The 42,049-nt window shown below is 70.0% G+C and carries 28 protein-coding genes and 1 tRNA gene; 22 read left to right on the top strand and 7 right to left on the bottom strand.

Features of this window, described 5'->3' with window-relative positions:
- The 3 genes from B9S61_RS20970 to B9S61_RS20960 all read right to left on the bottom strand — a co-directional run.
- A partial coding sequence (locus B9S61_RS20970; protein WP_181007460.1) for a DUF202 domain-containing protein occupies positions 1 to 279 on the bottom strand: 279 nt, incomplete at its 3' end.
- On the bottom strand, positions 276 to 668 hold the full coding sequence (locus tag B9S61_RS20965) for a YidH family protein (RefSeq protein WP_103543638.1): 393 nt from the start codon (positions 666 to 668) through the stop codon (positions 276 to 278). The genes B9S61_RS20965 and B9S61_RS20970, both read right to left, overlap by 4 nt.
- A gap of 20 nt (positions 669 to 688) precedes the next feature.
- Positions 689 to 1,246 carry an NUDIX domain-containing protein gene (locus tag B9S61_RS20960; protein ID WP_103543633.1) on the bottom strand — a complete coding sequence of 186 codons (558 nt, stop codon included), beginning with the start codon at positions 1,244 to 1,246 and terminating at the stop codon, positions 689 to 691.
- 243 nt (positions 1,247 to 1,489) lie between these two features.
- Between B9S61_RS20960 and B9S61_RS20955 the strand changes: the two genes are divergently transcribed.
- The 4 genes from B9S61_RS20955 (at position 1,490) to B9S61_RS20940 (ending at position 5,552) form a co-directional block, all read left to right on the top strand.
- Positions 1,490 to 2,440, top strand: coding sequence for a hypothetical protein (locus B9S61_RS20955; protein ID WP_103543632.1), 951 nt, complete (start codon positions 1,490 to 1,492; stop codon positions 2,438 to 2,440).
- Between the two features lie 70 nt (positions 2,441 to 2,510).
- Positions 2,511 to 4,052, top strand: coding sequence for an APC family permease (locus B9S61_RS20950; RefSeq protein WP_103543631.1), 1,542 nt, complete (start codon positions 2,511 to 2,513; stop codon positions 4,050 to 4,052).
- A gap of 215 nt (positions 4,053 to 4,267) precedes the next feature.
- Positions 4,268 to 4,945, top strand: coding sequence for a molybdopterin-dependent oxidoreductase (locus B9S61_RS20945; protein ID WP_258039769.1), 678 nt, complete (start codon positions 4,268 to 4,270; stop codon positions 4,943 to 4,945).
- Entirely contained in the window at positions 4,929 to 5,552 is a 624-nt protein-coding gene (locus B9S61_RS20940) for a cytochrome b/b6 domain-containing protein (RefSeq protein ID WP_103543630.1), read from the top strand. Before B9S61_RS20945 ends, B9S61_RS20940 begins: the two co-directional genes overlap by 17 nt.
- Before the next feature lie 72 nt (positions 5,553 to 5,624).
- Here B9S61_RS20940 and B9S61_RS20935 read toward each other — a convergent pair whose 3' ends face one another.
- Together B9S61_RS20935 and B9S61_RS20930 are read right to left on the bottom strand one after the other, a co-directional pair.
- On the bottom strand, positions 5,625 to 7,022 hold the full coding sequence (locus B9S61_RS20935; protein WP_103543629.1) for a gluconate:H+ symporter: 1,398 nt from the start codon (positions 7,020 to 7,022) through the stop codon (positions 5,625 to 5,627).
- Positions 7,023 to 7,116: 94 nt separating this feature from the next.
- Positions 7,117 to 7,623 carry a gluconokinase gene (locus B9S61_RS20930; protein ID WP_103543628.1) on the bottom strand — a complete coding sequence of 169 codons (507 nt, stop codon included), beginning with the start codon at positions 7,621 to 7,623 and terminating at the stop codon, positions 7,117 to 7,119.
- 138 nt (positions 7,624 to 7,761) lie between these two features.
- Here B9S61_RS20930 and B9S61_RS20925 point away from each other — a divergent pair, with 138 nt between their 5' ends.
- The 7 genes from B9S61_RS20925 to B9S61_RS20890 all read left to right on the top strand — a co-directional run bounded on the left by B9S61_RS20925 (position 7,762) and on the right by B9S61_RS20890 (position 17,706).
- Entirely contained in the window at positions 7,762 to 8,463 is a 702-nt protein-coding gene (locus tag B9S61_RS20925; RefSeq protein WP_103543627.1) for a FadR/GntR family transcriptional regulator, read from the top strand.
- Between the two features lie 181 nt (positions 8,464 to 8,644).
- Positions 8,645 to 8,872 carry a hypothetical protein gene (locus tag B9S61_RS20915; protein WP_258039768.1) on the top strand — a complete coding sequence of 76 codons (228 nt, stop codon included), beginning with the start codon at positions 8,645 to 8,647 and terminating at the stop codon, positions 8,870 to 8,872.
- On the top strand, positions 8,869 to 11,535 hold the full coding sequence (locus B9S61_RS20910; RefSeq protein ID WP_103543626.1) for a hypothetical protein: 2,667 nt from the start codon (positions 8,869 to 8,871) through the stop codon (positions 11,533 to 11,535). The genes B9S61_RS20915 and B9S61_RS20910 overlap by 4 nt, the downstream gene beginning before the upstream one ends.
- Positions 11,536 to 11,632: 97 nt before the next feature.
- Positions 11,633 to 14,158, top strand: coding sequence for a hypothetical protein (locus B9S61_RS20905; protein ID WP_103543625.1), 2,526 nt, complete (start codon positions 11,633 to 11,635; stop codon positions 14,156 to 14,158).
- 14 nt (positions 14,159 to 14,172) lie between these two features.
- Positions 14,173 to 14,496, top strand: a complete 324-nt coding sequence (locus B9S61_RS20900; RefSeq protein ID WP_103543624.1) for a J domain-containing protein — start codon at positions 14,173 to 14,175, stop codon at positions 14,494 to 14,496.
- A 51-nt stretch (positions 14,497 to 14,547) separates the two neighbouring features.
- Positions 14,548 to 15,153, top strand: coding sequence for a nucleotide exchange factor GrpE (gene grpE, locus B9S61_RS20895; protein WP_181007458.1), 606 nt, complete (start codon positions 14,548 to 14,550; stop codon positions 15,151 to 15,153).
- Positions 15,154 to 15,207: 54 nt separating this feature from the next.
- Positions 15,208 to 17,706, top strand: coding sequence for an Hsp70 family protein (locus tag B9S61_RS20890; RefSeq protein WP_103543622.1), 2,499 nt, complete (start codon positions 15,208 to 15,210; stop codon positions 17,704 to 17,706).
- An 8-nt stretch (positions 17,707 to 17,714) separates the two neighbouring features.
- Here B9S61_RS20890 and B9S61_RS20885 read toward each other — a convergent pair whose 3' ends face one another.
- Positions 17,715 to 18,167: an ATP-binding protein gene (locus B9S61_RS20885; protein WP_258039767.1), complete on the bottom strand. Its 453-nt coding sequence runs from the start codon at positions 18,165 to 18,167 to the stop codon at positions 17,715 to 17,717.
- Positions 18,168 to 18,414: 247 nt separating this feature from the next.
- Here B9S61_RS20885 and B9S61_RS20880 point away from each other — a divergent pair, with 247 nt between their 5' ends.
- The 9 genes from B9S61_RS20880 to B9S61_RS20840 all read left to right on the top strand — a co-directional run bounded on the left by B9S61_RS20880 (position 18,415) and on the right by B9S61_RS20840 (position 39,675).
- Entirely contained in the window at positions 18,415 to 19,227 is an 813-nt protein-coding gene (locus B9S61_RS20880; protein ID WP_103543636.1) for a helix-turn-helix transcriptional regulator, read from the top strand.
- Positions 19,224 to 19,442, top strand: coding sequence for a DUF397 domain-containing protein (locus B9S61_RS20875; protein WP_258039766.1), 219 nt, complete (start codon positions 19,224 to 19,226; stop codon positions 19,440 to 19,442). Before B9S61_RS20880 ends, B9S61_RS20875 begins: the two co-directional genes overlap by 4 nt.
- Positions 19,443 to 19,585: 143 nt before the next feature.
- The gene (locus tag B9S61_RS20870) at positions 19,586 to 20,671 is read left to right on the top strand and encodes a serine/threonine-protein kinase (protein ID WP_258039765.1); all 1,086 of its coding nucleotides are present in this window, start codon (positions 19,586 to 19,588) and stop codon (positions 20,669 to 20,671) included.
- A 93-nt stretch (positions 20,672 to 20,764) separates the two neighbouring features.
- Entirely contained in the window at positions 20,765 to 23,746 is a 2,982-nt protein-coding gene (locus B9S61_RS20865) for a DEAD/DEAH box helicase (protein WP_103543618.1), read from the top strand.
- Between the two features lie 4 nt (positions 23,747 to 23,750).
- Positions 23,751 to 28,664 (top strand): Eco57I restriction-modification methylase domain-containing protein, encoded by a 4,914-nt coding sequence (locus B9S61_RS20860; RefSeq protein WP_103543617.1) that lies wholly within the window; start codon positions 23,751 to 23,753, stop codon positions 28,662 to 28,664.
- 8 nt (positions 28,665 to 28,672) lie between these two features.
- Positions 28,673 to 35,317, top strand: coding sequence for a DEAD/DEAH box helicase (locus B9S61_RS20855; protein ID WP_103543616.1), 6,645 nt, complete (start codon positions 28,673 to 28,675; stop codon positions 35,315 to 35,317).
- Positions 35,317 to 37,461, top strand: coding sequence for a UvrD-helicase domain-containing protein (locus tag B9S61_RS20850; protein WP_103543615.1), 2,145 nt, complete (start codon positions 35,317 to 35,319; stop codon positions 37,459 to 37,461). The genes B9S61_RS20855 and B9S61_RS20850 overlap by 1 nt, the downstream gene beginning before the upstream one ends.
- Positions 37,462 to 37,555: 94 nt before the next feature.
- A complete protein-coding gene (locus B9S61_RS20845; RefSeq protein ID WP_103543614.1) occupies positions 37,556 to 38,932 on the top strand; it encodes an AAA family ATPase in 1,377 nt (458 codons plus the stop codon).
- Positions 38,933 to 38,976: 44 nt separating this feature from the next.
- Positions 38,977 to 39,675, top strand: a complete 699-nt coding sequence (locus B9S61_RS20840) for an HNH endonuclease (protein WP_258039764.1) — start codon at positions 38,977 to 38,979, stop codon at positions 39,673 to 39,675.
- A 96-nt stretch (positions 39,676 to 39,771) separates the two neighbouring features.
- Here B9S61_RS20840 and B9S61_RS20835 read toward each other — a convergent pair.
- A tRNA-Leu gene (locus B9S61_RS20835) sits at positions 39,772 to 39,859 on the bottom strand.
- 212 nt (positions 39,860 to 40,071) lie between these two features.
- On the opposite strand from B9S61_RS20835, the gene B9S61_RS20830 reads away from it, so the two are divergent.
- Positions 40,072 to 41,397 (top strand): M20/M25/M40 family metallo-hydrolase, encoded by a 1,326-nt coding sequence (locus B9S61_RS20830; protein WP_103543613.1) that lies wholly within the window; start codon positions 40,072 to 40,074, stop codon positions 41,395 to 41,397.
- 152 nt (positions 41,398 to 41,549) lie between these two features.
- Positions 41,550 to 41,783 (top strand): chaplin ChpH, encoded by a 234-nt coding sequence (chpH, locus tag B9S61_RS20825; protein WP_103543612.1) that lies wholly within the window; start codon positions 41,550 to 41,552, stop codon positions 41,781 to 41,783.
- Positions 41,784 to 42,049: the final 266 nt, after the last annotated feature.

The raw sequence follows: 42,049 nt of genomic DNA, 5'->3' as shown, positions 1-42,049 counted from the left end.
CACCACCGCGGCCGCGTACCGAGAAGCCAGAGCGCCGGGAACCCCGCCACGGGCCAGCGCAAGAATCCGCCGGTGCGCGACGGCCAGGAACACGACCCAGCTCACGCAGCACACCGCCGCCGCCCCGACCGCCACCCCCGACCCCGTTCCCGAAGCGGCCGCCCGCGCCGCCAGTACGACCACCACCGTGCCCGACAGTGTCGTACGCCGCCACGCCAGCCGGGTCCGCTCGGGCTGCAGCCCGGGATCCCGGGTGGCCGGGCCGTTCCCCCCGCTCACCCCGCCCACCCGAAGAGCACCACCACGACCATCGCCCCGGCCACCACCGCCACCACCGCACTCAGCAGCGCCGGGAACCGCGACACCGGCAGGTCCTCGCCCCGCCGCATCGCCCGCTCGCACCGCACCCAGTGGTTGACCGAACGCAGCGCGCACAGTGCACCCGCGATGAGCAGCGCCAGCGCGAGTCCGACCCGCCAGCCCCACCGCAGGTCCGGCAGGAACTGATCCACGGCGAACCCGCCACCGATCAGCGCGAGCGCGGTGCGCAGCCAGGCCAGGAACGTCCGCTCGTTCGCCAGCGAGAACCGGTAGTCGGGCGTCGTGCCCTCGTCCCGCACCTCCGCCGGCGCGAACCACAACCGGACGTTCCGCGCAAAATCGATCACGCCGCAGACCTTACCGACCCTCACCCCGCTCCGGCCGCCCGGACCGCTCCCGGCTGTCCCGGCTGCTCCGACCGCCACGCCTTGAGCCGCTCGTACGCCGCCACCCCGTCCGGCACCCACGCCCGGTCGCTTTCACCCAGCCGCCGCTCCACCTCCGCCTCCGGCAGGAAGGCGTGCCAGGCAACCTCCTCGGCCTGCGGCCGCACCGGCTGCTCGCAGCGCACCTCGTACACCGCCGACCACCAGGTCCGCCCCGCGCCGTCGTCGTACAGGAACGTGAACAGCTGCGCGGGGCGCGGCAGTCCGCTCATGCCGAGTTCCTCCTCCGCCTCCCTGAGGGCCGCCTCGTCGTACCCCTCGCCCGCGCCGACGACCCCGCCGACGAACATGTCGTACAGCGAGGGGAAGACCAGCTTGGTCGCCGTGCGGCGATGGACGAAGACCCGCCCCCGCGCGTCCCGGGCCAGGACGAAGACGCACCGGTGGCGCAGACCCCGCGCGTAGGCCTCACCGCGAGGCGACCGCCCGACCACCCGGTCGTTCTCGTCGACGATGTCGATGATCTCGTCAGCACTCATACGGCCATCCAAGCAGCGGTGCCCGGAAGCCGCGCCCCGCGATGACATGATGCCTCCGGTACCACAAGTTGCCTGTTCGTGACCACAGTTGACGCGTGTAACACTCCGGGCGCACTTGACGTGATCCGTGGGCTGACGGTTTGCTGTCTGTGATCAGCTCATGGCAATCGGCAGCCGACCACTGCCGCACCGACCACCCGCCGTGGGCCGTGCCACAAGAAGAGCGCGTGAGGAAGTTCCGCGGTGTCCCCACCCCCGCCTCCCCTCGGCCGTGCCCGCAAACGTGCGGCACAGGCCTTCGACGAGGCTCTCGACGACGCCGAACTCGTTTCCACGCGAGCCGCGTTGGCGCAGGGCCGCTGGCAGAACACCCGCTCCCTGCTCGTCCGGACGGGGGACAACTGGGACCGACGGGGGCACCGGATCACGGTGCTCGCCAGGGAGTCGTACTGTGCCGGATGGGCCCGCGAGTGGCTGCTCGCCGAGCCCGACTCCGGCGACGCCTCCGTGCTGCTCGCCCTCGCCCAGGTACGGCGCGCGCTGCGCGGCAAGGAGAAACCGGCCCGTGCCCGCGAGGCCTGCCACAAGGCCGCCGAGCTGCGGCCCGCCGACCCCACCCCCTGGCTGGGCCTGCTCCTCCTGGAGTGCTCCCTGGGCGCGGAGGGGGACGTGGTCCGGATCTTCGAGCAGGTCCGCACCCGGTACGCGGACCATCACCACGCCCACCACCTCGTGGTCGCCTGGCTCGCGGAGCGTCGCGTGGAGGCGGGCCCGGACCCGCTGCACGAGGTGTACGACTTCGCCAACTGGGCCGCCGAGCAGGCACCCGCCGACTCCCCGCTGGCCATCCTGCCGGTCATCGCGCACGCCGAGCGCTACCGCACCCTGGCCGCCGCCGGGCACCAGCCCGCCGACCCGGTCTCCTCCGGGCACTGGGTCGGCCGTCGTGCCCGGCAGGTGATGAAGGCCGCCTTCGACTGGTGGCTGGAGTGGGAGCACGAGGACCATCCGCGCCGGCTGGTCGACCTGAACTTCCTCGCCCACGCCAAGGCCTGCGAGGGACGGGGCGCCGAGGCCGCCGCCCTGTTCCACCGCATCGGCGAGCACTCCACGCCGGCCCCCTGGTCCTACCCCGGCCGTGACCCCCTGGCCGCCTTCCGTACCGCCCGTGCCGTCGCCCTGGGCACGGTCTGACCCGGCCCTCCCACCCTCCCAAGCCCTCGCACGCGCCCGAAACCACCACCGACCCAAGGACGGTCTCGAGATGACGACGGACAGTTCGAGCAAGAGCAGACCAACAACCGGCGGCATCAGTACGTTCAAGGGGCAGGAGCGCGCGCTGCGCGCCGACCGCCTCGGCACGGGGGGCCTGCTGCTCTCCGTGCTCGCCGCGACCGCCCCCCTCATGGTGGTCGCCGGTGTCATGCCCACCACATTCGCGGTGATGGGCATCGTCGGCCAGCCGCTGCTCTTCGTGGTCCTCGGCACCGTGCTGGTCCTCTTCAGCCTCGGCTACGCCGAGATGAGCCGGCATGTCCACAACGCGGGTGCCTTCTACGCCTACATCTCCCGCGGACTCGGCGGCACCGCGGGCGCGGGCGCCGCCATGGTCGCGCTCGTCGCCTACAACGCCCTCCAGATCGGCATCTACGGCATCTTCGGCTTCGAGGTCTCCGGCCTCTTCGCCACCTACGCCGACATCGAGATCGCCTGGTGGATACCGTCGCTCGTGGCCGTGCTGGCCGTCGGCGCGCTGGGCTGGCTGAAGATCGACGTCAACGCCCGCGTCCTCGGCGTCCTGCTGGTCATCGAGGTACTGCTGGTCGTCGTCTTCGACATCGCCGCCATCGCCGACCCCGGCAAGGAGGGCCTGTCGCTGCACGCCTTCAACCCCGACACACTCACCGGCGCCGGTGTCGGCACCGCCCTGTGCTTCTGCATCGCGGCCTTCCTCGGCTTCGAACAGGCCCCCGTGTACGCGGAGGAGACCAGCAAGCCGCACGAGGTCGTGCCGCGCGTGATGTTCCTCGCGGTCACCGGCGTCGCCGTCTTCTTCGCCATCAGCAGCTGGGCGCTCACCGTCGCCACCGGCCCCGCCGGGATCATCGGCACCTCCCAGGAGCAGAGCGCCGGCCTGCTGTTCTTCCTCACCGAGGAGCGGCTCGGCGGCACCTTCACCGATGTCCTGCACATCCTCTTCGTGACCGGCATGTTCGCGGCGATGCTCAGCTTCCACAACGTCGTCGCCCGGTACGCCTTCGCCATGGGCCGTGAGGGCCTGCTGCCCGCCGCCTTCGGCCGCACCACCGGCACCAGCGGCGCCCCCGGCACCGGCTCCCTGCTGCAGACCGGCATCGCCGCCGTGCTGGTCCTCGTCTTCGCGTTCACCGACGACAAGCCGGCCGGCGACCCCACCGCGCCCGTCCTGCGCCTGTTCACCTGGGGCGGCAACATCGGCGCGCTCGGCGTGATCGTGCTGATGGCCATCGCCTCCCTGTCCGTCGTCGTCTTCTTCGTCCGGCGCGGGGCCGCGGGCGCGCAGGCCTGGCGGCTGGTCACCTCGGCGCTGGCGGGCACCGCCCTGGTGGTGATCGCGGGTTACACGGTCAAGGACTTCGACGTGCTGGTCGGGGCGGGCCCCGATTCCGTACTGAGCTGGATCCTGCCGGGTGTCATCGGGCTCGCCCTCGTCATCGGACTGGTCCAGGGCGCGATCCTGCGCGCCCGCGCCCCCGAGACGCACGCCCGCATCGGGCTGGGCAACGAGGCGTTCCAGCTCGACCAGGAGGCCGAGCGCACCCCGTAGGACCGCGGGGGCCGGTGTTACGGAAGTCTGACGGGCACCCGCGATCCCTGGCCCGACCGGGGCGCGGGTGCTCGAATGAGGGAGTGAACTCCGAACAGCCGCCGCAGGGCCGGGACCTGCGGAACGGCCCGAGCAGGCGGAACGAACCGGGCGAGCGGAACGGCCGGGACGGACCGGACGGGGAGGACGGGCGTGGCAGGCCCGTCGGCCGCCGGATCCTGCTCGGCACCCTCGGCCTCGGCGCCCTCGGCGTGGTCACCGCGCCCACCCTCCAGCGCGGCCTGGAATCCTTCCTCGCCGGAGCCTCCGACAAGGACCCCACCGGCCTGACCGGACTGCTGCCGAACGGCGGCGGCTTCCGCTACTACTCGGTGACCTCCTCCGTCCCGCGCAAGAACGCCGAGACCTACCGCCTCACCGTCGACGGCCTGGTCGACCGGCCCGCGAGCTACACCCTGGCCGAGCTGAGGTCCCTGCCGCAGACCCGCACGGTCCGCGACGTCCAGTGCGTCACCGGCTGGCGGGTGCCGGACACGGCCTTCGAGGGGGTACGCCTGTCCCGGCTCCTGGACGCCGCCGGAGTGCGCCCCACGGCCGGGGCGGTGCGCTTCACCTGCTTCGACGGCGCCTACTCCGAGAGCCTCACCCTCGACCAGGCCCGCCGCGCGGACGTCCTGGTCGCCCTGCGCATGCGGGACGAGGACCTCGGCCACGCCCACGGCGGCCCCGCCCGCCTCTACGTGGCCCCGATGTACTTCTACAAGTCCGCCAAGTGGCTCTCCGGCATCACCGTCACCGAGGACGTCGAACCCGGCTACTGGGAGGAGCGCGGCTACGATGTCGACGCCTGGGTCGGCCGCTCGAACGGACGCGACGATGAGCCCACGGACTGACACCCCGCCCGCCGCCACGGCCGTACGGCGCTTCGGCCGCGCCCAGCGGTGGGTGCACCGCACCACGGCCGCGCTGACCGGCCTGTGCGTGTTCACGGCCGCCTGCCTCTACGTCCCCCAGCTCGCGCAGCTCGTGGGCCGCCGGGGCCTCGTCGTCACCGTGCACGAGTGGTCCGGGCTCCTGCTGCCCGTCCCCGTCCTCGCCGGTCTCGCCTCCCGTGCCTTCCGCGCCGACCTGGGCCGCCTCAACCGCTTCGGCCCGCACGACCGCACCTGGCTGCGCGCCGCCCTGCGCCGAGACAAACGCCCCTCCTCCCGTCCCGCGGGGAAGTTCAACGCCGGCCAGAAGCTCTACGCGGCCTGGATCGCGGGCGCCACACTGGTGATGCTGGGCACCGGTCTGCTGATGTGGTTCACGCACCTCACCCCGCTGGTGTGGCGCACCAGCGTCACCTTCGTCCACGACTGGCTGGCGCTGACCCTCGGCATCGTCCTCGCCGGGCACATCGGCATGGCCCTGGCGGATCCCGAGGCCCGCCGCGGCATGCGCACCGGATCCGTCCGCCGGGAGTGGGCGGAGCGCGAGCATCCACTCTGGCGACCCTGACGACGCCGACGGGCCCGCCCGCCCCTCGTCACGACGAGGAACGGACGGGCCCGCGGGTGCCCGGGGGCCCGGCTAGATGACCAGTGACAGCAGCAGCACCAGAGCGCCGGCGACCACCGAGATGATCGTCTCCATCACCGACCAGGTCTTGATCGTCTGCCCGACGTTCAGCCCGAAGTACTCCTTCACCAGCCAGAAACCGGCGTCGTTGACATGGCTGAAGAACAGCGAGCCGGCGCCGATGGCCAGCACCAGCAGGGCGGTGTGCGCGGTCGACATGTCGGCCGCGAGCGGCGCCACCAGCCCGGCCGCCGAGACGGTCGCCACGGTCGCCGAACCGGTCGCCAGCCGGATCGCCACCGCGATCAGCCAGGCCAGCAGCAGCGCCGGGATCGACCAGTCCTCGGAGATGTCCAGGATCATCCGGCCCACACCGGTGTCGATCAGCGTCTGCTTGAAGCCGCCGCCCGCGCCGACGATCAGCAGGATGCCCGCGATCGGCGCGAGCGACTTCTCGACCACGGCGGAGACGCGCTCCCGGCTGAACCCGGCGGGCATCCCCAGCGTGAAGATGCCGACCAGGACGGCCGTGAGCAGCGCGATCAGCGGGGAGCCGACCACGTCGAAGACGCGCTGCACGGAGTTCTCGGGATCGTCGATGACGATGTCGACCAGCGCCTTGGCCAGCATCAGCACGACCGGCAGCAGAATCGTGGCCAGCGTGGCGCCGAAGCCGGGGCGCTTCTCCAGGTCCTCGGAGGGACGCTGCGGGATCATCCCCTCCGGCGCCGGGACGTCCACCCAGCGGGCCGCGTACCTGGAGAACAGCGGACCGGCGATGACCACCGTCGGTATGGCGACCAGCACGCCCAGCGCCAGCGTCACCCCGAGGTTCGCGTCGACGGCGTCGATCGCCACCAGCGGGCCGGGGTGCGGCGGGACCAGACCGTGCATCACGGACAGACCGGCGAGCGCCGGAATGCCGATACGCATCAGGGAGTAGTTGCCGCGCTTGGCGACCATCAGCACCACGGGGATCAGCAGCACCACGCCGACCTCGAAGAACAACGGCAGGCCGATCACCGAGGCGATCAGCACCATCGCCCACGGCATCGTCCGGCCGCCGGCCCGCTCCAGGATGGTGTCGACGATCTGGTCGGCGCCGCCGGAGTCGGCGAGCATCTTGCCGAGGATCGCGCCGAGGGCGATCAGCACGCCCACGCCGGCGACGGTGGAGCCGAGTCCGGCGCTGAAGCTGGTGATCACCTTGTCCAGCGGCGCACCGGCGAACGCGCCGAGCGCCAGTGAGCCGATGGTCAGCGACAGGAAGGCATGCAGTTTGAACTTCGTGATGAGCAGGACGATGACGGCGATGCCCGCCAGGACGGCGATGCCCAGCTGAGCGTGGCCGGCCGAGGTGATCGGCTCGGGTGCGTCCGCTGCCAGCATCTCGACGCTGAGTCTGGTCACGGTGGTTTCCTCGTGGGTGGGGGTCGGTGAGAAGCCGGGGGAGAGGTGGGGGCCCCGGAGGGAGGGAGGTGCGGTCAGGGAGCTGCCCGGTGGCCTACCGGAGGGCGTCCAGGGCTGCGGCCGCCCGCCCGGTGATCTCCTCGGGGCTGCCCGCCACGTCCACGGAGACCCCGGCCTCGTCCGGCTCCAGCGGCTGGAGCGTGGCGAACTGGGAGTCGAGCAGCGCCGTGGGCATGAAGTGCCCCTGCCGGTGCGCCATCCGGTCCTCGACGAGCGCGCGGTCACCGCTGAGATGCACGAAGACCACGCCGGGCGCGGCGGCCCGCAGCCGGTCGCGGTACGACCGCTTCAGCGCGGAGCAGCTGACCACCCCTCCGTGCCCCGCCCGCTCGTGCGCCCACGCGCCGATGGCGTCCAGCCAGGGCCACCGGTCGTCGTCGCCGAGCGGTGTACCGGCCGACATCTTGTCGATGTTGGCCTGCGGGTGGAAGTCGTCGCCCTCGGCGTACGGAACGTCGAACCGGGCGGCGAGCAGAGGACCGATGGTCGTCTTGCCGGTGCCCGCGACGCCCATGATCACGACGACAGGGGGGGTGTTCATCGCTGCCTCACTGTCTGCTGGTCTTCGTCGACACGTGATGTCGACGCAACTGAAGCGCATTAGATACGACGAATTCAAGAGTGTGTGACATATAAGTCTGACTTTTTGTTCGCGTGATCCGCCCCGTACTCTGAGTGCATGAGCATCACGGACCGGGGGCTGCACGGCCGCGTACTGGGCGCCCTCGGCCCCGAGATCACCGCAGGCGCATACCCGCCCGGCAGCGTTCTGCGCACCGACGAACTCGCCCAGCGCTTCGACGTCTCGCGATCGGTGATGCGCGAAGTGGTCCGCGTCCTGGAGTCCATGCACCTGGTCAGCTCCCGGCGCCGCGTCGGCGTGACCGTGCTGCCGCCGCACGAGTGGAACGTGTACGACCCCCAGGTGATCCGCTGGCGCCTGGCCGGCGCGGACCGCCCCCGCCAGTTGCGCTCCCTCACGGTGCTCCGCTCGGCGATCGAACCGGTCGCGGCGGGCCTGGCCGCCCGCCACGCCACCCCCGAGCAGTGCGCCGAACTGACCGAGTGCGCGCTCGGCATGGTCGCCAACTCCAGCGGTCACCGGCTGGAGGGATACCTCCTCCACGACGTGGCGTTCCACCGCGTGATCCTGACCGCCTCCGGCAACGAGATGTTCGCCCGCCTCGGTGACGTCGTCGCGGAGGTGCTCGCCGGCCGCACCCACCACGACGTGATGTTCGAGGACCCCGACCCGGCGGCCGTCACCCTGCACGTCCAGCTCGCCGAGGCGGTCCGTGAACGCGACGCCGCGCGCGCGGAGCGGCTGACCCGGGAGATCACCGAGGGCGCCCTCCAGGAACTGGACGTCCTGGCGCCCTAGGGCCTGTCTGACCATTCCCGTCGTCGCCCGGAGGGCGGCCCTGCGGCGTCAGGTGCGTGCTCTGGGGGTCCCCCCGGCCGGAGGCTGGGGGAGTGCCGGGCGTAGAGCCTCGTACTGGACGTACTTGGCTCTGCGCCCGGTGCGGCGAGAGTGCGTGCATGGCGTCGCGGGGCAGACGGGAATGGTCAGACAGGCCCTAGTCCAGGAAACGGGCGGGCTGAAGATCTTCTCCCGGCTGCACGTGCGCAACGAGCGTTACTTCAAGACCGGCGACGAGGGAGACTCCGACATCGGTACGCGCATTCCCCAACTGGGTTCCTTCGGGCGGCAACTCGGGATCTTCGATGTCCGGGACGGCTGCCACGTCGTCACGGCCTCCGGCCGGAGGATCCTGGAGACGGAACGATGAGCGCGGCGCAGCACACCCGCTTCGCGTCCCCGGTCACGCTGCTGAATGAATGGAACGAACGCGGCGACAAGCAACCGCTGCACGAAGTGCTCCTCCTCGGATTTACTGTCGACCTTCCGTTCCTGGAACGGGTCGCGATCCCGGTCGCACGCGGCCTGGGCGCACGCACCGCGGTGATCGGTGATGCGGCCCAGGGACTGTACGACCCGGTCGATGTACGTATGGCCGGCCGCAGTTACCTGCACGGCCTCGCCGGCTGCCGGGGCGCCTTCCATCCCAAAGTGGTCCTGCTGATCGGTGAACACGCCTGTCGTCTGGCCGTGGGATCGGGAAACCCGACACTGTCCGGCTGGGGAGCCAACGACGAGCTGTGGACCGTGGTGGAGACCGAGGACGACGCCTCCCACGCCCTGCTCGCCGATCTCGCGGAGTGGCTGGAGGAACTGCCCGCCGCCGTGAACATGGCCCCCTGGACGGCGAGCCATCTAGCAGAGGTGGCGACCCTCCTGACCGAAAGACACGTCAACGCCCCCGCCGGGCCGGAAACCGGCCCGCGGCTCCTGCACAACCTCCACCGGAGCCTGGTGGAACAGCTGCCACCGGGGCCCGTGGACGAGGTCCAGGCGTACGCCCCGTTCATCGATCCGCAGGCCCACGCCCTGCGAGCACTCGTCGACCGCCTGATGCCGGGCCAGGTCACGCTCGGTCTCCAGCCCCGCTGGTCGAGCTACGACGCCGAGACGGTCAAGAGGGCGCTCGACGGCTGCTCCACCGGGATCCGACTCCTCGACGAGACACGGATGCGGCACGGCAAGTTCGTCGAGTGGCGCATCGGCGAGCGCAGGCACGCACTCACCGGAAGCCCCAACCTCACCCGCGCCGCTCTGTGCACGAGCACCGCGGAAGGCGGCAACTGCGAACTCGCCGTGCTCTCCGCCGACACTTCACCCCTCCTTCCCGAAGAGGGGCCCACCACCGCGCTCTCGAGCCTGAAAGGCCGCACTCTCAGGCCTTTCACCGCCGGTGCCGGTCGCGCGCTCGTCCTGCTGGGCGCCAAGACGGACAGCGAAGGCCTTCATGTCTCATTGGCCCGCAGCGAGCCGGCCTCCGTCCTGATCAGCACCTCACCGGACGGATCGCCGGGATCCTGGACCGGCATCGGCTCCATCCCCGCCGGAAGGCACTCCTTCTCCTTTCCGATGCCCGAAGTGCCCGGTGCGGCCGTGCGCGCCACCTGCCTCCGGCCGGACGGAAGCAGTGCCGAATCACCGGTGGTCTTCGTCTACAGCCCCGTTCACAGCGCACGCCGCCAGACCGACGACAGTGGACCCCGGCTGAGCTACGACTACACCGCACAGACGCTGTTCACCGACGAACGTGCGGCGCGACGCTTTGAGACGGACCTGCTGCGCCTGCGCGAGCTCACCACCAGCATGTCCGCTCCCCGGGTGAGCCCCGCGACGGAAAGCGCGACAAGCACGGCGGTCACGAGCGGCGTCGACCGCTGGGACGCCTACCTTGCCGACTGCCGTCGGATGATCGGACTTCCACTGGCCGGTCTGGCGTTCGGTACCGCGCAGATCGATCTGCCCCAGCCGTCGGCCTCCCGATGGATCGTGTCGACGGTCACCTATGCCACGCCCGCGGAGGAGGACGAGGCGTACAACGAGGGAACAGAGGACGAGAATCCCGTCGTCGACGGTACGGTTGCCGTGCCCTGCGTCCCTCCCGAGCAACGAGCCCGCTGCCGCGTCTGGGCGCAGCGCTGGGCCGACACGCTCGTCGCCCCTGACGGCTCGCCAGCTCAACCGCTCCCCGTGCGGCTCCTGGTGGCCGGTTTGTACGTCCAGCTCCTGGCCGCAGGGATCTGGGACGACGATGATCACAGCTGGCGCGAGGGTCTGAGCGGTCTTCTCGGGGCTCTCGATCCCCAGGGCGAACCGGACGACGCGACGGCGGAACAGCAGGTCCCACCCGAGACCGGCCGACGCGTGGACGCGGTGGCGGCCGTACTGATGACCCTGCTCAGCCAGGACGCCACCTTCACCGGCGGCGGTGAGCACGACGTGCCGGCCGCCCGCGCGTGGCAGAAACACAAGAGCATGATCGCGCGTGCCGACCCCGCCGAGGCCGAGGACCTGATGCTGCCGCCGGAGCAGGCGCTCGCCCGCGTCGCGTCGTGGAGTGAAGTGGAACGACTCGTGCGTCTGGCCAAGGAGGACGATCCGCACGCCGAGGTGATCGAGGAACTCTCCAAGGCGGGCTGGTCGGTCAGGTACGAGGACGGGATCTGGGACATCACGGGCTCTTTCGGGAACCCGATCCCCGTCGTCGCCAGAGCCGCCGACAGACTTGGCCGGCATCACGCCGACGGGGTGCTCGTCCGGGCCCGCGGCGGGAGACGCTGGGCGTTCGCGGCCTGGGCGAAGCCGCGGCTGGTCCTGCTGAATTCCCCCGCACGCGTGTGGCGTACGTACGAGGTGCGCTCCCCGGCCACACCGGAGTCACGATTCAGCGGCGGGGACCTCTCCACCATTCCCGGCCTCGTCGGCGCTCCGACCCCGCTCAGGACGGGTCCGCCCGAAGCATTGAGGACAACTTTGGCCGGAGTCGATCTGCCGTACCCGGAGTTGATGCGACGACTGTTCGAGGACGCCACCTGAGACTCTATGCTGCACAGGCCTGTGCGGAAGATCGGCCGGAGGGGGAGCCGGCCGATGCCTGCTTCCGTTGTCGTGGGCAGACCGGAGGGGAACGGCGGTGGCGCACACCGTATGGGGAGGTGCCGAGGACGACGGTGCAACGGTCGGTGACCCGTCCGCCCGGTTCGAGCAGGCCGTCATCGCCTACGCCCAAGGTCGTTTCGCGATAACCATCAGCCATCTGCGGCGGCTGGAACGCGCGGCGGAGGCCGGCCACGCGGTGGTCGATGCCCGCCACGCCGCCCTACGGGGAGCGCTCGCGGCCCGCGCCCGCAACTGGACCGAGTGCTGTGACTGGTACGAGCGGTCGTTGGCCTTCTCGCTTCCCGGGGACCACGCGTGCCGGCCGCCCCTCTTCTGCTTCGACGAAGACTGCTCGGGCTCCGCCGGCGACCGGTGCGGTCAGTGCGACCGCTGGTTCTGCCAGGAGCACGGCGCGGAGCGCGAGGACGGTGTGGCCCGCTGCGGTCCGTGTCTCGACGTGGCGCTGCACAACCTGGTACAGGCGGCGATCCTGGCTGACCGTGTCGGGACCCTCGTGGAAACGCTTGCGTCCTGGGCCCGCACGGCGGGCTGGGACACGGCGAAGGCGCTGCTGGCCTGCCTCGCTCCGCAAGCAGCCGCGGACCTCGGTGAACAGGCCGGCGTTCTCGACTCCTTCGCACCCGACCGGCGTGCGGCCCTCCTGCTGTACCGCGCGTCCAGGACCCTCCACCCCACGGACCTGGAACGGGCCTGTGCCCCGGAGCCCGATGCCCCGGACGAGCCGTCGTCCTCGACCTACGAGTGGCTGCGCCCCTGGGAGGCACGGGCGTTGAGCCGGATGGGCCGCCACACAAGGGCGTGGCGGCTCCAGTACGAGGAGTGGCTGGCGAGACCGCTCGACACCGCCGCGGTACACGCCCTGGCGCTCACGGCACTGCGGGTCTTCGCCGGTGGCACCGAGCCGGACCACCGGGTGCGCGAGAAGACCGCGCGGCAGGCCATCGCCTGCTGGGCGATGGTTCTGCACTCCGTCTCGTACTGGCGGGAGCTTGAGCGGCACTCCGGGCGCTCATTGAAGGCCGACGAACGGAAGGCCGCTTCGAACGCTCTCACCGAGCGCATCCGCCAGGCACTGCGGGACGACGACAGAACCGCGGACCGGCCGACGGCGGACGGCCTGGAACTGGCCTGCGAGCTCGAACTGGCCGTCGCCCGGAGCCTGCCCGAGATCATGGAAGACGTCCTGACGCCCCCGGACCGCGGATACGACTTCTCCTTCGGCCCGGGCTTCCTCGACCTTCTGGCATCGGCCGGCGGGCGGTGGAAGGACCTGGTCGCGGAGGTCCACAGCGCGGTGTCGGAGGCGAGCAGCGAGGGTGAGGAGACCGGCAGTCGGCTCGAGGGCCTGTTGTCCCCCGAGGGGCGCCACCTGACGCTCCTGGAGGCCGGCAGGTTCGACGAGGTCATCGCGGACCTCGAAGCCGAAGGCACCGCGCGACATGGCGCCGAGGAGAACTCCGAGCCCCTTCGAGGCCCTCGGAGTGTCCTCGGTGCCGCACTGTTCGCCCGGGCGCGTGCCCATGTGGAGGGCAGACGTTGGTCGGCTGCGATCCGGGACTTCGAGGGCGCGGCAGCCGTCGGTGTCTCCCTCACCGGCCACGAGGAAGAGATCGGCCGGGCGGGCGTGCACGCGGGATTCGCCCTGTCCCGGAACTGCACCAAGGTCGACTGGCAGGCGTACGTCGGCCTCCTCGAGCGTGTCCTCGTCATGGCCCCGCAGCACGAGCAGCTGAGACGGGACCTGGCGGCCGGGTGCGTGCGCCTGGGGGAGCAGGTCTCACAGCGGAACGAGCACGACGAGGCCCGCGCCCGCTTCGCTCGCGCCTACGGGCTGGCCCCCTCGAACGAGTCGGCCGTCGCAGCACTGAACGCGGCTGAGACACGGAGCGCCGAACGCCTTCTCGAGGGATACGTCTTCTCCCGGCTGCCGCAGGCCATCGAGATGCTGCGCGGTGTCCTGGACCGTGACGAGACCTTCCAGCCCGCTCGCCGCGCCCTGGCCGGAGCCCTGTACGAGCATGCTCTGGACGCGGCGGTGAACGACGACCGTGCCGACGCCCTGAGCCTGATGCAGGAGGTCCATTCTCTTTCGGATGGGGACTCCCGCCGTTGGAGTCCTCACCGAGGCCCGAAGTACGACATCGCGACGGGACTCTGCGAACGCGCGGTGCTCTACGACGATCTCGACGAGGACGATCTGCGGGAGACGCTCGACCTACTGGCGGTCGCCCGCAGTTATGAAGTCCTCCCGGAGATCTCCGGCCTGCAGGTCTCGGTACTGGCCGACCTGGTGGAACTGCTCAGCGCGGACGAGAACTACGACGAGGCCATCGCTCTTGTCCGCCGGTGCCCGAAGGACGTCGAGGACCGGAGCAGGCTCGACACGGCGGTCGCCGAGGCGTACGCCCGACGCGCACGCCGGCATCTCGACAAGGGCGACAACGCGGCTGCGCGCTCGGACACCCGGTCGGCACGCAAGTACGCCTCAGCACGCCAGCTTTCCCTGTTCCAGGTGGTGGAGGCGGACCCGTTGTGGTGAGAGAAGGACGAGAAGTGTTCAAGACCGTGTTCGGTGATTCCCCGTACGAGGTGCTGGGACTGGAGGTCGGTGCCTCCGATGCCGACATCCGCGCCGCCTACCAGCGGGCGATGAAGTCGACCTCGCGCGATCGTGACCTGCGTGACCGTGTTTCTCGGGCATACAACGCCCTCAGGCGTCCCGCCGGACGTCATGAGGCGGACCTTCTGACGCCGCTGCCCGTCCGACTGCCGCCCGATGAGGGCGGTGCCGCCCTGCTGGCCGAGGCACGTCGGCGTATGGCTGAGGTCTCTCCCCTGCTTCCCGATCCCGCGAGCCTGGGCGTACGGCCCGACTGAAGACCCGAGGTCTTCTCCCGGCAGCCCCCTTCACCTCCTCTGGAGCATGCGTTGACCGTACCGTCCTCCGCCCGGCCCGATGCCGACACGGAACGCCTGATCGCGCAGTTGCGTACCCGCTGCGAAGCCCTGGAGCGGCGTCGTGCCCGGGACGCGGACGAACTGGCCCGGCAGAGAGCCGAGTCGGAGGCCTCTCTCCACCGCCTGCTCGCCGGCCTGCTCGACGTCGACGACGCGCTGGCGGAGTCCGTCCGGTGGTCGGCCCGCCAGGACCCGAACCGCGCGGCCGCGACCATGGAGAGGTTGATCGAACAGGTCTCCGCAGCACACAGACTGTTGCGTCGCCGGTTGCTGGAAGCCGACGTCCGGCCGATGGACCTCACCCACCGGCATGCCGTGCCCGACGTCGCCAGAGTCGTGGACACACGCCCCACGTCCAGGTGTCCCGCCGACACGGTGCTGGAGGAGCGGGTGGCGGGTTTCTATCTGGGGCAGCAGGTGCTGCGGACCGCCGAGGTCGTGGTCGCCGTCCCGGGACCCGACCCGGAAGCACCCGAGGAGGCCGCAGGGGAGCCGAAGCGGTCCGGTCCGGCCGCTCCCCGCAGGCAGCCCCGCCGGTTGCCGCGGCACAGGCGCCGCAGCCGGCGCCGCTCCTGATCCCTCCCGCGTGTCCTCGCCCCGCACCGTCCACTCGCAGAACAGGAACCCGAAGTGCTCAGAACCCTCGGAATCGACCTCGGCACCACCAACTCGGTCGTGGCCTGGCTCAAGGACGGCGAACCGGAAGTGGTGTCCGACACCCCGGAGGGCAGCGGAACTCCCTCGGCCGTGGGCCTCACCGCGGACGCCGGGCTCCTCGTCGGGCAGGAGGCGCTGAACTGGGTGGAGAGGGACGCCACGCGCGTGATCACCACCGTCAAGCGCCTCATGGGGCGTCAGTTCAGGGACGAGAAGGTGCAGCAGGCCCTCGGCCGCATGGGAGACGGCGGTCCCGAGATCACCGAGGGGCCGGACGGCGGCGTTCTGATCCGGCTGGGAGAGTACCGCTACACCCCCGTCCAGATCTCCGCGATCATCCTCCGGCGGCTCAAGCGGAACGCCGAGGACCGCCTCGGTACGGAGTTCGGCCGCGCGGTGATCACGGCCCCGGCCTACTTCGGCGAACGGCAGATCGCCGCCACCCGCGAAGCGGGCAGACTGGCCGGCTTCCACGTCGTCCGGGTGCTGTCGGAGCCCACGTCCGCGGCGCTCGCCCACGGCCTCGGACGCGCGACGGAGGAGGACATCGCAACCGTCCTCGTCTACGACCTGGGAGGCGGCACCTTCGACGTCTCCATCCTCACCCTGATGCCGGGCGTGATGGACGTGCTCGGTGTGGGCGGGGACAACCTGCTCGGCGGTACGGACTTCGACAACAGTCTGGCCGGCCGCCTCCGGGGACTCCTCGATGCACGTCACCCCGGACACGAACCGTGGCCGGGCGATGCCGCGAAGATCCGCAAGGCTGCGGAGCGCGCCAAGATCGACCTGTCGGCGGAGTCCTCGACCGAGGTGATCGTCCCGACGCTCGGCGCTTCCGGCGTGGTCCTCTCGGAGACCGTGGACCGCAAGGAGTTCGAGGCTCTCGTCTCCGACAGGATCGAGGAGACCGTCCGGCTGGTCCTGAGCACCGTGGCCGGGGCCTCGCTGCGCCCGGAGGACATGGACCAGGTTCTCCTGGTGGGCGGCTCGAGTGCCATCCCGCTGGTGCGGGAGCGACTGGCGGAGGTCTTCGGCCGCGAGAAGCTGCGCACGGACGTGGATCCCATGACGTGTGTGGCGCTGGGTGCCGCCGTCCAGTCGGCGCTCGTCGAGGAGCTGGAGTGCCCTGGATGCCGCGCGGCGTGCCCGTTGGACGCCGATGTGTGCCCCGAGTGCGCCGCCCCGCTGGTGGGCGCCCCGACGGTGGAGTGTCCGGCGTGCCACGTACCCGCTCCCGAGGACACGGAGACCTGCCCCGTCTGTGCGTCCGACCTCACCGGGCTCGCGGCGGAACGGCCGGCGCCGTCCCCGGTCGTCTGCAGGGAATGCGCGGAGGAGAACGACCCCGAGGCGCTGGAGTGCGACCTGTGCGGAGCCGCGCTGCGCGACGGCGGCGGTCTGAAGTGTCAGAAGTGCGCACTCGTGAATCACCCGGGTCTTGCCTGGTGCTCCCACTGCAACGCGGAACTGCCCGTCGCGGCACCGTCCGACGTGACGCCCCGCCCCATCGGCGTCCGCACCAGTGACGGCACCTTGGAAATCCTGATCGAGGCGGGCACCCGCTACCCCACGGAGCAGCCTGTCCGGCACGATTTCCAGGTCACCGCCGATCCGGGGGACATGCTGGAGATCGCCCTGCACGAGGGCGACCTTCAGCCCGCCGAGCGCAACGACCTCTGCGGCGTCGCCCTGTACGAGATGACCGAGGGAACCGCGGGCACGAAGGTGCTCACCATCGCCGTGCACCTCGACCAGGACCGTTCGATCCGCGTGGAGACCCGGCTCGACGGAGCCTCGTTCAGCGCGGCCGCCTTCCGGCGCAACCCGATGCCTCCGGAGTTCCGCCGACGGGCACGGGAGGCACACGGCCGGTTCCAGACGTTCCTCGCCGACTGGCGCCACGAGCTCAGGCAGGCGGAGAACGCGGTCCTGGCCGAGACGGCGAACGCGCTGGAGCGGGTCGTCCGCGGCGAGGCACCCGGACGTTCCCTGGACACCCTCCTGGAGGAGGCGGACGTCCTGCTGGAACGTCAGCAGAACATCCGTTCGGCCTCGGCCCTCTCGTACCGCTACCCGGAGCACGTGGCCGACCTGATGCCCCAGGAGGATCTGGAGGCGATGCGGCGTCACCGCACCGCCCTGAGGGTGGCGCGCGAGGCCGCCGACTTCGAGCGCGGGCACAAGATCGCCGATGAGGTGATGAGTATCCGGCGCCGACTCGGTACGGACCTGTTCCGGGTGATGAACGCCTTGAGTTTCGCTTCGCACAACGGAGTGAACGCCGCCCTTCAGCAGCGCATCCAGCAGGCCGGCGACGGACTGACCGAAGCCGTGCACCGAGGGGATCTCGCGGGCGCGGACGCGGCCAAGTCCCGGATCACCGACCTCTATCAGGAGGTGCGCCGGGCGCTGGACGAGTTCAGCACTCCGGAGCGCAAGACCGTGCATCCGCGGAGAACGGCGCGCTGAGCCGGTGTCTACGGGGCGTACTCCGCCCAGACGGTCTTGCCGGGTGCGGAGGGTCGCGGGTCGGTGCCCCAGCGGGTGGCCAGCCGGGCCACCAGGAGCAGTCCCCGGCCCGACTCCGCGTCACCGGGCGCCTCATGGACGGAGGAAGGCGGCACCTGTTCGGTGCGGGTGTCCGTCACTTCGATGCGGAGTACGTCCGGGGTCGCGGTCAGCCGGAGGTGGAAGTCCCGGCCGGGGACGTGGCCGTGCCGCACGGCGTTGGAGGTGAGTTCGGCCGTGATCAGGGTCAGGGTCTCGTTGATGGGGGAGTCGTACGGGTGCCCCCACTGGTCGAGCCGGTGCGAGACGAGACGCCGGGCGAGACGGGCACCGCGCGGGGTGGAGGTGAACTGCATGGCGAACTCGTCTGGGGAGGCCGGGACTTCCGGTGCCTGTGCGGTGGTGGTGTCCGAGGTTCTCATGGCGGCGAGCCTGCCGAAGGCGATGCGGCGCTGACCAGCGGAAACGCCTGTACTGGCTGGGGCTGTACAGGTGGCTGCCAAGTGCGTACACACAGAGGCGAGTTCTCGTACGAGGGAACGTGTGGGCGTTCGGGGGACCAGCCGTTCATCACTGCGCGTAGCGTGAGTCAGTGCGCTGCGTACACGGTTCCGTCCTGTACGGCCGCGTATCAGAACCGTGGGTGATGAGGTGCCGGAGGCGGCGGGCATGGTGGAACAGGACGACGGGGCGAGCTTCCTGCGGTGCTTCGGGCGGCAGATGAGGCTCCTGCGGGAGCGGGCCGGGCTGACGCGGAGGGAGCTGGGGTCCCGGCTCGGTTACGGGGAGGACCAGATCACGTCGGTCGAACTCGGCCGGCGCATCCCCAAACCCGAGCTGATCGACAAGGCGGACGAGGTACTGGACGCCGGGGGCGTCCTGCGGGCGATGAAGGAAGAGGTCGCGCGGGCGCGGTATCCGGCGTTCTTCCGGGATGCGGCGCGGCTGGAGGCCGAGGCGGTCGAGTTGCAGGTGTACGACACCCACATGGTCAACGGCCTCCTTCAGACGGAGGAGTACACGCGTGGGGTGTTGCGCATGCGCCGACCGCTCCTGAAGGAGGAGACGATTGAAGAGCGGGTAGCGGCGCGTCTGGCTCGCCAGGAAATCCTCAACAAGTGGCCGGCTCCCCTGTTCAGTTTCGTCATGGAGGAGTCCGTACTGCTGCGGCGACTCGGCGGAACGTCTGTAGTGCGGGGACAGTTGGAGCAGATCCTTCTGATTGGAGAGAAGCGCAACGTTGAGGTTCAACTCATGCCGCTCGATCGTGAGGACAACGCCGGCGTGGACGGCGGGTTCACGGTGTTCTCCTGTAAGGGAGGCGAGCAGTTCGGCTACACAGAAGCGCAAGGACGTAGCACACTGGTGACTTCTCGCGAAGAGGTCCGCGCACTTGCCGCCCGCTATGGGATCATCCGTGCGCAGGCCCTCACCCCGTGTGAGTCTCTGGCCTACATCGAGAAGTTGCTGAGGGAGCTATGAACGCCCGAGGGATCACGCCCATGGCCCAGGACCTGCGGTGGTTCAAGAGCAGCTACAGCGGTGCCGAGGGCGGCCAGTGCGTGGAAGTGGCCGCTTCGCGGCAGGCCGTCCACATCCGCGACTCAAAGATCGTCACCGGCCCCGCGCTCACTGTGACTCCCGCCGCGTGGACGGCGTTCACCGACTTCGCCGCGTGCCCCGGTGACGAGGTCTGACCCGGTTCGCCCGACACATCTTGTAGCCCGCCCGTGACCACTGCGTCCGCGAGGAAGGGCCAGTCTCCGGATGTGTGGGAACAGTGAACCGAGCCGCTGATAACCTCGCTTTTGTCCGCTCGGGTCGGGACAGTGTGGGGGGAATGGTGCTGCAGCCGCTCAGGGCGGGCGATCCCAGGCGGATCGGCGGCTTCCGGCTGGATGGCCGACTGGGCCAGGGCGCGATGGGCGTGGTGTACCTCGGGTACCGCTCGACCCGCCCCGTGGCCGTCAAGGTCGTCCGGCCGCAGCTCGCGGAGGACGAGTACTTCCGCAGGCGCTTCGCCCTGGAACTGGAGGCGATCCAGCGTGTGGGCGGCTTCCACACCGCCGCCCTGGTCGCCGCCGACCCGCACGCGGACACACCGTGGATCGCCACCCAGTACATACATGCCCCGTCGCTGCTGGAACTGCTGGACCAGCACGGAGCGGTCAGCGAGATCGGCGCGTGGTGGCTGGCCGCCGGACTGGCGGACGCCCTGATGCACATCCACTCCGTGCGGCTGCTGCACCGCGACCTCAAGCCCGCCAACGTCCTGGTCGCGGCGGACGGGGTCCGGGTCATCGACTTCGGCATCAGTCATGTCCACGGTGGCACCGGCCTCACCACGGCGAGCGCGGCGCTCGGAACCCTCGCCTACATGGCACCCGAGCAGGCCAAGGACTCCCGCAGGGCCAGTGAGGCGGCCGACGTCTACAGCCTCGGCGCGACGCTGGTGCACGCCGCGACCGGCCACGTCCCCTTCTACGCGCAGATGCCCGTACAGCGGACGCTGGACATCGAGCCGGACCTGACCGGGCTCCCGACCGCGTTATCCGACCTGGTCACCCGTACCCTGTCCTACGACGTGGAGGACCGGCCGACGGCACAGAGCGTGCTGGAGGAGGCCATGGGCCGCCTGCTCGACTCCGGTGTGCCGACGGACGCGCAGGCCTACCCGCCATTGCCGGAGGCGTTCCTCGCGGGCGTCCTCCAGCACCAGGCGGAGCCGGTACGGGCACCGGCTCCGGAGTCGCTGCCGGACGTCGAACCGGACGACGCCTCGGAGGCGGAGCCCGACGCCGTACCGCTCCTGCGGCCGGCCGTGACCGCACCGGTCGCCGAGCCGGAACCGGAGGTCATGCCGGACCGCTGGGCGGCCCGATGGCGCAGCCGTATCGAGGACCGACGCGGCGACTACGGCGGCTGAGCTCTCGCTCGGAAGTCTTCCCCCGCATCAGCGGGACCCAGTACACCCGGACAACGCAGTAGCAAGCAGTGCAGCAGTCGAAGGAGACCGCCGATGGCCACCGTCGCCGACAACGCCCCGGGCAACGCTTCGGGCGACACATCCGGCGGTACCCGGTTCGCCCCCGGCATGCAGGTCCGGGCCCGCAACGAGGACTGGCTGGTCGTGGAGGTCGCCGAGACCGAGCACGACGGCACCCGCCTGGACGTGCGCGGCATCTCCGCCCTGGTCCGCGACCAGCGGGCGGTCTTCTTCGCCCACGAGGACCTCGACCGGGTGACCCCGCTGCGCCCCGAGGACACCGAGCTCGACCCCGACCCCTCGCCCGAGTGCCGTCGCTCGCGCCTGTTCATCGACGCGCTGATCCGCAAGACCCCGCTGCCCCTGTCCGAGCAGCGCCTCGCCACCGTCGGCACCCACCTGGTCGACGACCTCGCCTACCAGCGCGAGCCCGCCAAGGCGGCCCTGCGCGCCCTGCGCCCCCGGCTGCTGATCGCGGACGCGGTGGGCCTCGGCAAGACCCTCGAGGTCGGTCTGCTGCTGTCCGAGCTGATCCGGCGCGGGCGGGGTGAGCGCATCCTCGTGGTCACGCCGAAGCACATCCTGGAGCAGTTCCAGCACGAGCTGTGGACCCGCTTCGCGATCCCCGTCGTACGGCTCGACTCGGCCGGCATCGAGCGGATCAAGAACGACATTCCGGCCGGCCGTAACCCCTTCTCCTATTACAAGCGGGCGATCATCTCGATCGACACCCTGCGGTCCGACCGCTGGCGCAGCCACCTCATGCAGGTCACCTGGGACGCCGTCGTCATCGACGAGTCGCACAAGCTGATCAACACCGGCACGAAGAACAACCGCCTCGCCCAGCTCCTCGCACCGAAGACCGACGCCCTGATCCTGGCCAGCGCCACCCCGCACAACGGTCAGCGGGAGTCCTTCGGCGAGCTGCTGAGCCTCCTCGACCCGACGGCGATCCCCAACACCAGCGACTACGACGAGACGCAGCTCGATCACCTCTACATCCGGCGGCACAAGATGTCCCCCGACGTCTCCGCCGAGATCGGCCACAAGTGGGCCACCCGCGAGGAACCTATCACCGTCGACTGCACGGCGACCCCGGCCGAGCAGCAGGTCTTCGACGAGCTGTACGACGTCTGGATCCACCCGAAGGACGGCCGTACGGCCCCCGTCACCGGCAAGGGCGCGCGACTCTTCCCCTACACCCTGTTGAAGTCCTTCCTCTCCTCCCACTCGGCGCTCGTCGAAACGGTCACCAACCGGATCAACCGCATCGACGAGAGCAAGCAGGCACAGGAGCGCCAGGCCGAGCGCGACGCCCTGGTCAGCCTCGGCACGCTCGCCGAGGCCATCGACATCGAGGAGTCCGCCAAGTTCCGGGAACTGGTGAAGGTCCTCAAGGAGAAGGTCAAAGTCGGCCCCAAGTCCACTGAACGCGTCGTGATCTTCTCCGAGCGCCGCGCCACGCTCCAGATACTGCAGGACACCCTGCCCTCGGCCCTCGGCTTCACCCCGGGCAAGGGCAAGACCGGCGGCGCCGTCCGCCAGCTCCACGGCGGCCTCTCCGACGACGAGCAGCAGCGCACCGTCAAGGACTTCGGCCTCGCCGACAGCGACGTACGGGTGCTGCTCACCGGCGACATCGCCGCCGAGGGCGTCAACCTGCACCGCCAGTGCCACCAGATGATCCACTACGACCTTCCGTGGTCGCTGATCACCATCGAGCAGCGCAACGGCCGCATCGACCGCTACGGCCAGCAGGACCCCCCGGAGATCCGCGCCCTGCTGCTGCTCACCGACGACGAGGACCCCGACCGCCCCTCGGCCGACCGAGCCGTCTCGCAGCGCCTGCTGGAGCGCGAGGACGAGGTCCACCGCGCGTTCGGTGAGGCCGCCTCCATCCTCGGGCTGCGCGACGAGGACGCCGAGCGGGTCGAGATCGTCGAACGCCTCCTGGCCGGGGACGAGCCCTTCGACACGGTTGTCCCGCCGGCCCCGCTGGACCCCTTCGAGGCATTCCTGGCTGACCACACCCCCGAGAGCGACTCCACGGGATACCAGGTGCCGCAGCTCTTCGCGTCGACCCGCGCCTTCGTCGAGGAGGCCCTGGACGAGGTCTACGACAACCCGGAGCAGCGCATCGGCAAGCACTGGAGCGACGACCACCCCAAGATGATGGTCTTCACCCCGGACCGGGAGCTCCAGCGCCGCCTGCTGGTCCTGCCCAAGTCGTACCTCGACGAGCGGGGCGTCCTGGAGCAGCTCAGGGTCACCTTCGACAAGGAGTTCGGCCAGGACCGCCTGGACCGCGCCCGCGAACGCAGCGGCAACCGCCGCAAGGGTGCGCTCACCAAGCAGCAACGCGCCGAGACGTCCGGCTGGCCCGACGTCAGCTACCTCACGGACCAACACCCGGTGGTGGAGTGGCTGACGGACAAGGTCCTCGTCAAGCTCACCCGCAACACGGCACCCCTCATCACCGCGGACGTCAGCGAGCCGGTGTTCCTCACCCAGGGCATGTACTCCAACGCCAAGGGCCACCCGACGGTACTGGCCTGGACCTGCGTAACGGGCCTGGAGAACGGCACGCCGAAGTTCGACGACGACCTGGTGGGCGTGCTCAGGCGGGCCGGGGTCGAGCCGGGGATGCTCAATCGCCCCTTTACCGGGGACAAGGACGCCTTGCAGGCGTTGGTTCCGGCGGCGGTCCAGGCGACCCGCGAGCACCTGGCGGAACTGCGCGCCGAGCAGGAGACCCCGCTGATCGAACAGCTCGTGGAGTACGAGAAGCGACTGGAAGCCTGGAAGAGGGAGAGCTTCTCGGCCTTCGAACAGCTCAGCTTCAGCGGCATCCGACGCCAGCACGAGGAGAACCGCGTGCAGAAGACCGCGGTGGAGGTCGAGCAGCTCATCGAGCAGCTGGCCACCCAGGGCGAATCCATGGTGCGAGTGATCGGGGTCCTCGCACCGGCCGCCACTTCCGGCGGCGCAGCAGTTCAGCAGCAGAGGGGCGCGTGACACCGTGGCATTCGAAGCGATCACCAACCGCGGTGAGTACATCTCCGCCCACTACCTTGCCGAGCTGTTCGCCCGCGACCTCACCGATCTGCGCAAGCGCTGGACCTCGGCGGACCGGGCCGGCACGCCGTCGTCCCGGTCGGGCGTGAAGAACCTGCGCCGCGAGTACTTCAAGGCCAAGGTCCGCATCACCGAGAACGACGCCGTCGACGGCCCCGAGGTGCGGGACCTCAACGACCGCCTGTTGGCGGCGCTGGCGTACATCGCGCCGAAGAGCGAGGACTCCGAGGAGACTTCGGAACCAGAGGGTTCCACTCACACCCGGCTGCACCGCGGCGACTTCGACGTCATGCAGGGCGACAAGGAGCGGTCGGTGCCGGTGGCGCTGGCCGTTACTAGCCTCAGCGGCGTGGAACTCGTCGCCCTGGACGTCACCTGGGAGGTGGACGGCGAGCTCGTCGTCGCGGAGGTCGAGGACGGCGGCGCCCGCCTGCTCGACCCGATCCAGCTCGACGGCAAGGACCGCGTCACGGGTGCGCACGAGGCCGTCACCTTCCTCTTCGGCTGCGACGACGGCTACGCACCGCGCTACGTCCTGCTGCTCGCGGGTGGCGTCGTCCTGCTCGCCGACCGCACGGCGTGGCACGAGGGCCGGTTCCTCGCGGTGAGCGTGGACGAGGCACTGGACCGCAACCTCAGCGCGGACGGCGAGGAACTGGAAGCGGTGGCCGCGCTCTTCGGCGCCGAGTCGCTGCTCACCGAGGGCGGCGTCGCCGGCTACCTGGACAACCTGGTCGACAAGGGCCGCAAGCACGCGGTCGGCGTGTCCAAGGAACTCCGAGAAGGTCTGCGCCAGTCCGTCGAGCTCATCGCCCAGGAGATCCTGGACCGCATCAAGGACGGCGGTGCGGACCCGGCGGAACTGGGCGACCCCGCCGACCTCGCCAGCCGCCTCACCCGCGAGTCGCTGCGCTACCTCTACCGGATCCTGTTCCTGCTCTACGCGGAGGCCCGCCCCGAACTCGGCATCCTGCCCAGCAAGGACGACGCCTACCAGGACGGCTACGGCCTGGCACGGCTCGGCGAACTGGTCTCCTACGACCTCCCGGAGGAGGCCCAGGACGGCACGCACTTCGCCGAATCCCTGGACCTGCTGTTCCGCCTGGTCGACCAGGGCCACCGTCCCCTGGGCGCGGAGAAGAAGCCCTCCGACGACAACGTCACCGTCCTCGACGCCGACGGCCTGCGCTTCGAGGCGCTGCGCAGCGACCTGTTCAAGGCCGACGCAACCCCGCTGATCGGCACGGTGTCGATCGACGGACAGCGGATCGACACGCGGCTGCGGAACAAGGTGCTGTGGCGAGTCCTCAACCTGTTGATGCTCACGCAGGGCCGCCGCAGTGGACGCGGCAAGGCCGGCGGCGGCACCGGCAAGGGCTTCATCTCCTACGCCCAGCTCGGCATCAACCAGCTGGGCGCGGTGTACGAGGGCCTGATGTCCTACACCGGCTTCTTCGCGTGGGACGACCTGTACGAGGTCGCCAAGCCGGACTCCGACGGGCTGAGCGGCACCTGGGTCGTACCGCTGAAGGACGCGGACAACTACGACGAGGACGTGTTCGTCAAGCGGACGGACGAGCTGACGGGCGCCAAGAAGAGGGTCCTGCACAAGAAGGGCACGTTCGTCTACCGCCTGTCCGGGCGTGAGCGGCAGCGCTCGGCGTCGTACTACACGCCGGAAGTCCTGACCCGGAGCACGGTCAAGCACGCGCTGGCGGAACTGCTGGACCAGGACGGCCAGACGACACCCGCGCGGGACATCCTCGACCTCACGGTGTGCGAGCCTGCCCTGGGCTCCGGCGCGTTCCTCAACGAGGCCATCAACCAGCTCGCGGCGGAGTACCTGCGGCGACGGATGGCCGAACTCGGCGGCGAGCAGCTGCCGCCGGACCGCTACGAGGCGGAACTCCAGAAGGTCAAGGCGTACCTCGCGCTGCACAACTCGTACGGTGTCGACCTCAACCAGACGGCCGTGGAGCTGGCGGAGGTCTCGCTCTGGCTCAACTCGATGCACGAGGGCCTGAAGGCCCCCTGGTTCGGCCTGCACCTGCGGCGCGGCAACTCGCTGATCGGCGCGCGGCGGGCGGTGTACGCGGCGGAGGCCCTGAAGAAGAAGGCCTGGCTGACGACGGTCCCGACGGACCGGCCGCTGCGTGCCGGGGCCGAGGAGGGACAGCTCCAGGCGGGCGAGGAGATCCACCACTTCCTGCTGCCGGCCAAGGGATGGGGCGCGGTCACCGACGCCAAGCAGGCGAAGGAGCTGGCGAAGGACGAGCGCGATGCACTTGCGGAGTGGCGCAAGGCCGTCACCGCGACCCTGTCCGCGGCCCAGGGCAAGCGGCTGCTCGCGCTGGCGACCCGGGTCGAGCGGCTGTGGGAGCTGGCGAAGCGCCGCCTGATCGTGAGTGAGCGGGAGGTACGGCGCCAGATTGACGTCTGGGAGGTCGAACCTGACAAGCCGCTGCCCAAGGCATCGGGGGATGTGACCCGCGAGCAGATCGAAAGCGCCCTCAACGAGCCGGGCTCGCCGCGCGGCCGGCTGAAGCTGGTCATGGACGCCTGGTGCGCCTTGTGGTTCTGGCCGGTGGGCCAGCCTGACACGCCGACGCCGCCAACCATGGAGGAGTGGCTGTCATTCTGCGAGGCGGTGCTGGGGGTTCCTGCTGCCAAGGCCAAGGCTAGGTCGTCCAGTCGTATTGGCGGCGGTGCGGCAGGACTAGACGATGAATTCGGTCTGTTCGCCGATACCGGCGAGTTCGAGAAGCTGGCAATGGATGATGAGTTCGACCGAGTTATGAGCCAGTGCGTGGAATTGCCGTTGGTGACGGCTCAATTCCTATGGCTGAGTGAGGTGGACTCGATCACTCGGAGGGAGGGGTTCTTCCACTGGGAGCTGGAATTTGCTCACCTGTTCGAGCGTGGTGGTTTTGATTTGCAAGTGGGGAATCCGCCTTGGCATAGGCCTACATGGGACGATGACCTCACTCTCGCTGAATATGATCCGTGGTTCGGTCTAGCGGGCACTGCAAGCGAGAAGGTGAAATCGATGCATCGTGATGTAGTCCTAAGGGATTCGTCGAACCTTCGTGGTTACTTGACGGAACTCAATTCATGGGCTGGCGCAAGTGCGCACCTCGGGTCCGCAATCGAGAACCCTGTCTTGGCTGGATTGCAGACAAACTTCTACACTAATTTTGTCTCTCAAGTGTGGCGGAATTTGGGCAGTTCAGGAATTTCTGGCCTCGTTCACCCGGATACGCACTTTACTGATCCGAAGGGTGGCGCACTACGTAGTGCGGCATACCAGAGGCTAAGGCGACATTTCCAGTTTCGAAATGAACTAAAGCTGTTCGAGATCGGCAATACGAGGGATTACGCGATTCATGTCTATGGTGAAGTTAGGGATGTTTCCTTCATTAATTCTTCAGGCCTTCTCCACCCGTCTACTGTTGACGAATCGATCGCGCATAATGGGTTCGGAGAGGAGCCTGGAAGGCAGTTTGAGTCTGGCGGTTGGGATCTTCGGCCGCACCGTAATCGCCTAATTAACGTTGATGGCCTGACTTTGGGTGCATGGGCGGCGCTGGTGGACCCTGAGGGGACGCCGGAAGTGGAGGCCAGGATGCTTCGTACTTTGACGAAGAGGGACAATGAAGCATCGATTGCGCTCTCTTCTTTTCCTCTGCGCCTTGGGGACTATGAATTCTGGTGGACTTCTGCTCTGCATGAAAAAGGGGCGAAGGAGGACGGGATTATTGAGCGCCGAACGGAGACTCCCTCAAGCTGGTCTGATGTAATTCTACAGGGTCCCCATTTTTCAGTTGCAACGCCATTTTCCAAGGAGCCCAATCCGGGGTGCAAGTCGAATAAAGACTACTCGGCTCAATCGCTAGAATCTCTTGCTGTCTCTGTCTTGCCGCGCACGAATTATCAGCGCGCGTGTTCGATCGTCGAATTTGCTGGTGCTCAAGGGGATTGGTCCGGGCGTGCTCCCAGTTCCTACTATCGCGTCGCGTGGCGTCGCATGGTTGACCCAATCACAGAGAGAACCCTCCAGGCTGCGCTCCTTCCTCCTGGACCTACTCATGTAAATACCGTGCATACGATGACTATGTCTACTACCCATCAGACTGCGGTGCTGAGTGGCCTATGGGTTGGGTTGCCATTTGACTACTTGGTGAAAATTTCCGGGAAAGCAGATGTTCAAGGTGAGGCGATTTACAGATTCCCTGCTCCGCTAAATCATCCAGTCGCCACACCGCTTCTCCTTCGTGCTCTTCGCCTCAACTGTCTCACCCGCGACTACGCCCCTATCTGGGAAGAGCTCTTTGAACCTGCATGGCTCACCGACCGCTGGACTGACCGCAATTCTCCCCGCCCGCCGATCCAGGCCGTCGAGCCCTCCTGGTCGATGGCAACCCCCCTCCGCACCGAGTATGACCGCCGCATGGCCCTAGTTGAGATCGATGCGATCGTCGCCGTCATGCTCGGCCTCACCGCCGAGCAGCTCTGCGCGATGTACCGCTCCCAGTTCGCCGTGCTCCGCAAGTACGAGTGGGAGATGTTCTTCGCCCCCGACGGTCACAAGATCGGCGCGGCGACGCACAACGTAGGCATCCGCCAGACCCCGGAGGAGACCGCCTTCGTCAAGGCCTGGGCCAAGGCCGCTCGCGCCGGCGACCCCACCCCCGCCATCCCCGAAGGCTGGGTGAAGCCCAACCGCGAGGCAGAGATGACCCGCGCCCACGCGGACTTCACCGCCCGCCTCCACGCCGGCGAGTACGGCGACTACGCCGCCTACCTCGCCGAGCACCCCCTCACCACGCCCGCGCCCACCCCCGCCCCGGAAGGCAAGTAGTCACCGCCATGCTTCCCTCTCTGGCCGCCGAGGATCTGCGTCGTGCCCTCGCCGCGTACCTGACGACGAGCTTCGCGCTCGCCGACGACGACGTCCGCGAGGAGCTCGAGGCGTTCCTGGAGCGGCCGGAGAGCAGGCTCTTCCGAGGCCCGTACCTCCGTGTCCGTACCCCCTTCCGAGAGGCACCCCCCGGCTGGGAGAAGGCCCTCGACTGGCACCCCGACCTCCGCCCCTACACCCACCAAGCCACCGCCTGGCAACGCCTGTCCAGCAAGTCGGGCCACGCTCCCGAGCCGACGATCGTCACCACCGGCACCGGCTCCGGCAAGACGGAGTCGTTCCTGATCCCGATCCTGGACCACTGCGCCCGCGCCCGAGCCGCCGGAGTGAAGGGCGTCAAGGCACTCCTGCTCTACCCGATGAACGCGCTGGCCGACGACCAGGCCCGCCGTATCGACGACCTGCTCGCCAAGAACCCCGCCCTCTCCTCCGTCACCGCCGGCGTCTACATCGGCGGAACCGCCGGCAACCGACCCCCGGAGGACGAGGACGAGGACGCCCCCGGCTCCTACGCCCGCGAGGCCGGCGCCAGCACGATCACCCCCGCCCGGCTGTCGCCCGACAGCCGCCTGATCACCGACCGCGAGGCGATCCGGGCCAACCCGCCGGACCTCCTCCTTACCAACTACAAGATGCTGGACCTCCTCCTCCAGCGGATCCCGGACGTGCCGCTCTGGAAGGACGGCGGGCTGACCTACGTCGTCCTGGACGAGTTCCACACCTACGACGGCGCCCAGGGCACCGACGTCGCCATGCTGATGCGCCGCCTCGGAGCGGCCACCGGCAAGGCGGAACCGGGCCGCCCGCTCGGCACCATCACCCCCGTCGCCACCTCCGCCACCCTCGGCGGCGGCGCCCCCGCCGACGAGGTCGCCCCGGACGCCGACGGCCCGCAGAAGTCGGACCGTGAACTCCTCCTCGAATTCGCCGAGAAGGTCTTCGGGACGCCCTTCCCCGACACCGCCCTCATCGGCGAGGACCGCCAGTCGCCCGCCGACTTCGTCGCCGAGCCGGACTTCCTCCTCCCCGTCCCCTCACCGGCCGACCTCGCCGCGGTCCCGGACCCCCTCGACGACCCCGCCGCCATCCACCGACTGGCGGAACTCGTCGTCGGCATGGACTTCGCCGACCCCCTCGAACTCGGCAGGAAACTCCGCCAGCACAACCTCATCCGGGCTCTCCTCGACGTCGCCGGCGGCCTCCCCGTCACGGTCCCCGACATCGCCCGGGAGTTCGCCAAGCGCGGCGGCGGCGCGGCCTGGGACGAGGCGGCCCGTACCAATATCGACCGGGTAGCGACCGGCCTCGCCCGACTCCTCGCCCTCGTGTCGACCGCCCGCGCCGAGGACCCCGACACCGGCCGCATCGGCCCGTTCCTGCGCGTAGAGGCGCAGCTCTGGGTGCGCGAGGTACGCCGTGTCATCCGCGCCGCGACGGCGACCCCGCACTTCCGCTGGTTCGACGACGACGGCCCCACCGGAGACACCCAGCCCAACCCGGCCAACCTCGCCATCTACCCCGCCGCCGAGGTGGACAGCACCGCCGACGCCGAAGCGGACAAAAGCCCCGGCGCCGACGCCCCCGCCCCGTTCGTCCGGCCCGTCGGCCCGGCCTACCGCGCCCACCTTCCCGCCGTGTACTGCCGTCACTGCGGACGCTCGGGGTGGGCGGCGCTCTCCACGGACCTGGAGTGGCAGCAGCTCAAGACCAAGCCGCTGGAGATCTACCGGGCCTCCGCCCAGAACAACCGCGCCGTGCGCTGGATGATCCGCGCCAGGCCCGGCGAGCACACCCCCGTCTTCCTGCACGCCGAGGAAGGCGAGCTGCGGACCGTGGCCGGCAGCGAGACCGTGCCCGTGCTCACCGTCTCCGGGCCGGTCCCCGCCGGCGCGGGCGACCGGTGCCCGTCCTGCGACCTCGCCGACGGCATGCGCTTCCTCGGCGCGGGCACCGCCACCCTCGCCTCCGTCACCACCACCCAGCTCTTCTCCGACCGGGGCCTGACCGACGACGAACGCAAGCTGCTCGTCTTCACCGACTCCGTGCAGGACGCCACGCACCGGGCCGCGTTCATCGCCAACCGCAGCTTCGGCTTCACCTTCCGCGGGCTGCTCGCCGAGCAGCTCAAGCCGGGCGTACCCGTCGCCGTGCACGACCTCGCCACCGACGCGGCCGAAGCCGTCGTGACGGCCGCCGAGAAGGGCGAGCGGAGCAAGCTCGCCTCGATCGTCCCGCCCGACCTGCGGGACAACCCGGAGATCCGCACCCTCCTCACCGGCGAGGGGTTCAGCGACGCGGGCGCGTACATGCTGCAGGACCGCATGGTCTTCCAGACCCTGATGGAGTTCGGCCTGCGTTCCCGCCTCGGACGCACCCTCGAACTGACCCGTACCGCCGCCGCCGAGGTGGAACTGCCCGACGCCGCCACCGTCGCCGGGCTGCTGCGGCAGGCCCACCAGCGCCTCCCCGGCCAGATCACGCTCCCCGCCGACGACACCGCGTACCAGATCTACCTGCGCGGGCTCCTCGAGCGGATGCGGCTGCGCGGTGCGCTGTTCCACCCCTGGCTGAAGGAGTACATCGCGCAGGCCGGCGCCCGCCGCTGGCCGATCTGGGGCGGACGGCCCACCGGAATGCCCGCCTTCCCCCGCGGCCTCGCCGCACCGACCTTCCCGATCCTCGGACGCACCGCGGCCTCCGACTTCGACTCCCTCAACCGCGACAACACCTGGTTCGCCGACTGGGGCCACCGGGCCCTCGGCTGCGAACGGCGCGAGGCCCGCGCCGTCGCCGAGCAGGCGATGAAGCTGCTGGCCCAGCGCGAGGTGCTGGCCACCTACCCCGGCGACGGCGGCGCGACCGTCTTCGCGCTCCGGCCGCGCACCATCATGGTGCACAGCCTCGCCACCGACCCGTCGTCACCCGACGCCGACGCCTACGGCGCCGCCGTCAACGACTACGGCGTCCGCTGCGACAGCTGCACCTGGCGCCACACCGTGCCGCCCGGCCGGCGCGACGACTGGCTCGGCACCCCCTGCCTGCGCTTCCAGTGCACCGGTACCTTCACCACCGACGACCGCGACTACCGCGACGACTACTACCGCCGCCTCTACACCGTCGACCGCCCCGGAGACGTCCTCACCGCCGAGCACACGGGCGCCCTGAGCCGGGCCCGCCGCGAGGAGGTCGAGCAGGCCTTCAAGCTGCGCCGCGCGCCCTTCGACCCGAACGTGCTGACCTGTACGCCCACCCTCGAACTCGGCATCGACATCGGCGACCTGTCCGCCGTACTGCTGGCCTCCCTGCCGCCCGCGCCCGCCAACTACGCGCAGCGCATCGGCCGCGCCGGACGCAGCACCGGCAACTCGCTCACCGTCACCTTCGTACCGCGCGGCGCCCGCAACCAGTACTACCTGCACGCACCCGAGCAGATGCTCGCCGGGCGGATCATCCCGCCGGACTGCTACCTCGACGCCTCCGAGATCCTGCACCGCCAGTACCTGGCGTACCTGCTGGACCGGGCCGCCGACCGCAGCCTCTGGCAGGGGACGGCGATGCCCGAGGAGCCCATGCCGCACCGCATCGGTGCGCTCTTCACCCGAGGGCTGGCCGCGGACGGCTGGTTCCGCCGCTTCCTGGACGTCGCCCAGGCCCGCCACGCCGAACTCGCCTCCTCCTTCATCGCACTCTTCCCCGCCATGTCGCCGGAGGCCCAGCAGGGGCTGCGGCAGTTCGCCGGACTGAAGCTGGAGGAGTCGGTGGGCAAGGCCGCCACCGCCTGGCGCAAGCGCCTGGAGGCGCTGCGCTCCCGCTCCCGGCAGATCGGCCGCGCCTTCGACGCCCTGTCCACCGCCTCCGGCGACCGCGAACGCGACGAACAGCGCCGCCAGCTCTACGCGGAGCGCAGGTCCGTCAACAAGCGCCGGGACGCCCTGGTCGGCGAGAACTCGGTCAACGCCATGGTCCGGCTCGGCCTGCTGCCCAACTACACGCTGCACGACGACGCCACGCTCCTGGACGCGACCCTGTGGTGGAAGGACGCCGACGGCGAGTTCCAGGAGAAACTGACCGAGTACGGGCGCGGCTCGCGCACCGGCCTGCTGGAGCTCGCGCCCGGCAACACCTTCCACAGCGACGGCTACAAGTACATCGTCAACGGCGTCGACCTGGGCGCCGGCGAGGGCGACACCGCCTACGCCCAGTGGCGTCTCTGCCCCGAGTGCGGCTACGTCGCCACCGCCGAGAGCGGCCCCGACCTGACCGCCTGCCCCCGCTGCCGGGCCGCGCAGATCGGCGACCCGGGCGCGCTGCACACCGTCCTCGTGCCCGAGCGTGTCACCGCCCGCGAACGCCGCGAGGACGCACGGCTCACCGACGAGCGCGACGAGCGCGAACGGCGCCGGTTCGCCGACCTCACACTGGTCGACATCGACCCGGACCAGCCCCAGGGGCTGCGGGCCTGGAAGCGGAAGGGGGACCTGCCGTTCGGTGTCGAGTTCGCGCGCGAGGCCACCATCCGCACCCTCAACCTCGGACCGGCCGCCCTCGCGGGCCCCGAGCACCAGATCGCCGGGGAGCAGGTCCAGGTCCCCGGCTTCGAGACCTGCCTGGAATGCGGGGCCGTACGCGGCGCGCACCCGCAGGCATGGGACCGCAGCGCCCAGCGGATCGGCACCCGGCACGCGTACTGGTGCGGCCACAAGGACGACGGGATCGACGCCGAACCGGTGCGGCGGCTCGTCCTCGCACACGAGCTGACGACCCAGGCGCTGCGGATCCTGCTGCCCTTCTCCACCCTGCACCTGGAGACCCGGCTGGTGTCCTTCAAGGCGGCGCTGCTGCTGGGCATCACCAAGCACTTCGGCGGCGCCCCCGACCACTTGCGGGTCGTCACGGCCACCATGCCGGGCGGCACGCAGGAGCTGCGCCGCCGGTTCCTCGTCCTGCACGACTCCATGCCGGGCGGCACGGGCTACCTGGAACACCTCGCCGACCGCACCGTGCTGCACCGGGTGCTGACCCTCGCCCAGACCGCGCTGCGGGACTGCCCCTGCGGCAAGGAGAACATCCGCACCCCCTGCCACCGGTGCCTGCTGCCGCACGTCAGAAGCGACGAACACCCCCACGCCTCGCTGCGCGTCGCCCGGGAACTCCTCGACGAGATCCTCACCGACTGGGACACCGAGGACGTCGACACCCTGTCCGGCGTGCGCATCGACCAGCTCGCCGACAGCGAACTGGAGGCACAGTTCGTCCGCACCCTCGTCGAGTGGGGCAGCCGCCCGCAGGAGACCGGCACGGTGACGCCCCGCGCCGGCGAACGCGGCATGGAGTACGAGCTGCGCTTCACCCGGCCCGACGGCGGCACCACCCGCTGGCTCTTCCAGGACCACGTACGCCAGCTGACCTCCGCGCCCAGCGAGCCGGACTACCTGCTGACCCGGATCGACGGGCCCTCCACCCGTATCGCCGTCTTCCTCGACGGCTACGCGTACCACGCCAGCGCCGGCATCAACCGGATCGCCGACGACGCGGCCAAGCGCGAGGCGCTGCGCGCCGACGGCACACAGGTGTGGCAGTTCACCCACGCCGACGTCATGGCCTGGAAGGCGGCCGTGGAGGGAACCTCGGCCGACCGCGAGGTGCGCACGCCCGCGGAACCGCTCCTCGGCGACCACGCGCTGCGGACGGCCCGGCAGATCCACCAGTCCCTGACCGGCGGCGCACGTCCGGAGGACACCCTGGACCCGGTGCTGCGCAATCCGATCGAAACCCTGCTGGCGGTACTGGCCGATCCGGACGCGGAGAAGTGGGCCCGCAAGGCCGCCGCCCTGATCGGCGGCTTCGCCGGGGGCGGGGCGTCGCGGCAGCCGGTCGACCGGCAGGCCGTGGGCGAGCGACTGCCGCGGATACTGGCCGGCGACCCCCTGCCCACCGCAGTGGGCCGGCCGGCCGCCGACGCCATGGCACTGGACGCCCGCACACCGGGCGGGCTGCGCGTCATCGGCCTGCTCGACCGGAGGGCCGAGCCCTCCACCGGACAGCCCGGCATGTCCGCCTGGTCCGCCTTCACCGTCCTCGACGACCGTGACGAGGCCGTCGCCGAGCCCGCCCACCGCCGGCGGTGGGCCGACTGGCTGCGCTGGTCCAACCTGCTGCAACTGCTGACGGGCACCCACGGTCCCGCCCTGCCGCGCTCGTTCCACCAGGTGGCCGCGTCCACGGCCGGACAGGTGGACGCGCACGCGGTCGCCCTCCTCGCGGGCGCGCTGCCGACCACGAGCGGCGTGCCCGAGCAACTGCCGCAGCCCTGGGCGGAAGCGGTCGAGTGGGCCGCGCCCCAGGTCGAGGAACTGCTGTTCGCCCTCGTCAAGGAAGCCCACACGCGCCGCTACGGCGCGCCGGAGGTCGGCTTCGAGCTCGACGAACGGCTGTCGGAGCAGGCGGAACTCGCCTGGCCCGACGCCAGGGTGGCCGTCTTCCTCGACACGAACGAGGACCGGGACGCGGCGTTCGCGGCGGCCGGCTGGCACGTCGCCCACGCCGAAACTGTTGATGTGGCCGAGCTGGCCGAGCGTTTGGAGAACCGCTGATGTCCAAGGCCCAGGTCGTCATGGCAGACGTCTTCGGCAAGTACTACGACGCCCTGGACGGAGCCGTCCAGGCGCAGGTGCTGCAGTTCATCATGAAGATGCAGCGCGACCCGGACGCCAACGGACTCAACCTCAAGCCGCCGAAGGGCGGCCGGGACAAGCGGGTCCGCACGGCCAGGATCAACGACAACTTCCGGGCCGTGCTGATGCACTACGCCGACCGGATCTACTACCTGGTCGCGGTACTGCCGCACGACGACGCCTACACCCTCGCCTCCCACATCATCTTCGACATCAACAAGGTCACCGGCGGTGTCGAACTGATCAACCTGGCGAGTGTCGAGGGCACCCTCAGCGGACAGCCCGCCAAGGCCTCCGCACGGCAGGCCGAGCCGTCGGTCTTCGCCGAGGTCTCCGACGCGGACTTCGACCGGCTCGGCGTCCACCCCTCGGTCGTCCCCGCCCTGCGGGAGATCCGCAGCGTCGACGCCATCCTCGGCTTCGTCGAGCACCTGCCGAAACTCGCCCGGGACGTCATCCTCTGCCTCGCCGACGGCATGACCGTCGAGCAGGTCTGGGAACAGGTCAGCTCGGTGGCCGCCACCAGCGACACCGTCGACCCGGAGGACTACGAGGCCGCCAACGAACGCCCCGCGACCAAGGAGTCGTTCGTCATCACCGGCGACGTCGCCGAGTTCAAGCAGATCATGTCCGAGCCGCTGTCGGCCTGGCGGATCTTCCTGCACCCGGCACAGCGCGCCCTGGCCGAGCGCAAGACCCCCAACAAGGGCTCGGTGCGCGTCACCGGCGGCCCCGGCACGGGCAAGACCGTCGTGGCCCTCCACCGGGTCAGGGCCCTGGCCGAACGGATGCCGCCGGGCCAGGCGATCCTGCTCACCACCTACACCACCACCCTCGCCGAACTGCTGCGCTCCCTGCTGGAGGACCTCGGCGGCGCACAGCTCACGGCGAAGGTCGACGTCCGCAACATCGACAAGGTCTCCTACGGCATAGCCAAGGACATCTTCGGCACCAAGACCCCGAAGCCGCTCGGTGACGACGAGATCCGCACGCGCTGGGAGGAAGTCGCCGACGAGCCGCAGTCACACCGCTGGGACGCACGCTTCCTCGAGGCGGAGTGGAAGCAGGTCGTCCTGGCCCAGGACGTACGCAGCCGCGACGCGTACTTCGCCGCCGGCCGGGCCGGCCGCGGCAGACGCCTCAACCGCCCCGAACGCGCCCAGGTGTGGGGGCTGATCGAAGCCTTCGAACACCGGCTGGACGCGGCCGGCGAGGTCGGCGTCACCCAGCTCGCCGCCCAGGCCGCCCGGATCGCCTCCGGCTGGAACGACGAGACGCGCCCGTACCGGCACATCGTCGTGGACGAGGCCCAGGACCTGCACGCCGCGCACTGGAAGCTGCTGCGGGCACTGGTCCCGGACGGCGAGGACGACCTGTTCATCGTCGGCGACGCCCACCAGAGGATCTACGGCAACCAGACCCCGCTGAGCGCCCACGGCATCAACGTGCGAGGCGGACGCTCCAAGCGGCTCACCCTGAACTACCGCACCACCCGGCAGATCCTCGGCACCTCCCTGAGCCTGCTGGGCGACGCGAAGTTCGACGACCTCGACGACTCGACCGAGGACCTGGCGGGCTACCGGTCCGTCCTCGGGGGAGCCAGGCCGGAGTTCGTCGAGTACCCCTCCACGGCCGCCGAGCTCGCCGGCCTGATCACCCGGATCAAGGGCTGGCTGGGAGAAGGGCTGAAGGAGGACGAGATCGTCGTCACCGCCCGGACCAACAAGCTCGTCAAGGCGGCGGTGGAAGCGCTGAACGGCGCGGGCATCAAGGCCGTCCAGGTGATGTCACGGCAGACCCCGGAGATCGGTGCCGGAGTGCACGTGATGACGATGCACCGGATCAAGGGGCTGGAGTACCGCGCGGTCGCGATCATCGGCGTCGGCGCGGACCACGTTCCCCAGCCCGGTGCCATGACCCCCGCGTCCGAGGACCGTCTGCAGCACCAGCGTGACCTGCAGCGCGAACGCTCCCTGCTGTTCGTCGCCGCCACCAGGGCCCGCGAACAGCTCGCCATCACCTGGGCGGGCCCACGCAGCCCGTTCCTGGAGGGTGGTCACTGACCTGGGGTGTTTTGTCGGAGCAGCACGTTACAGTCGCCGCGGAGCCGGCCGCTGTTCGGCTCCCACCTCTGAACGGGATGCGGGCGGACGAGATATGTACCTCAAGAATCTGCGCCTACGGAACATCAGGTCGTTCCACGGTGCACGCACAGTCGACCTCGACCTGACCCGGCCCGACGGCTCGTACGCCGGCTGGACGGTGCTGGCCGGCCGTAACGGCTCGGGGAAGACGACGCTGCTGCGCGCACTCGCTCTAGCGGTCAGCGGGCCGGGGGTCGCCCGAAGTCTCGTTCCCGGGTTCGAGACCTGGGTCGCCCGGGACGAGAGGGTGGCGAAGGCGGAGGTGTGCCTGGTCCACGACGCCGAGGACGATGAGTTCACGGCGGGAAGGCGCCCGGCCCTGCCCATCTGGGCCGGGCTGCGGTGGACCGCCTCCAACGAGGGGTCGCTCTCCGGCAAGCCGGGCTCCAGCAGGTCCGGCCAGCCGTCGCTGATGCCCATCGGCTACCAGAAGGCGCGCCCCGTCGCCCTGCGCGGCCCGTGGGCCGACAACCCCGTGGGATGGTTCTGCGCGGGGTACGGCCCCTTCCGCAGACTGGCGGGCGGTTCCAGCGACATCCAGCGGCTGATGTCCACCTCGGGTCCTGTCGCCCGGCTGACCAGCCTCTTCCACGAGGACGCCTCCCTGGCCGAGGGGGTGAGCTGGCTCATCGAGCAGCATCTGCGCGCCTTCGAGGACCGCGAGGGTGCCCGGGACCTCAAGGCCGCCGCGCTGGCCATCCTCGGTGACAGTCTCCTCCCCGACGACTACCGCATCGACAGCGTCGACTCCGAAGGCCTGTGGGTCAGGAACGGGAACCACAAGTTCCCGCTGCGGGAGATGAGCGACGGTTACCGGACGGTGGCCGCCCTGGTCGTGGACATCCTCAAGCAGATCCACGACGCCTACGGCGAACTCCTCCTCGACACGACCGACGGTGTCCCGAACGTGCCGAGTTCGGGCGTCGTCATCATCGACGAGATCGACGCCCATCTGCACGTCTCCTGGCAGAAGCGGATCGGCGGCTGGCTGAAGGCCCACTTCCCGAACATCCAGTTCATCGTCACCACGCACAGCCCGTACATCTGCCAGGCGGCCGACCCGGGCGGCCTGATCCGGCTCCCGGGCCCGGACGAGGACAGCCCGGTGGAAGTCGTGCCCGAGCACCTCTACGACCGCATCATCTTCGGCAGCGGGGACGACGCCGTGCTCTCCGACCTGTTCGGGCTCGACACCCCGTACTCGGAGAAGGCCGAGCAGAAGCGGGACGAGCTCATCGCCCTGGAACTGGACGTGGTGCGCGGCCGTGCCAACGAGGAGGAGAAGGCCCACTACCGGGCCCTGAAGCGCAAACTGACCAGTTCCCCGGCGACCCGCGTCGACGAGATCACGGTCCGGCGCCACTCGGGCCGCACCCGGGGTGATTCGTGATCCGCATCACCCGAGGGGCCCTCCCGCGGCAGACCCTGACGGCCATGGCCGGTCACACGGACGACATCGGGCAGGCACCCGTCCCACGGCAGCGGGCGAAGCAGTTATGGAAGCACACGACTGTACGGAGGCACGTACACCCGGCCCTGCGTACAGCCCTGGCGGAGATGGCGCCCGGCCTGGAACGCTGCATGTACTGCGGAGACAACCAGGGCACGGACATCGACCACTTCGAGCCCGTCCGCGAGAATCCGTTACGGACCTTCGACTGGAGCAACCACCTCCTGGCGTGCTCCCTGTGCAACAGCCACTTGAAGCGTGATGTCTACCCGCTGGCCGCCGACGGCACGCCCCTGCTCATCGACCCGAGCAGCGAGGACCCTGCGGTACACCTGCACCTCTCGCTCGGTACCGGCGTGTACGTGCACCTCACGGACAAGGGTAAGGAGACGATCAAGGTTTTCGGCCTCAACCGGGGCATCCTCGTCCGAGGGCGGCTCAACGCCTACCGGATCACCCCGCTCCTGCTGAGGGAATGGCGCGTCGCCGTCGACAAGGGTGACCTGGAGGACGCCGCGGACTGCGCGGTCACCATCTGGGAACAGCCGACCGCCGACGTCGTCCACGCCATGTTCCACCAGGCGCTCGCCCCCGGTGCCGAAGACATCTTCGCGGAGGAGTCCGAAGCCCTCGACCTGCTGCGTGACCCGGACGTTCGTACTGCTCTTCTGCCTGGGATCTGACCCGGCCTGGTTCGTGTCCACCTGCGGCAAAGCCGCCGGCTTGACGGGAAAATATCGAAGGGCCCTTGGTGACCAAGAGCCCTTCGAAGACCTCACTGGTGTCCGAGGGGGGACTTGAACCCCCACGCCCGATAAAGGGCACTAGCACCTCAAGCTAGCGCGTCTGCCATTCCGCCACCCGGACAAGGTGTCTGTCGCGCGGGTTTCCCCCTGCGGCGACGACGTAAACATTACCAGGTGTTCCGGGGTGGCCGATCACCCCGCCCCGCCGCGTCCTGGCGTGAACGGCGCGTGACGGGCCGGGCCGGGGCTTGGGGTGGGCCCGCGGGGGAGGGAGGATGAGGACGACCCACCAGCGCGAACACCAGCAGGGACACCAGCAGCGGGAGGAAGCACGTGAGTGAGACGGACACGGCCAAGGGCGTCACCGGTGAGGACGAGGTCGTGGACCTCTGCCGCGAGCTGATCCGGATCGACACCAGCAACTACGGCGACCACTCGGGCCCCGGCGAGCGCAAGGCGGCGGAGTACGTCGCCGAGAAGCTCGCCGAGGTGGGCCTGGAACCGCAGATCTTCGAGTCGCACCCGGGACGCGCTTCCACGGTGGCCCGGATCGAGGGCGAGGACCCGTCCCGGCCCGCGCTGCTCATCCACGGCCACACCGACGTCGTGCCGGCCAACGCGGACGACTGGACCCACCACCCCTTCTCCGGGGAGGTCGCCGACGGCTGCGTGTGGGGACGCGGCGCCGTCGACATGAAGGACATGGACGCCATGACCCTCGCGGTCGTGCGCGACCGGATGCGCAGCGGACGCAAGCCCCCGCGCGACATCGTCCTCGCCTTCCTCGCGGACGAGGAGGCCGGCGGCACCTACGGCGCCAAGCACCTGGTGCGCGAGCATCCCGGGCTGTTCGAGGGCGTCACCGAGGCGATCGGCGAGGTCGGCGGGTTCTCCTTCACCGTCAACGAGAAGCTGCGCCTCTACCTCGTCGAGACCGCCGAGAAGGGCATGCACTGGATGCGGCTCACCGTCGACGGCACCGCGGGCCACGGCTCGATGACCAACGACGACAACGCCATCACCGAACTGTGCGAGGCCGTCGCCCGCCTCGGCCGGCACAAGTGGCCGGTCAGGGTCACCAAGACGGTACGGGCGTTCCTGGACGAGCTCTCCGACGCGCTCGGTACCGAGCTCGACCCGGAGAACATGGAGGAGACCCTCGCCAAGCTCGGCGGCATCGCCCGGATGATCGGCACCACGCTGCGCAACTCGGCGGCGCCCACCCAGCTCGGAGCCGGCTACAAGGTCAACGTCATCCCCGGCCAGGCCACCGCGCACGTCGACGGGCGCTTCCTGCCCGGCCACGAGGAGGAGTTCCTCGCCGACCTCGACCGCATCCTCGGCCCGCGCGTGCGGCGCGAGGACGTGCACGCCGACAAGGCGCTGGAGACCGACTTCGACGGCCGGCTCGTCGACGCCATGCAGACCGCGCTGAGCGCCGAGGACCCGATCGCCAGGGCGGTGCCGTACATGCTCTCCGGCGGTACCGACGCCAAGTCCTTCGACGACCTCGGCATCCGCTGCTTCGGCTTCGCGCCGCTGAAGCTGCCCCCGGAGCTGGACTTCGCGGGGATGTTCCACGGGGTCGACGAGCGGGTCCCGGTGGACGGCCTGAAGTTCGGCGTGCGGGTGCTCGACCGCTTCCTGGACGCGTCCTGAGCCGGTAAGCCGATGAACCCGATAATCGTGCAGGCGTGCAGAGTTGACCGGGAAGAGTGAATGCGACGATAAGCTCGTAGCCTCATTACTCCCTCCTCGTTACCCGTGATGTGATCCGCGACTTTGGATCGCTTTGCCAACAAGGAGGAACAATGCTCAAGAAGGTCGTCGCCGTCGCCGCTGCCACGGGTGGTCTGGTTCTCGCGGGCGCGGGCATGGCCGCCGCCGACTCGGGTGCCCAGGGTGCCGCCGTGCACTCCCCGGGTGTCATTTCCGGCAACGTCATCCAGGCCCCGATCCACGTTCCGGTGAACGTCTGCGGCAACACGGTCTCCGTGATCGGTCTGCTGAACCCCGCCTTCGGCAACACCTGCGTCAACGCCTGACGTTGTGCCTCGCCCTCTGGGGCGTGCCCGCTGAGGGCTCGAGCCCGTCGGCCCCGGAGCGCGTGCCATGCGCTCCGGGGCCGACCGGTCTCCCGGAAACGTCAGAAGACCGGGAAGCAGAGCGTGACGCCACTTCCCGGCACCAGGTCGAAGGCAGGGATTTCAGCAATGCGACAGGTCACCCGCAAGGGCCTGATGACGATGGCGGCCGCCACGGGTGTGCTCGCCGCGGGCGCGGCCGCCGCCCACGCCGACTCCGGCGCGAC

The organism is Streptomyces sp. SM1 (genome assembly GCF_002910825.1).
Classification (GTDB): Bacteria; Actinomycetota; Actinomycetes; order Streptomycetales; family Streptomycetaceae; genus Streptomyces; species Streptomyces okerensis.
This window is presented reverse-complemented; position numbering and strand designations above follow the sequence as displayed.

Coding starts and splice junctions, on each gene's coding strand:
- B9S61_RS20960 (WP_103543633.1), bottom strand. CDS start 1,246: ATGAGTGCTGACGAGATCATCGACATCGTCGACGAGAACGACCGGGTG.
- B9S61_RS20950 (WP_103543631.1), top strand. CDS start 2,511: ATGACGACGGACAGTTCGAGCAAGAGCAGACCAACAACCGGCGGCATC.
- B9S61_RS20940 (WP_103543630.1), top strand. CDS start 4,929: ATGAGCCCACGGACTGACACCCCGCCCGCCGCCACGGCCGTACGGCGC.
- B9S61_RS20930 (WP_103543628.1), bottom strand. CDS start 7,623: ATGAACACCCCCCCTGTCGTCGTGATCATGGGCGTCGCGGGCACCGGC.
- B9S61_RS20925 (WP_103543627.1), top strand. CDS start 7,762: ATGAGCATCACGGACCGGGGGCTGCACGGCCGCGTACTGGGCGCCCTC.
- B9S61_RS20915 (WP_258039768.1), top strand. CDS start 8,645: ATGGTCAGACAGGCCCTAGTCCAGGAAACGGGCGGGCTGAAGATCTTC.
- B9S61_RS20910 (WP_103543626.1), top strand. CDS start 8,869: ATGAGCGCGGCGCAGCACACCCGCTTCGCGTCCCCGGTCACGCTGCTG.
- B9S61_RS20885 (WP_258039767.1), bottom strand. CDS start 18,167: ATGAGAACCTCGGACACCACCACCGCACAGGCACCGGAAGTCCCGGCC.
- B9S61_RS20880 (WP_103543636.1), top strand. CDS start 18,415: ATGGTGGAACAGGACGACGGGGCGAGCTTCCTGCGGTGCTTCGGGCGG.
- B9S61_RS20875 (WP_258039766.1), top strand. CDS start 19,224: ATGAACGCCCGAGGGATCACGCCCATGGCCCAGGACCTGCGGTGGTTC.
- B9S61_RS20870 (WP_258039765.1), top strand. CDS start 19,586: ATGGTGCTGCAGCCGCTCAGGGCGGGCGATCCCAGGCGGATCGGCGGC.
- B9S61_RS20865 (WP_103543618.1), top strand. CDS start 20,765: ATGGCCACCGTCGCCGACAACGCCCCGGGCAACGCTTCGGGCGACACA.
- B9S61_RS20855 (WP_103543616.1), top strand. CDS start 28,673: ATGCTTCCCTCTCTGGCCGCCGAGGATCTGCGTCGTGCCCTCGCCGCG.
- B9S61_RS20850 (WP_103543615.1), top strand. CDS start 35,317: ATGTCCAAGGCCCAGGTCGTCATGGCAGACGTCTTCGGCAAGTACTAC.
- B9S61_RS20845 (WP_103543614.1), top strand. CDS start 37,556: ATGTACCTCAAGAATCTGCGCCTACGGAACATCAGGTCGTTCCACGGT.
- B9S61_RS20840 (WP_258039764.1), top strand. CDS start 38,977: ATGGCCGGTCACACGGACGACATCGGGCAGGCACCCGTCCCACGGCAG.
- chpH (WP_103543612.1), top strand. CDS start 41,550: ATGCTCAAGAAGGTCGTCGCCGTCGCCGCTGCCACGGGTGGTCTGGTT.